Annotated in this window: 50 protein-coding genes and 4 tRNA genes (1 of these 54 cut by a window edge); 23 read left to right on the top strand and 31 right to left on the bottom strand. The window is 55.7% G+C overall.

From position 1 onward, the window contains the following. From HMPREF2625_RS04745 to HMPREF2625_RS04725, 5 genes are all read right to left on the bottom strand, one after another. Positions 1-656, bottom strand: partial view of a UDP-N-acetylmuramate dehydrogenase gene (locus HMPREF2625_RS04745; RefSeq protein WP_070522312.1) — the 5' portion only. 454 nt of this gene lie to the left of the window's left edge; the window shows 656 of its 1110 coding nt (coding positions 1-656); its start codon is at positions 654-656; its stop codon lies off the left edge, out of view. Positions 657-795: 139 nt separating this feature from the next. After that, the gene (locus HMPREF2625_RS04740) at positions 796-1257 is read right to left on the bottom strand and encodes a MaoC family dehydratase (protein WP_070522309.1); all 462 of its coding nucleotides are present in this window, start codon (positions 1255-1257) and stop codon (positions 796-798) included. After that, positions 1257-1712: a MaoC family dehydratase N-terminal domain-containing protein gene (locus HMPREF2625_RS04735; protein ID WP_070522306.1), complete on the bottom strand. Its 456-nt coding sequence runs from the start codon at positions 1710-1712 to the stop codon at positions 1257-1259. Before HMPREF2625_RS04735 ends, HMPREF2625_RS04740 begins: the two co-directional genes overlap by 1 nt. Positions 1713-1843: 131 nt before the next feature. After that, positions 1844-3541 (bottom strand): UvrD-helicase domain-containing protein, encoded by a 1698-nt coding sequence (locus HMPREF2625_RS04730; RefSeq protein ID WP_070522303.1) that lies wholly within the window; start codon positions 3539-3541, stop codon positions 1844-1846. Then, the gene (locus HMPREF2625_RS04725; protein WP_070522296.1) at positions 3538-5469 is read right to left on the bottom strand and encodes an ATP-dependent nuclease; all 1932 of its coding nucleotides are present in this window, start codon (positions 5467-5469) and stop codon (positions 3538-3540) included. Before HMPREF2625_RS04725 ends, HMPREF2625_RS04730 begins: the two co-directional genes overlap by 4 nt. A 241-nt stretch (positions 5470-5710) precedes the next feature. On the opposite strand from HMPREF2625_RS04725, the gene HMPREF2625_RS04720 reads away from it, so the two are divergent. Both HMPREF2625_RS04720 and HMPREF2625_RS04715 read left to right on the top strand, forming a co-directional pair. Continuing rightward, a complete protein-coding gene (locus HMPREF2625_RS04720; protein WP_070522292.1) occupies positions 5711-6706 on the top strand; it encodes an LLM class flavin-dependent oxidoreductase in 996 nt (331 codons plus the stop codon). A gap of 169 nt (positions 6707-6875) precedes the next feature. Further along, positions 6876-7814, top strand: a complete 939-nt coding sequence (locus tag HMPREF2625_RS04715; RefSeq protein WP_004005385.1) for a cation diffusion facilitator family transporter — start codon at positions 6876-6878, stop codon at positions 7812-7814. 73 nt (positions 7815-7887) lie between these two features. Here the strand turns inward: HMPREF2625_RS04715 and HMPREF2625_RS04710 are convergent. The 5 genes from HMPREF2625_RS04710 to HMPREF2625_RS04690 all read right to left on the bottom strand — a co-directional run bounded on the left by HMPREF2625_RS04710 (position 7888) and on the right by HMPREF2625_RS04690 (position 12652). Next, a tRNA-Thr gene (locus tag HMPREF2625_RS04710) sits at positions 7888-7959 on the bottom strand. A gap of 1 nt (position 7960) precedes the next feature. Beyond that, positions 7961-8034: transfer RNA gene (locus HMPREF2625_RS04705), tRNA-Met, on the bottom strand. Between the two features lie 29 nt (positions 8035-8063). Further along, positions 8064-8135 (bottom strand) — tRNA-Thr (locus tag HMPREF2625_RS04700). A 207-nt stretch (positions 8136-8342) separates the two neighbouring features. Beyond that, positions 8343-10433, bottom strand: coding sequence for a DEAD/DEAH box helicase (locus HMPREF2625_RS04695; protein ID WP_048753681.1), 2091 nt, complete (start codon positions 10431-10433; stop codon positions 8343-8345). 467 nt (positions 10434-10900) lie between these two features. Continuing rightward, a complete protein-coding gene (locus HMPREF2625_RS04690; protein WP_070522289.1) occupies positions 10901-12652 on the bottom strand; it encodes a DUF2079 domain-containing protein in 1752 nt (583 codons plus the stop codon). A gap of 218 nt (positions 12653-12870) precedes the next feature. Here HMPREF2625_RS04690 and HMPREF2625_RS04685 point away from each other — a divergent pair, with 218 nt between their 5' ends. After that, positions 12871-14010, top strand: a complete 1140-nt coding sequence (locus tag HMPREF2625_RS04685) for a DNA-3-methyladenine glycosylase family protein (protein WP_246826673.1) — start codon at positions 12871-12873, stop codon at positions 14008-14010. Positions 14011-14110: 100 nt separating this feature from the next. Here HMPREF2625_RS04685 and HMPREF2625_RS04680 read toward each other — a convergent pair whose 3' ends face one another. From HMPREF2625_RS04680 to HMPREF2625_RS04670, 3 genes are all read right to left on the bottom strand, one after another. After that, on the bottom strand, positions 14111-14476 hold the full coding sequence (locus HMPREF2625_RS04680; protein ID WP_070522286.1) for a thioredoxin family protein: 366 nt from the start codon (positions 14474-14476) through the stop codon (positions 14111-14113). 178 nt (positions 14477-14654) lie between these two features. Further along, positions 14655-14736: transfer RNA gene (locus HMPREF2625_RS04675), tRNA-Tyr, on the bottom strand. Between the two features lie 145 nt (positions 14737-14881). After that, positions 14882-15238 (bottom strand): hypothetical protein, encoded by a 357-nt coding sequence (locus HMPREF2625_RS04670; RefSeq protein ID WP_004005392.1) that lies wholly within the window; start codon positions 15236-15238, stop codon positions 14882-14884. Between the two features lie 149 nt (positions 15239-15387). Between HMPREF2625_RS04670 and HMPREF2625_RS04665 the strand changes: the two genes are divergently transcribed. After that, a complete protein-coding gene (locus tag HMPREF2625_RS04665; protein ID WP_070522284.1) occupies positions 15388-15879 on the top strand; it encodes a YajQ family cyclic di-GMP-binding protein in 492 nt (163 codons plus the stop codon). Between the two features lie 104 nt (positions 15880-15983). On the opposite strand, the gene htpX is transcribed toward HMPREF2625_RS04665, so the two are convergent. Further along, complete coding sequence (htpX, locus tag HMPREF2625_RS04660) at positions 15984-16865, bottom strand: zinc metalloprotease HtpX (RefSeq protein ID WP_070522281.1); 882 nt, start codon at positions 16863-16865, stop codon at positions 15984-15986. A 293-nt stretch (positions 16866-17158) separates the two neighbouring features. On the opposite strand from htpX, the gene HMPREF2625_RS04655 reads away from it, so the two are divergent. Both HMPREF2625_RS04655 and HMPREF2625_RS04650 read left to right on the top strand, forming a co-directional pair. After that, positions 17159-17737 (top strand): Fur family transcriptional regulator, encoded by a 579-nt coding sequence (locus HMPREF2625_RS04655; protein WP_070522277.1) that lies wholly within the window; start codon positions 17159-17161, stop codon positions 17735-17737. 128 nt (positions 17738-17865) lie between these two features. Beyond that, positions 17866-19356 (top strand): catalase, encoded by a 1491-nt coding sequence (locus tag HMPREF2625_RS04650; RefSeq protein ID WP_070522273.1) that lies wholly within the window; start codon positions 17866-17868, stop codon positions 19354-19356. Positions 19357-19560: 204 nt separating this feature from the next. On the opposite strand, the gene HMPREF2625_RS04645 is transcribed toward HMPREF2625_RS04650, so the two are convergent. Next, a complete protein-coding gene (locus HMPREF2625_RS04645) occupies positions 19561-20916 on the bottom strand; it encodes an SseB family protein (RefSeq protein ID WP_048777688.1) in 1356 nt (451 codons plus the stop codon). 254 nt (positions 20917-21170) lie between these two features. Here HMPREF2625_RS04645 and HMPREF2625_RS04640 point away from each other — a divergent pair, with 254 nt between their 5' ends. Together HMPREF2625_RS04640 and rarD are read left to right on the top strand one after the other, a co-directional pair. Next, positions 21171-22673, top strand: a complete 1503-nt coding sequence (locus HMPREF2625_RS04640) for a DUF6882 domain-containing protein (protein ID WP_070522270.1) — start codon at positions 21171-21173, stop codon at positions 22671-22673. Positions 22674-22918: 245 nt separating this feature from the next. Continuing rightward, positions 22919-24022 (top strand): EamA family transporter RarD, encoded by a 1104-nt coding sequence (gene rarD / locus HMPREF2625_RS04635; RefSeq protein ID WP_070522267.1) that lies wholly within the window; start codon positions 22919-22921, stop codon positions 24020-24022. A gap of 142 nt (positions 24023-24164) precedes the next feature. Here the strand turns inward: rarD and HMPREF2625_RS10745 are convergent, their stop codons facing one another. From HMPREF2625_RS10745 to HMPREF2625_RS04615, 5 genes are all read right to left on the bottom strand, one after another. Beyond that, positions 24165-24302 (bottom strand): methionine/alanine import family NSS transporter small subunit, encoded by a 138-nt coding sequence (locus tag HMPREF2625_RS10745; protein ID WP_080513847.1) that lies wholly within the window; start codon positions 24300-24302, stop codon positions 24165-24167. After that, the gene (locus tag HMPREF2625_RS04630) at positions 24302-25912 is read right to left on the bottom strand and encodes a sodium-dependent transporter (protein WP_070522264.1); all 1611 of its coding nucleotides are present in this window, start codon (positions 25910-25912) and stop codon (positions 24302-24304) included. Before HMPREF2625_RS04630 ends, HMPREF2625_RS10745 begins: the two co-directional genes overlap by 1 nt. Before the next feature lie 287 nt (positions 25913-26199). Then, positions 26200-27510, bottom strand: a complete 1311-nt coding sequence (locus HMPREF2625_RS04625; protein ID WP_070522261.1) for a hypothetical protein — start codon at positions 27508-27510, stop codon at positions 26200-26202. Between the two features lie 119 nt (positions 27511-27629). Then, positions 27630-28691: a polyprenyl synthetase family protein gene (locus HMPREF2625_RS04620; protein WP_070522258.1), complete on the bottom strand. Its 1062-nt coding sequence runs from the start codon at positions 28689-28691 to the stop codon at positions 27630-27632. 74 nt (positions 28692-28765) lie between these two features. Next, positions 28766-29485, bottom strand: coding sequence for a demethylmenaquinone methyltransferase (locus HMPREF2625_RS04615; protein ID WP_070522255.1), 720 nt, complete (start codon positions 29483-29485; stop codon positions 28766-28768). Positions 29486-29788: 303 nt separating this feature from the next. On the opposite strand from HMPREF2625_RS04615, the gene HMPREF2625_RS04610 reads away from it, so the two are divergent. From HMPREF2625_RS04610 to HMPREF2625_RS10735, 6 genes are all read left to right on the top strand, one after another. Continuing rightward, a complete protein-coding gene (locus tag HMPREF2625_RS04610) occupies positions 29789-30622 on the top strand; it encodes an ABC transporter substrate-binding protein (RefSeq protein ID WP_037231173.1) in 834 nt (277 codons plus the stop codon). Between the two features lie 83 nt (positions 30623-30705). Then, positions 30706-31509 carry an amino acid ABC transporter permease gene (locus tag HMPREF2625_RS04605; protein WP_013397707.1) on the top strand — a complete coding sequence of 268 codons (804 nt, stop codon included), beginning with the start codon at positions 30706-30708 and terminating at the stop codon, positions 31507-31509. A gap of 27 nt (positions 31510-31536) precedes the next feature. Beyond that, a complete protein-coding gene (locus HMPREF2625_RS04600; RefSeq protein WP_070522252.1) occupies positions 31537-32340 on the top strand; it encodes an amino acid ABC transporter ATP-binding protein in 804 nt (267 codons plus the stop codon). Positions 32341-32544: 204 nt separating this feature from the next. Further along, positions 32545-33360 (top strand): oxidoreductase, encoded by an 816-nt coding sequence (locus HMPREF2625_RS04595; protein ID WP_070522249.1) that lies wholly within the window; start codon positions 32545-32547, stop codon positions 33358-33360. A gap of 23 nt (positions 33361-33383) precedes the next feature. Beyond that, entirely contained in the window at positions 33384-34124 is a 741-nt protein-coding gene (locus tag HMPREF2625_RS10740) for an AraC family transcriptional regulator ligand-binding domain-containing protein (protein ID WP_141745414.1), read from the top strand. Next, positions 34121-34357: a helix-turn-helix domain-containing protein gene (locus HMPREF2625_RS10735; protein ID WP_083295618.1), complete on the top strand. Its 237-nt coding sequence runs from the start codon at positions 34121-34123 to the stop codon at positions 34355-34357. The genes HMPREF2625_RS10740 and HMPREF2625_RS10735 overlap by 4 nt, the downstream gene beginning before the upstream one ends. Before the next feature lie 110 nt (positions 34358-34467). Here HMPREF2625_RS10735 and HMPREF2625_RS04585 read toward each other — a convergent pair whose 3' ends face one another. After that, complete coding sequence (locus tag HMPREF2625_RS04585) at positions 34468-34845, bottom strand: cupin domain-containing protein (RefSeq protein WP_246826672.1); 378 nt, start codon at positions 34843-34845, stop codon at positions 34468-34470. 140 nt (positions 34846-34985) lie between these two features. Further along, positions 34986-36476: a phosphatase PAP2 family protein gene (locus HMPREF2625_RS11040; protein WP_246826671.1), complete on the bottom strand. Its 1491-nt coding sequence runs from the start codon at positions 36474-36476 to the stop codon at positions 34986-34988. A 141-nt stretch (positions 36477-36617) separates the two neighbouring features. Here HMPREF2625_RS11040 and HMPREF2625_RS04575 point away from each other — a divergent pair, with 141 nt between their 5' ends. Together HMPREF2625_RS04575 and menD are read left to right on the top strand one after the other, a co-directional pair. Continuing rightward, positions 36618-37670 carry an o-succinylbenzoate synthase gene (locus HMPREF2625_RS04575; protein WP_070522243.1) on the top strand — a complete coding sequence of 351 codons (1053 nt, stop codon included), beginning with the start codon at positions 36618-36620 and terminating at the stop codon, positions 37668-37670. A 101-nt stretch (positions 37671-37771) separates the two neighbouring features. Beyond that, positions 37772-39712, top strand: coding sequence for a 2-succinyl-5-enolpyruvyl-6-hydroxy-3-cyclohexene-1-carboxylic-acid synthase (gene menD, locus HMPREF2625_RS04570; protein ID WP_210394372.1), 1941 nt, complete (start codon positions 37772-37774; stop codon positions 39710-39712). A 157-nt stretch (positions 39713-39869) separates the two neighbouring features. Here menD and HMPREF2625_RS04565 read toward each other — a convergent pair whose 3' ends face one another. Next, positions 39870-40763, bottom strand: coding sequence for an MBL fold metallo-hydrolase (locus tag HMPREF2625_RS04565; protein ID WP_013397713.1), 894 nt, complete (start codon positions 40761-40763; stop codon positions 39870-39872). A 173-nt stretch (positions 40764-40936) separates the two neighbouring features. Between HMPREF2625_RS04565 and gluQRS the strand changes: the two genes are divergently transcribed. Further along, positions 40937-41926 (top strand): tRNA glutamyl-Q(34) synthetase GluQRS, encoded by a 990-nt coding sequence (gluQRS, locus tag HMPREF2625_RS04560; protein ID WP_246826670.1) that lies wholly within the window; start codon positions 40937-40939, stop codon positions 41924-41926. A 301-nt stretch (positions 41927-42227) separates the two neighbouring features. After that, entirely contained in the window at positions 42228-43724 is a 1497-nt protein-coding gene (gene putP, locus HMPREF2625_RS04555; RefSeq protein WP_070522240.1) for a sodium/proline symporter PutP, read from the top strand. Positions 43725-43833: 109 nt separating this feature from the next. Here putP and HMPREF2625_RS04550 read toward each other — a convergent pair whose 3' ends face one another. Beyond that, positions 43834-45216: a hypothetical protein gene (locus tag HMPREF2625_RS04550; protein WP_049775416.1), complete on the bottom strand. Its 1383-nt coding sequence runs from the start codon at positions 45214-45216 to the stop codon at positions 43834-43836. Between the two features lie 307 nt (positions 45217-45523). Between HMPREF2625_RS04550 and HMPREF2625_RS04545 the strand changes: the two genes are divergently transcribed. From HMPREF2625_RS04545 to HMPREF2625_RS04530, 4 genes are all read left to right on the top strand, one after another. Next, positions 45524-46477, top strand: coding sequence for a 1,4-dihydroxy-2-naphthoyl-CoA synthase (locus tag HMPREF2625_RS04545; protein WP_070522673.1), 954 nt, complete (start codon positions 45524-45526; stop codon positions 46475-46477). A 32-nt stretch (positions 46478-46509) separates the two neighbouring features. Then, entirely contained in the window at positions 46510-48015 is a 1506-nt protein-coding gene (locus HMPREF2625_RS04540; RefSeq protein WP_246826668.1) for an AMP-binding protein, read from the top strand. A 50-nt stretch (positions 48016-48065) separates the two neighbouring features. Continuing rightward, positions 48066-48980, top strand: coding sequence for a 1,4-dihydroxy-2-naphthoate polyprenyltransferase (locus tag HMPREF2625_RS04535; protein WP_070522238.1), 915 nt, complete (start codon positions 48066-48068; stop codon positions 48978-48980). A 363-nt stretch (positions 48981-49343) separates the two neighbouring features. Further along, entirely contained in the window at positions 49344-50588 is a 1245-nt protein-coding gene (locus HMPREF2625_RS04530; protein ID WP_070522236.1) for a trypsin-like serine peptidase, read from the top strand. A 195-nt stretch (positions 50589-50783) separates the two neighbouring features. Here HMPREF2625_RS04530 and HMPREF2625_RS04525 read toward each other — a convergent pair whose 3' ends face one another. Next, the gene (locus HMPREF2625_RS04525) at positions 50784-51071 is read right to left on the bottom strand and encodes a DUF4229 domain-containing protein (protein WP_004005418.1); all 288 of its coding nucleotides are present in this window, start codon (positions 51069-51071) and stop codon (positions 50784-50786) included. A 137-nt stretch (positions 51072-51208) separates the two neighbouring features. Here HMPREF2625_RS04525 and HMPREF2625_RS04520 point away from each other — a divergent pair, with 137 nt between their 5' ends. Next, a complete protein-coding gene (locus tag HMPREF2625_RS04520) occupies positions 51209-51631 on the top strand; it encodes a PLD nuclease N-terminal domain-containing protein (protein ID WP_246826667.1) in 423 nt (140 codons plus the stop codon). A 327-nt stretch (positions 51632-51958) separates the two neighbouring features. Here the strand turns inward: HMPREF2625_RS04520 and ccsB are convergent, their stop codons facing one another. The 6 genes from ccsB to HMPREF2625_RS04490 all read right to left on the bottom strand — a co-directional run. After that, a complete protein-coding gene (gene ccsB, locus HMPREF2625_RS04515) occupies positions 51959-53071 on the bottom strand; it encodes a c-type cytochrome biogenesis protein CcsB (RefSeq protein WP_070522230.1) in 1113 nt (370 codons plus the stop codon). Positions 53072-53074: 3 nt separating this feature from the next. Next, entirely contained in the window at positions 53075-54829 is a 1755-nt protein-coding gene (locus HMPREF2625_RS04510) for a cytochrome c biogenesis protein ResB (RefSeq protein ID WP_246826665.1), read from the bottom strand. A 15-nt stretch (positions 54830-54844) separates the two neighbouring features. Further along, complete coding sequence (locus tag HMPREF2625_RS04505; RefSeq protein WP_070522227.1) at positions 54845-55861, bottom strand: cytochrome c biogenesis CcdA family protein; 1017 nt, start codon at positions 55859-55861, stop codon at positions 54845-54847. Beyond that, a complete protein-coding gene (locus HMPREF2625_RS04500; RefSeq protein WP_013397728.1) occupies positions 55854-56495 on the bottom strand; it encodes a TlpA family protein disulfide reductase in 642 nt (213 codons plus the stop codon). Before HMPREF2625_RS04500 ends, HMPREF2625_RS04505 begins: the two co-directional genes overlap by 8 nt. 70 nt (positions 56496-56565) lie before the next feature. Next, positions 56566-57255, bottom strand: a complete 690-nt coding sequence (locus HMPREF2625_RS04495; RefSeq protein WP_070522224.1) for a histidine phosphatase family protein — start codon at positions 57253-57255, stop codon at positions 56566-56568. A 56-nt stretch (positions 57256-57311) separates the two neighbouring features. Beyond that, positions 57312-57671 (bottom strand): glutaredoxin family protein (locus HMPREF2625_RS04490; protein WP_246826663.1); only part of this gene is annotated, 360 nt, incomplete at its 5' end.

Here is a 57671-nt window from a genome sequence, read left to right as displayed (position 1 = left end):
CGCACCAGCGCGGACTCGGCACGCTCCCCCACCTGCACGCCCAGGCTCTTCGCCAGTTCCCCATACTTAATGGGTGAAGACAGGCTGCCGAGCGTGAACTGGAAATCCACGGTCAGCACCACATAGCGCGGTGAACCGTTCACCATATTTTGCTTCAGAATTGAATCGCGGTAGCCGAAACGCAGATCAGCATTCGCAAAGGTCTTGAACTTCCCCGTCTCGCGGTCCCAGGTGCGCACGGAGGCAATAAACTCGCCAACCTCCACCCCGTAGGCGCCCACATTCTGCACGGGGGTTGCACCCACGGTCCCGGGAATACCCGACAGTGCCGCCGGGCCGGACCATTCTTTTTCAATGCTCAGCTGCACGAAATCATCCCACACAGTACCCGCCTGCACGCGCACATTCGCGCCACCGCACGCAGGAATGGGCAGCTCCTCAACCCCGGTGGATGCAATATGCACAACGGTACCGTCAAACCCGGCATCAGAAACCAGTAGGTTTGAGCCGCCGCCCACGATCAGCACGGGTTCGTTGGCGGCGTCGGCGGAGGAAACGGCCTCGACAATCTCGGCTTCAGTCGTGGCGCGGATGTATGTGCGGGCAGGGCCGCCAACTTGGGCGGTGGTGATCTCACTCAGCAGCTTTTCAGTCATGTCTTTAAGAATACCGGTCTGTCACGTTTTATTCCGTTAGGGTCAACTAAACCTTATAGCAAAACCCGCCCCGTAGTCGGAGCGGGTCTGCCATAATTCAAGGCACAGTCACATAGAGTATCGATTGTAAGCGCGCGGGCTAGGTAAATTTCACCACGGCCTGAGTCTTCATCAGAACCTTCTGCTGACTGCCCTCACCATCATCGGCGGTAACGGTGAGGTCGATACGAGCCGTGCGCGCGTCCTCATCCACGGCGCCTACCTTGCCGGTAATAGTCAGCGCATTCGTGGGGGTGTCCGGGTTGTCGCCGCCGGGCGCATCCGCAACCGGCACAGGCTTAGTAAAGCGAGTCTGATAGTCCACGATTGCACCCGGATCGCCCGCCCAGTCGCTCACCAGCTGCACGGCGGTGCCCATCGTGAGCATACCGTGCGCGATCACGCCGGAAAGCCCCACGGACTCGGCAAAACGCTCGTTCCAGTGAATCGGGTTGAAGTCGCCGGATGCGCCCGCATACCGCACCAGTGATGCACGCGAAATCTCAACGGTTCGGGAGCCGATCTCCTGCCCCTTTTCGAGTTCTGCAAAGTTTACGGACATTATTCGCCCTCCTCGTCGGCGCGTACCAGCAGGGATGAGATACAGGTGGTGACGGGTTTACCGTCAGCATCGGTAATTTCCTCGCGGGTGGTGAGCATGGCGCCCGCACCCATCACTCGCACGGACTCCACATGAACTTCGGTGCGCAGTTCGTCCCCCGCCACGATGGGGCGGTGATGCGTAAAGCGCTGGTCGGCGTGCACCACGCGAGAGAAATCGATGCCCGCAGATTTATCGCCGATCAGGGCGGCATCGGCTGCTTGGGACAGGATGATAGCGAAGGTGGGCGGGGCGATCAGGTCTGCGTAGCCTGCGGCGCGTGCCGCCTCAACGTCATGATGCAGAGGGTTTTCGGCGTGTACGGCGCGGGCAAATTCCCGGATCTTCTCGCGGCCAACGGCGTAGGTGCCCTCAGCAGGGTACACGCGCCCCACAATGTCAGGATTAATACTCATACCCACCAGTCTATCGGGTTGGTGCTAGTCCGGGTCTCAAGCTCGGTGAACACATAAGTTATCTTCATGATCCTAGTATCTATGCGACTACCCTTTCTTGAAAGCGCTCATTAATGTACTGAAGTGTTGAATTATATGTCTCGCACAAGACGGATGAGACCTTTATGCTCCTGACGGTTGACATCCCAGCGTCTTCCAGAGAACCCCTCCGGTGTACAGCGCGTCGATGCTGATGTTAGGACTAGCTCATGTTTTGCTCGTGAGATCGCAACAAAGAATACATGAAGTAATTCCCTTGAGATACTAGTGTTATCAACATAGTCTCTTGAATTTGGCCAGAAAAGTTGTTCCTCTACCCCAAGCACAATGACCTTCTCAAACTCTAGTCCCTTGCTTTTATGGATGGTAAGGATGCGAATGGCGTCTTCACCAGACAATCTGCGGAGTGCTTGAACTGGGTCATCATCGACCATAAGCTCATCAAAAAATAATTGATAGGCCTGCTGTTTAACCTCTTGAAGGCGTGTCCCTTGGTGATAGCCCCTAGATAGCGACCGAAATAGTGCATCTGGGAAAATTTTCCATAGTCCGTTGAGTAGCATCTTCCATGCATCATGATCAGAGTTTTTAAAACCTGAGGAATGTACTTTCTGAGTTGCCTGAGAAATAAGTTCTATTAACTGCCTATCGAGCCGTTGTGCTGTAAGCTCAGTAACGGAGGCGAGTTCAGCAAACTGTTTTAGCGCAATGTATGCCTCGGGGTCAGCACCTTTGATAACAACTCGGAGAAAGTTAAATATGACCGCAGCTGCAGGCTCAACCAATAGATCCTGTAATTTAGCCTCGTTGCAATACGCTATACCTTTCTCTTGTAAAGCGTGCATTATAGGCTGTGCAACGTAGTTAGGCTGCTGGCGGACTAGGATAGCGATTTCATTCGGATTAGTTCCATCTTCGAGCCAACGTTGGATCTTATTCGTGAGGTCTTCAGCTTCTTCAATATCAGAAGTATATGGGCAAACCTGAATAACGCCGCCATCACCGCTAATCGCATCTGCTGAAGAAGCAATGGTCGGGTTGAGTACGCTTATAACATTACGCTGTGCTCTCCGAAGTCGTGGCAACGACCGAAAGTTTTGATATAGCTGAGCTACATCAGCATCGAAGTCAGTTTTATATTTTTCCATAATGCCAGGTAAGGCACCGGCCCATTCCATAATTGTTTGTTTAGTATCACCGACAGCGGTCATAATACTATTACTACCTTGGAATATGCGTTTAACCATGTCATATTGCAATTTAGTAGTATCTTGAAATTCATCCATGAAAACATAACTGTAAGTTTGCCGAAGACCGTATAGAGCATATGGATTTTGATCAAGTATTTGACATGCCCGTTTTATCAACTGATGAAAATTTGTCCGATCATGCTGGAAGTCATCATCTTTTACATCTGTGTCTATCTCATAATCCTCATTCAGCTGATACTCATCAGATAATGCAACACGATAGTTATCAACTATCATCTTGGCAAACGCGTCAAAAGTCATACTGTCAAATCGTTCAGCGTACTGATCTCCAGAGCGTTTGCGGACACGTTTGCTGAGATTCCGGGCAGAATCAGTTTTAAAAGAAATTGCCAAGATTCTCTGAGGATAGCGACAGTGACCAGTACGAAAGAGAAAATCAGCACGCTGAGCAAGCAGTTCAGTTTTACCTGCACCTGGCCCGGCGCTAACAACCATATTCTTTAATGCAGTGACAGCCTTGGACGCATTTGGTTCGAGAGTGAGACCGTCAATTGGTGTCCAGACAGCTTGATTATTCATTCCGGAATCACTTCCAATTTATTTTCCACTACGTCCACCAAGTGTTTGAGAGGTTCTGGCAGATTATCTAATAATTCCTTATCATCCATTCGAGCTAGTGCATCAAGGTGCGTAGCAGGTTTACTATTACTTTTAAATCGTTTACGATATGCATCGAAGAGTTGGCATATATCATTGGGAAGGAGCGAGGTATTTTCAACGCTTTTACCCAGGACGCTTTTTATAATATTATTGTCTGGATCTACGCGCTCATTCTCCTTAATATTATAAGAATCTGGGTATGCCTTAATCATCATCATATCGAGGTCAATTGGCTCTGAGAAGAATACACCTTGTGCTTCAAATTCTTCAAGTGTAGATTCTGGCACCATATCCCCAAAACATATATGCCCCTCATACTGATCTTTATCATATTCTCCCTTTTCAATCTTTCCTATAGAAGATAATTGATTAATCACATATATAAGTCGCTCGTATCCACCTTGATGTCGCCCATAGTCGAGGTCAAGTAATGTGACGTGGGGTATCTCAAGGTTATTGAGTAGCCTCCAGAAGTGGTTCACATGACGACCGCCAAGAGGAACTACTGATACCGATATATCATCTTCTGCAATACCTGAAGCTGCAAGCACACGAGGTAACACCAGCATCTCACTATCTCCTTCGCCAAGAATAACCAAGCGGGAAAAGTAAAGCTCAGGGTAGGCCTTGACAGCTTCGTTAACGTACTTAGCTGCCTCATCACCTTTTTCTGGGAGGGTAATACAACGAACACTTGTTCGCCGATCACCGTCAAGACGTAAAAACCGGATGGCTGTCGGTTCAACTCGCTTAAGTAATGTTGGGGTGTGCGTGGCAATGACGGATTGAACCTGACCAGATGTACTTGTTTCCCGCAACTGCTTAGTAATACGACCCAAGTAGTGCGGCGCGAGGCTGTTCTCTGGTTCTTCAACTGCAATAATGGTATGTACTGGTGGGTTGAGGAGCGTAGGGTCGACATCTTCTACTCCCTCAGTGACAACTTTCTGTGTTAGCGATATCCACGCGAGAATAATCGAGAAATAAAGTAAAGACTTCTGGCCATCGCTTAGATTCTCTACAGGTAGGGCAACTTCTGTATGAGATGGACTGAAAGATATCGTTATTTGGCGCAGAATACTATCAAGCTCACCGCTACCGAAATTTAGTGCTGGATCAGTAAAGAAATTACCCTTATGCAGCTGCTTCCAATTTATTTTAAGGTCCTCACTCAGTGATGTAATAACATTATTTTTTGCTACTGCCTGAGTGATCTCCGCAAACTTCTCGCTCAGCTCTTCTCTTTGTATCTGCCAGTTCGCTGCACGCAGTGCTCTGCCCAGCAGGGATGAAGCAGTATATGTAATCTGTTCGTTAGGGTTACGTCTTGCAGGAAGATAGTAAACAGCAATTTTATTACGATCGCTGCGTGGCATAATATAACCCTCACAGGTACCATCCTCGTTTTCACGTATTACGTACTCTATTTTCTCGTCAACAACACCGTCACTAGCAAGCTTGGCTGTGAGTCGCACTCTCATCTTCGGTGGACCATCACATTCTTTTTCCTGCAAACGCATTTGGACGAAGAATGGCGGTGTCGAAGGGTCCGGCTGGCTGGTTGGTTCTGAGGCTATAAATTCAGCCTCAATCCAGAGCTCAGGCTCTTTGTTAAACCACTCTTGTTCTCCTAGTCCCATTGTGGCTTGGGGTCGATGAAAGTCCGAAACCTGAATCGCACGTTGCGACTGTATAGGGCTAAACAGCCTTGATAAAGCCTGAAGCACAGCTGTCTTCCCTGCCCCGTTTGGGCCAAGCACATAGGTTATGTCGTCTTCGAGCTGGATTGTTACCGTGTTAGGGCCAAAGGACTGAAAATTATTGATACGTAGAGCCGAGAGCTTCATTGTTTTCTTTCTACTGACTATTTTTTATAGTATTACCCTATAAAACATTTAAGCAGAAATCTATATTCTAAAAAGATGACACGCCAACAAGGTGGTCACTTATTTGTCTCTGCTCTCCTACATCGTTCACGCGCGGTTTGCCCTTATAAAGAACCGCCGCTTACCGCGAACATGAAGGTATCCATGAGTATAGGGAGCGTAGCCTAAAAGGGTACTTTTTCTCGTTCTGAAAGGAGCCATCATGTCTATCCCATTCTCGGTTCTCGATCTTATGCCCACGCGCCCCGATGATTCTCACACGCAGACCATGCGCAAGACAGTTCAGGCGGCGCAGACGGCTGAGCGTTTTGGGTTCAACCGTTTCTGGGTTGCCGAGCATCATAACGCGGGTTCGCTACTGTCTTCGGCGACGGTCGTGGTGATGGCAGAGATCGCCGCCGCGACCAAGCGCATCCGGGTGGGTTCGGGCGGCATTATGCTCCCCAACCACGCCCCCTATGTAGTGGCAGAACAGTTTGGCACCTTAGAGGCATTCCACCCCGGGCGCATCGATCTGGGTTTGGGTCGTGCGCCCGGTACCGACCCCATGACCGCGCAGGCGCTTCGTCGCGATAATTCTGCGGCCATTAATTTCCCCGCCGAGGTAGAAGAGATTCAGCGCTATCTGGGTGAGCCCTCCCCCATGCGCCGCGTGCACGCTATCCCCGGGCAAGGGTCCAATGTTCCGCTCTATATTCTGGGGTCATCAACTTTCGGAGCCTCTTTGGCGGCTAAGCTGGGTCTACCGTTCTCGTTTGCTTCGCACTTCGCCCCGGCTGCCCTGCAGGATGCGCTCAACGTCTACCGCAATAACTTCACCCCGTCGCAAACCCTGGATAAACCCTACGTTATTGTGGGTGCAGGGTCGCTGGTTGCCGAAACAGATGAGCAGGCGCAGCATCTTTTCACGACTGCGCAACAGCACGCCTTGGGTATTATTCGCGGGCGTCCGCAGTTCTCTCCGCCAGTCGACGATATGGAAAAGCTGTGGAGTCCTGCCGAGAAACGGCATATCTCCTCAATGCTTCAGGAGGCGGTGGTCGGTTCCCCGCAGACGGTTCAGAGCAAGCTCGAAGATTTGGTTGCCCGCACCGGTGCAGACGAAGTGATTATCACGAGCACGCCGTGGGAGTTTGAAGACCGCATTCGAAGCTACGAATTGCTTTCGGAGCTGCCGATTTTCCAGAAAACCAATTAGACTAACGAGGATTTATCTCACCTCTTCTGAGCGATTTACCACATACTTCTGGCATGTCTTGGCATAAGGTTTATGAGGCTTTACCCTAGATATATAAAATAACTTTTATATATTATTGGTAAGCCCCTTCCCCACACCAAGACATGCCAGAACAACAAAAGGTACGCTCATGAGCTCGGAAGACCAGTATTCTTCTGCCCGCACCCGTTCCCAGAACCCAGACCTGCGTCCGCGAATTGCACTCGCCTTTGGGCTTGCTGCAGCGATTGTCGTAATCCAGTTCGTCGGATCTCTTATGACGGGCAGTCTCGCCCTTCTTACCGATACGGCGCACGCGCTCACCGATGCCTCCGGACTGCTAGTCGCTTTGATAGCGGCGACTCTCGCGCTGAAGCCCGCAACGGCACAACGAACCTGGGGATTCCGACGCATCGAAGTTCTTGCAGCACTCGCCCAAGCCACCTTACTGATGGCGGTCGGTCTTTATGCGGCCTTTGAAGGGATTCATCGTCTCTTCGAGCCTCCAGAGGTACCGGCTTCCGAACTTTTGCTCTTCGGCGTCATTGGTTTGGCGGCAAATATTGCCGGAATCATGGTGCTTTCTGGGCGCCGTGATGCGAACTTTAATATGCGCGCTGCGTTCCTTGAAGTCCTCAACGATGCACTTGGTTCCGTGGGCGTCATCGTCTCTTCACTCGTTATAGTCTTCACCGGCTTCATGCAGGCCGATGCCATTGCGGGCTTATTCATTGCGGCGCTAATTGTTCCTCGCGCGGCAAAGCTCATGCGTGAGACCACCGGTGTACTGATGGAGTTCTCTCCCCAAGGGCTGGATCTTGAAGAAGTGCGTCGCCATATATTGACCGTGCCGGGTGTACATGAGGTTCACGATATACATGCCTCAACCATAGCAACGGGTCTGCCCGTACTGACCGCTCATATCGTTATCGCCGATAAATGCTTCACGAATGGTGAGGCCCTGGAAATCTTGCGGCAAGCCCGAACCTGCGTATCCGAGCATTTCGAGGTATCTATTAGCCACTCGACCTTCCAGCTTGAGAATGCGCTTTTCGGGCAGACAGAACCCGAAGAGACCCAACACCCTTAGATACGTGTGACCCATTTAGCCACCCGAAAGGCACAAACAAAAAAGCCTGCCTCATACGAGACAGGCTTAGCTGAGCCCCGACCGGGAATCGATCCCGGGACCTCCATCTTACCAAGATGGCGCTCTACCACTGAGCTATCGGGGCGTAGCGGTGGACGGGCTCGATCCGTCGACCTCACGATTATGAGTCGTGCGCTCTAACCAGCTGAGCTACACCGCCAGAACATCAACCTTGCAGGCCAATGCGAGAGCCCCGACCGGGAATCGATCCCGGGACCTCCATCTTACCAAGATGGCGCTCTACCACTGAGCTATCGGGGCAACAGATAAAAGTTTACAGTATCCTAAACCACCCGCGCAAATAAGGGTTAGGTGTTCTGTGACACTTTGTTTTAGCCCTAAAAATAGGCGTTTTTACACCGTTTATTCGCGGATGCGCCCACCGGTTTTTCCGTCCACAATACCGGCGGGCGCATCCCGCTTTTATGAAATAACGAAACGCCTTATTTTACGGCTAACTTTCACAGACTAGTAGCGTTTACCGTGTGACTTTCCGCGGCGATCATCCCGACCACCACGGTGATCATCGCGACGGGACCGGAACCCGCCATCGCGGCGATCGTTGCGGCGGAAACTGCGGCCACCGCCTCCCTGAGGCCCCCGATCCTTACGGATGTTGATGAACTCACCGGCAATCTTGGTATCACGCAGACGATCGAAGAAACCCTTGGGCAGGTCTTCGGGAAGACCCACGATCGTGAAGTGCTGGCGAATATCGATCGAGCCGATCTGTGAGCCCTTAATACCGCCCTCGTTTGCAAGCGCGCCCACAATGGCAGAGGCTTTAACCCGAGAGGCGCGGCCCACGTTGAGTTTGTAGTTCACCATGCCTTCGTCGCTGTGGTTTCGCCCCTTCTTGGGCCCGCGTTTGCCGCGGTCCTTGGTGTCGTCGGCGAAAGCGCGGGATTTACGGGCAATATCGTCGTTTTCATCGAGGAAGAAGGCGCGACCTTGCTGTGCAATGACGGCGAGCGCGGCGGCAATGTCTTCTGCCGTGGTGTCGTGCTCGTTTTCATAGTCTTCGATGATCTTGCGGAAGAAGTTTAGGTCTTCCGTTTCGATCGTTTCGGTGATCTGCTCGGCGAAGCGCTGTTTACGGCTGCTGTTCACGTCTTGCGCGGTGGGCATATGCATTGGCTCAACCTTTTGACGGGTTGCCTTTTCGATCTGCCGCAGCATGTATTTTTCGCGCGGAGTTACGAAGAGTATCGCTTCGCCGTCGCGTCCGGCTCGACCGGTACGCCCGATGCGGTGCACATAGGATTCGGTGTCGTGCGGAATATCGTAGTTCACCACGAGGGAGATGCGTTCAACATCCAGTCCGCGGGCGGCTACGTCGGTTGCTACGAGAATGTCGATGCGTCCGTCGCGCAGCGCATCCACGGTGCGTTCGCGCAGCTGTTGGGGAATGTCGCCGTTAATAGCTGCCGCTTGGAAACCGCGTGCTTTGAGTTTATCGGCTACTTCTTCGGTTTCTTTTTTGGTGCGCACGAAGACGATAATGCCGTCGTAGTTTTCGACTTCGAGCACGCGGGTCATGGCGTCAAGTTTGTGGGAGTGCATGACCTGCATGTAGCGCTGGCGGATGTTCGCCCCGGTGGTGGTCTTGGTTTTGACGCGCACCTCGGTGGGGTCGTTGAGGTATTGCTGAGCGATTTTGCGGATCGAGTTGGGCATGGTGGCTGAGAAGAGTGCCACCTGTTTGGCGTCCGGGGTACCTTCGAGAATGGTTTCTACGTCTTCGGCGAAGCCCATGCGCAGCATTTCGTCGGCCTCATCCAGTACCAGGTATTGCAGGTTTGAGAGGTCGAGCGAGCCCTTTTCGAGGTGGTCGATCACACGCCCGGGGGTGCCGACGACTACCTGTGCGCCGCGGCGCAGTCCGGCAAGCTGGGGTCCGTAGGGTGAGCCGCCGTAGATGGGAAGCACAGTGAAGTCTTCCATGTGGGTTGCGTAGGAGGAGAAGGCCTCGGCAACCTGCAGGGCGAGCTCACGGGTGGGGGCAAGTACAAGCACCTGGGTGTCTCGGGAAACGCCGTTGATATCGGCAAGTTCTGCCATGCGGGAGAGCGCGGGCAGCGCGAAGGCTGCGGTTTTGCCGGTACCGGTCTGCGCCAGACCCACCACATCGTTGCCGTCGAGCAGCGGCGGGATGGTCTGTTCCTGGATGGGGGAAGGTTTCTCGTAGCCGACTTCTTCGAGTGCAGAGAGCACTCGGGGGTCTAGCCCCAGGTCGGTGAATCGGGTGCCTTCTTCTTCGTGGCTTTCGTGAGTATTGTCTTCAGTATTCTTCTTAGTGGCCGCGTTGTCTTCTCTAGGCTCTGCTGTCATGCTTTCTGCAGCGTCTGCTTTTTCGTTCGCGGGTTTTTCACCGGTTTCTAGGGAAGATTCTTCAACGGTTTTTTCTACAGATAAGGTCTCTTCGGTATTGCCGAGCGTAGCGCCTTGTTCGGTGTTCTCGGCAGGAATATTTTCAGTCACTTTTTCCTCATTTTGCTGGGGTGTTCGGGCGCACGCTTTTCGGCGCCGTTCGGATTCCCCTACACATTCCAGCCACATTCTGCGCGCCTTATTATCAGGCGGGCGAGCAAGACAACGCAACCCGGGCATCCGGTAAGGCGGAGGCACTCAGGGATAGGATTTCTCTACGCTGGGGGTTGGTCTTGAATTTCTCGGTGACACGCAAGTCTCGGCACATCTGGAATGAGGTGCGATGTGTATTGACGCCACGAGGCGGCATAGCATACTGAGTTCGGTGATTTTGAGTTCGGCGCCAAGAATGAGGTTAGTAACCGATTCGACCGGTTGGGGGCGCACAAGACCTGTATCGGGGGTACCCGTCTTTATAAGTGTACCCTACTTTGGTGCGGCAACGCGCCGGATGCGCGCAAAACCCCGGTTTTTTCGCCGCGGGTTCTAAGGAAAATAGCCCCTTCAGGTCATGGAAACATGGATGTGCAAGGCTATTTCCCCGTACTACTGCGCGCTTGCGGAATGCAGCGCGCAGGGCGGTGGGATGTGTACACCTAAGATATTTTACGCACGACCTCAAGAGAACCGTAGGTACCCACTTGCGCATAGGGGTGCCCGTAGCGGTCAGCAGCATACTGTGCGGTGTTTTGCGGCGGGTTACCTCCCCACGCTGAGCCGCGCTTATCGATCACCACGTAGTCGGGTGCCGGTTCTCCCGCATGCCCAATCCAGTAGACGGTTCGCCCCGGAATCAGCTGGGTGAGGGTCGAGAGGTCTGCTGCAACGCTTACATCCTGCGGTACCGCCTCAACCGCCTGCATACGGTTCGTTTCGGAGGCCGTCAGCCGGTTGCTGGTGAACGAAGACTTGGTCAAATCGGCAAGCGGCTGGTCGGATGCGGGCGTAACGGTCGGAATCACCGAGACCAGCAGCGCAACCGCCGGGAAGAACCAGAGCGGAACATGGCGGACGGACTGGCGCAGATTCTCGACCCATCCGATGGGTTTATCCCCGGTTTCTGCCGGTTCATCCTCTGATTCTTCGTCTTCCGCAAGCGGCTTAGGGTGCGCCAGCACCTTCCCGTACCGCAAGTTGAGGATAACCTCTAGAAGAGCGAGGAACGCCACGGGCATCAGCACGAGCGAGTAGTGCCAGGTGCTCAGCCAGTACGCCTCCGTATTTGACAGCAGACGCCACAGGAGCGTGGGCAAAATGACGATAGCGAACGGGCTCGCAACCCAGATAATTGCGCCGCAAAAGAGCAGCAGCAGAATCGTCCAGACCTTCTGGTCATAGTTAAAGATGGTGATCGCAGAACCGAGCGGATCTGCGAAAGCGCCGTATACATCAACCTTATCGCCGTAATCGAATTGCCCATTGGCGTTAAAGAGCGGAAGAATAAGCGCAACCGCAGCATAAGACCAGAAGAGACCCCAGAGTATCAGCATGGTTGATTCAGCGGCACCCCGCGTCTTCACCCAGGAATTAAAGGTATTGCGGATGCGCTCACCCCGCGGCAGCGGTTTACCCTCAGGATTCTGGGGGAAGAGTTCGTCGAGCCCTTTGCGTATCCACCCAGTGCGGACGAATGCGACAATACCGATCATCGCGGCAGTAACGCCCATATCTTCTTTGACGAAGGCAAGCGGGGCAGCCCACAGGCAGGCGCGAATAATATAGCGAGAGCGTTCATCAACGTTGATGCGACCGGCAAGCACCAGGTTACCCAGCGCCCCACACAAGAACGGCAGAGCGAAGGCGACCTCATGGAATTGCGCTGCAACCGCCTGCTGTACTCCGTAGCTGAGGGCGAAGGCAGCACCCAGAAGAATGCCCACAAAAGTTCCCGCAGGTTCGGGTTTGGTGCCTGAGAGGGCACATGCCCGCTGTGTAAACCGCACCATCATATAGACGCTGGCGGCAATCATAAAATTCTGGACTACTAGAAGCGTCAGCGGCGAAGGGAAAACCGCATACACAGGCCCTAAAAGCACCAGAATAGGATGAAAATGATCGCCCCACAGATTAAAATCGGTCCCTTTAATCTGCACAATTGGCATGTCAAAATGCGAATATGCCTGCGCCATCTGCGTGAAAATCGCAAGATCCCATGAAGGGGTAATCCAGTGCTTAAGCTGCTGAACGGAGTAATAGCAATAGAGAGCAAAAACCGCTAGGGCAAGCATAATCGCCACCAGTACTCTGCCCGCGGTCACCGAACGATGTGCCCCGGTATGTTGTGATGCAGAAGTTTTCGCCGATTTCTCGGTAGGTTCCGAGTCGGGTGCACTCACCTCAGCCGCCATGCGTTTTCCTCGTGTTTGTTGTGTTTGGTGCCCGGTGGCAAGCACACACGTTCTTAAGTCACGCTACGTCGCCGGTGTGCCCGCTCACCTGTGAAATATATAGTTACTACTCAGGGTATCCTATTATTAAACGTTATCCCGAGATCTGCGCCTTTTTTACGCAGTTAACTCAAGATATATCTCACGCGCGTATTTTCCCCCTACCCGCTAAGGATGCTGTGCCCACCGAATCCGTACCTGATGCCGCATACCGTATCGAGCTTTCCCGCTTACCGATGCGCACCTCGGCGCTGACGGCGCGCATCACGGTAGGGGTACAGGCTCTTATTTACCCGCACGTTCCGGTGCATGTAGGGCAGACGCTCGGTCGTTTACAGCGTGGTCCGGCGGATCCGACTTTTTGCCGTCTGCGCGCCCCGCGTTCTGAGCGCTCACGCGCGGCGGACGATACCCTGTGGACCGGGGCGCACACGCCGTCCCTGCAGCTGCCCACAACCCTTCATTTTACCCGTCGTTTCGACGGTACAACCCCTGCTCTGAATGCTCCGGTTCAGGTTTGCCTGTGGGCGGAGTCTTCCCGTGCTATATCCGACGATACATTCCCCACCGAACAGGTTTACAGCGAGCTTGAAGAGTTTGCGGCTCTTATGCCCGCGTGGCTGGGCCTGCACGATCCCCGAGAAGAGTTTGCGAAGCTCCCCGCTTTTGAGCATCTGCCGCTAAAAATTCGGCGTGCTTATCGTGAGAATCCGGGGCTGCGGCTAAGCGCATCCGGACAGCTCACCCGGCATATGTTGGTAGCAATCTTAGAACAGCGGGTGACCCAGCCGGAGGCTTTTGACGCACTGCGCTGGATTGTCAGGCGATACGGCGAGTCCGCACCCCTCAGCGGCAATCCGGCACAGCCTCCTTACCTGCGGATATACCCTACCGCTCAGGTTCTAGCCACAATTCCCTCATGGGATTGGCATCGTGCGCGAGTAGATTCCGCCCGATACAGCACGGTTTACCGTTTTACCCAACGTGCCGATGCGCTCAAACGCCTTGGGGCAACCGGTCGTATCGCGCACCTTGCGGCGGCTCTCGATGATATTCCGGGAGTTGGCCCCTGGTCGGTGGCGGAAACTCTTCAAGGTTTCTGCGGGCATCCAGATGCTGTCAGCGTGGGCGACTACCACTTAGCGCATACGGTGGGGTTTGCTTTTACGGGAGAACGCACCGACGATGCTGGAATGCTTCGCTTACTTGCCCCTTACGCCGGTCATCGGCAGCGGGTTGTGCGCCTTATTCAGGAGGCGGGCATTCGCAAACCCAGGTATGGTGCGCGTATGAGTATTCCGGATTACCGGGATTTTTAACATGCTGTGGAGCCGGTACCGTAAAAAGTACCGACTCCACACGCATAAACCGCCCTTCACCGGGCGGGTTTATCACCTAACTATCTCTATGATGAAATGGCTAGTTCTGCTCTGCAGTTGCCATTTCTTCACGAACCTTATCCATATCGAGTTCGCGGATCGAAGTAATCACCTGCTCGAACTGGGACTCGTTGAGCGCGCCGGGCTGGGAGAAGACGAGAATACCGCCGCGGAAACCCATAATGGTGGGAATGGAGGTAATGCCTGCGGCCTGTGCCAGCTGACTCTGATCCTCGGTATCCACCTTGCCGAAGACGATATCGCTGTACTTCTCGGAGGCTGTCTCGTAGACGGGAGCAAACTGCTTACAGGGACCGCACCAGTCTGCCCAGAAATCGAGGAATACGATATCGTTACCCTCGACAGTCGAGGTAAGGTTCTGCTGGGTGATTTCAATAGTAGCCATGGAGATAACGCTACACCTTGCACGTGTATTGCGCTAATTTTTCACTCACAGACTAACAAATAGTTTAAAGGGCGTCATAAACCCTGTCTTTTTGCCGTGAGCGGGCATTTTTAGCGGGTGCGCGAAGGTACCACATGCAAAGAACCCGGCTACCGAAGTAACCGGGTTCTTTTTAGGGTGGCAGATGAGGGATTCGAACCCCCGTAGGCTGTGCCAGCTGATTTACAGTCAGCCCCCTTTGGCCGCTCGGGTAATCTGCCGAACTAGCTAGGCTAGAAGTTCGCTCAAGCGAACAGAGACTACTGTACAGGTTTTTAATGAACTTGTGAAGCCAGAGCCTAGCTTTGTGACGAATACAACTTTTTGGGCTGTTTTTCGTTTTCGGAGGCTGTTTTTCAGGCGAGTTTACAGGTCGCCATCCTGCTCCATCAGAAGCGTAATTTCCAAATGCTCAAGATAGCGTAGCGCCTGTTCAACTGTGCACATCTCGCTTCGAATCTCACGAGCAAGATCGCGCCGCACTCCCTCGAAGCGGGCAACGAGTTTGGGATCTGTCAGCGTTGAGCCGATTCCCTCGAAGGCAGGAGGCTCAACAACATCCGAAGAATCTTCGCTCTGAACCGCATCCACTCGCTCTGCCTCGGGGATGTTCTCAGGTTCAGAACCAATCGAACTATAGAGGTCAAGGAACAGCAGGGTTTCAGCATCGCGAGCTTCTTCGCGATTCACGCTGCCGGTCGTTGACGAGTATTGTGTAGCCATGTTTCCATTCTGGATGTTCAAGGTTAACAACAGCTGAGAAACGCATCAAAGAACCTGAAAATTATCTGTGAGCGCAACAGAAAACAGGTATTCTATGAGGGACAGATACCGTCGTATTCCGCACAAACACAACGAAAGGACACAGATTTATGGCAAGCGAATCTTCTTTCGATATTGTCTCAAAGGTTGATAAGCAAGAGGTCTCCAACGCCCTGCACCAAGCACAAAAAGAGGTTTCGCAGCGCTACGATTTCCGTGGTGTCGGTGCTGAGATCGACTTCTCGGGCGAGAAGATTCTCATTAAGGCAAACGCCCAAGAGCGAGCTCTTGCGGTGCTTGACGTTTTCCAGTCAAAGCTCGTCAAGCGCGGTATTTCGCTAAAGTCTCTGGACGCAGGCGACCCCTACGCTTCGGGCAAAGAGACCCGCATCGAATGCTCCATCAAGGAAGGCATCGCACAGGATCAGGCTAAGAAGATCTCCAAACTGATCCGCGATGAAGGGCCTAAGGGCGTGAAGACTACGATTCAGGGCGATGAGCTGCGCGTATCCTCGAAGTCTCGTGACGATCTGCAGAGCGTGATTTCACTGCTTAAAGGCGCAGATCTTGACGTTGACCTGCAGTTCGTGAATTATCGCTAGACATCTCTACTGTGCACGTAACATCAGTGCACCAATAAGGCGGGGCGGTTACCAGTTTTGGTAACAGCCCCGCCTTTCACCTATAAGACAAACACGTACAGGTTTTATAGCTGACCGTTATCGCGCGCCATCTGCTGCAGGCGGGCGATGCGCTTATCCATCGGTGGGTGAGTAGACATGAGGTTCTTCAAGCCACCGAAGGGGTTTGCAATCATAGATGCCGAGGTATTCACAACCTGCTGATTCTTGGGATCCATAGGGTAGAGCGAGACACCCTTCTCCAACTTATTCAAGGCGGAGGCAAGCGCAATCGGATCGCCCGTGAGTTTTGCACCGTCTTCATCAGCATCATATTCGCGAGTGCGGCTAATAGCCATCTGAATAACCGCCGTAGCAATAGGAGCCAGGAGCGACATCAGGATTACGCTCAAGAAGTTTCCGCCGCCGCGCTCACGGTTCCCTCCCATCATGGAGCCAAAGCCAACAATCTGTGCCGCCGCCGTAATCAGAGTTGCGATACCGGCTGCCACCGAGCTTGTAAGAATATCGCGGTTGTAGACGTGCATGAGCTCGTGCCCAAGCACACCGCGCATTTCGCGTTCATCAAGAAGCTGCAAGATACCCTCGGTACAGCAGACGGCGGCATTGCGCGGGTTGCGCCCGGTCGCGAAGGCATTTGGAGTCTGGGTGGGTGCCACATATAGGCGCGGCATAGGCTGCCCGGCACGCGAGGAAAGTTCCTCGACAATGTCATACAGAACCGGAACCTCTTCGCGGGTAACGGCGTAGGCGTTCATGGAACGCAGCGCGAGTTTATCGGAGTTCCAGTATGAATATGCAACGGTACCCAAGCTCACAAGGGCGAAGCCCCAGATAAAAATTGAACTGCGGAAGTATGTTGAAAGGCCGCCGCCGATAAGCATCAGCAGACCGACCATGCCGCCCAGCAGAAGGGCGGTCTTAAGCCCGTTATAGTGTTTGTGCATTGCGTGTACCTTTAGAAATCGTGTTGCCGTGAACGTATTAGATTACAGCATACGGGATATATATGAGGCAGACATCCAGATTCGCCACCAGCGTGTATTTCGTATTCTCGCATCCACAGGTTCCTCGAATGCGAGCAAGGTCACATGAAGTCTCGAAGTGTTCTGTTATCCCCCAGAAATTCGCAGTTTTAGCGACATAGTGTCATGGTGAAAGTACCCCGAACACGACTCTTATTATGAATTTATCGTAATTGTAATTGTGAAAAAGTCAGATTAACGGTAGAGTATTGTTCATGACCGAACCCCTTGATACGAACGCACACCCGGAACCCGAGCATCCTCTTCACGGATGCTCCCACACCGGCGTGCTGCCGTTGGCAGCAGAATCTGCGACCGAACTTCTCACGGAATCTTGGTCGCAAAACTTGCGCGCCAAGGGGCGCAGGGTCACGAAACAGCGGCTTGCTGTTCTACGTGCGGTTCAGGATCATCCCCACGCCAACGCCGAAGAAATAGTTACCGCTGTGCGGCAAGAGATTCCTACCATTACCGTGCAGTCGGTGTATGTGATCCTCACGGATCTGACGAATATCGACATGCTGCGTAAGTTTGAGCCGCCGGGAACCCCGGGGCTCTACGAGACTCGCACGGGCGATAACCATCACCACGCATTCTGCATTCGCTGCGGAAAAGTTCAGGATGTAGACTGCGCTGTCGGCGCAGCGCCTTGCCTAACTCCCAGCGATTTCCACGGCATGGCGATTATCAGCGCAGACGTACTGTATCGAGGCGTCTGCGCAGACTGTCAAACTGAGGCAGAAGCAGAACTGGCGAAGAGCCAGGTGCAAGCCGCAGCGAGCGTTCAGCACTAACGAACCACATTCCCACACCTTACTCCGGGCGTGAAACAGCGCCTCGGTGTTCGTTAGCTGCACCCTAAAACAGGAAGAATGCTCGTCGAAAACCACATAGCATCACCAAAACACAGGGAGAAGCAAATATGTATCAGACCCCGCAGAACCCCATTCATCCCGGTTCTTACACCACCACGAGCACTGGCACGCCGGTGGCTTCAGATGATCATTCGCTCACCGTGGGCGCCGATGGTCCCATCGTTCTGCACGATGCTTACGCTGTTGAAAAGCTCGCCCAGTTCAACCGTGAGCGTGTGCCCGAGCGTGTGGTACACGCTAAGGGAACTGGCGCATACGGCTACTTTGAAACTACCGAAGACGTTTCGCAATACACCCGTGCGGCCCTCTTTCAGCCGGGCGTTAAAACCGAGCTGCTGATTCGTTTCTCAACCGTGGCGGGCGAATCCGGCTCCCCCGATACCTGGCGTGACCCACGCGGTTTCGCGGTGAAATTCTACACCACCGAAGGCAACTACGACCTGGTAGGCAACAACACTCCTATCTTCTTCATTCGCGATGCCATCAAGTTCCCCGACTTCATCCACTCGCAGAAGCGTATGCCTGGTTCGGGTCTGCGCGATCACGATATGCAGTGGGATTTCTGGAGCCTGAACCCCGCAACGGCACACCAGGTAACCTGGCTGATGGGCGACCGCGGTCTACCCCGCACCCTGCGCCACATGGACGGCTTCGGCTCGCACACCTACCAGTGGATTAACGCCGAAGGCGAGCGCTTCTGGGTTAAGTACCACTTCAAGACCGAGCAGGGCAACGAATTCTTCACTCAGGCTCAGGCCGATGAAATGGCGGGCAAGGATGCTGACTTCCACCGCCGCGACCTGCGCGAGGCTATCGAGCGTGGCGACTACCCCGCCTGGACGCTCTACGTGCAGATTATGCCCTACGAGGAGGCGAAGACCTACCGTATTAACCCCTTCGATCTGACGAAGATTTGGCCGCACTCGGATTACCCGCTGATCAAGGTAGGCCGCATGGTGCTGGATCGCAACCCGCAGAACTTCTTCGCCGAGATCGAGCAGGCGGCCTTCTCCCCCTCAAACTTTGTGCCCGGTATCGCGGCTTCGCCCGATAAGATGCTGCTCGGTCGTATCTTCTCCTACCCGGATGCGCATCGCTACCGCATCGGCACCAACTTCGCGCAGCTGCCCGTGAACGCACCCCACGCGGCGCCGGTGAACAACTATTCGCATGATGGTTCGATGCGCTACAACTTCAACGACCCGTCCGTTCCCACTTACGCACCGAATAGTTTGGGCGGCCCACATGCGGATGCGGAGCGCGCTGGCGAAGGCAGCTGGGAGTCTGACGGCGAGTTGGTACGCACCGCCTACACCCTGCGCCCGGATGACGATGACTTCTCGCAGGCGCGCACCCTCTACGAAGTAACCATGAACGACGAAGAACGCGAACGCCTGATCAGCAACATCTCTGGTCACGTGGGTGCTGTTCGTTCCGACGAGATTCGTGAACGTGCGTTCCAATACTGGGACAACGTTCACCCTGAGCTCGGTTCTCGCGTCCGCGAGGCCGTGGCAGCCGCCGCATCTGGTTCGTAAGATACGGCAGCTTCTGTTCTCCTGTAGATTCGAGAACATGACGCACGGCTGCAACATGGGGTCGGTGACTTTCTGTGAGGTGGAGTCACCGACCCCATATTTTATGCAGTGCAGTATTACAACCTCAAACGCAAAATCGCCCGGAAGAAATAACACCGTATGGGTGTTTCTTCCGGGCGATTTTAGCGTGACGGGTTTTACGAACTATGCGGGTGCACTAGCACCAGCGGGAGAAGCGCCGAAGACCGCTTCCTGTTCACGCACAATATCGAGGAGTTCACGGATCTGCTTGATGTCGAGCACAGCGCTGGGGTTGAAGTAATTGATCTGAATGCCCGGGGCGTTGAGCTGTTCCGCGAGGGTCAGCACCTCAATCGCATGCGCTACGCGCACCTCAATCGCGGGGTCAATAGCGGCAACTTCAATTGGCGAGGTGAACGCCAGCATATTCGTGGGGTTGCCTTCATCATCCGGGACGAATGCGGGGCCCTGTACCTTACTCTTGGGGTCGATGGCCACCACCAGAATAGAGTTTGGTGCCACCAACGAACCGAGAAGCTGCTGCATATTGTCGTTGATAAGAGCCATTTTCGCGCCGTCGTTGCGGGGCGAGTTCACAACCCACTGCACCTGGGCGCGCTCAATATAGCATTCGTGGTTGGAACCCGGATCTATCGCAATCAGATCAAGGTCGGGGTTGCTCAAGAAATCCATGAAAATCTTGACGGCGGGTTCGCGCAGAATCAGCTCGTCATCGTCGGAGTTTTCACGCATGTAGCTCTTCGAAACATACTCTGCCGACGAGAATACGCATAGCGCCTGCATCCCGTTTTCAAGGCGAATAACCTGGTAGCGCAGCTGCGATTCGGGACCAATATCAAGGTGCCCTGCGGGAACAATAGTTGAGCCGGAAGCATCCACGAGCAAATCGCCGCCGAGCATGGTGCGCACTACGTTAATGAGGGTTCGTTCTTTGACGTCCTTCTTGAAAGCTTCGAGTGCAGCGGCGAGGTAGGGATTGGGAACCTCGTAATCGGTTTCTTTATGCAAGCCCGAAACATCACGAGCTCGACCGTGCATACGTTCGGTTGCCCAAGCGGGAATACGCTCGGAATCGCGCGGGAACATGTGCAGATGCTCGCGCACATCCGAAGCACTCAGGGTTCCTTCAGTACCCCAGTTCTCCGGTTCTTCGTCGCGGTTATAAGATGCCCCCACACTGAACTTCGGTTCGGGCCAGTTATTGGCCGCCACCACCACAGATGCGGTAAACCAGGTGCCGCGGTTGCCGTCGTAGGCGGCGCGCTGGAGCTTGCGAAGATCGGGCAGTACGGGCGAATCTTCCTTGAGGGGGCCCACCGAACCGATGTACTCTTCGCCGTCACGGAATTCACGCACGCGAATATAGACCTGCCCGGCGAGGGGTTTTACGTCGAGGATCATCTCGCTCCACCCGGGCTCAGCCTTGACGACATCAAGAAGCCAGCTACCGATACGGTTGAGCGCATCCTGGGTTCGGGCGGCTCTACTCGTCGGTTCAGAACGTCGGGTATCCGTCATGGTTTTCCATTCCTTTATCGTCAGCTTGCATCTTAGGTCCCGGCGGGAAGCTACCCGCTACTCTATTGATTTTAGCGAAGCATCCGCCGTCACGCCGATTTATAACGTCATGATAGGTTAGGGAACACACTTTTGCGTGTGTGCTCTAGCATCGGTTACCAAGTTGTCTCTTGTTCAAATTTTTTCTCCATCCGACCCACAAAATTGGTGCAGTTTGTGGGTACTCACACCAAAAAGGTTGTTACCCTTAACCTATGACGAATTCTTTGCAGGATCTTATTGACGCATCAATCTTTATCTCGACCGAATACCAGGCGCGGTTGGCTGAACTCATTGGGTCTGCTGACTACGACGTAAACTTCGCCGAACAGTCCCTCACGTTCAAGGCCGCCGATCCGGTGTCTTTTCAACCCTACCTGCTCGGTACCGAATCTGAAAACCGTGGAACCTGGATTTGGTCGTGGCAGCAATTGGGATATTTTCCAAATACGGTAGTCTCAGCGGCGCTGCAGGCGCGAGATGCCGGTGAACGCGACTCAGTGCTGGAGCTGAGTACCGACGAAATTCCGCTCTCAGAGGGATTGGCGCGTCGCCTGACTTTGGCAACTAAGACGGTGACCGGTTTGTACGCCCACTATCCCCTGCCTTCGGGGTCTGTGCGGGCATGGAGCCTGATCGACAGCCCCGAATTGACCCTGGATGCGCCCACGTACAAAGGTGTAGGGCGCGTGATTGCGAAGGCTCTGCAAAGCGAAGATATTCACGATCATCCACTCGCCGTTAATTCTTATGCGCGTCAGCGCGGGTTCCATACCGCCTGGGATACCGAGGCTACCGTGGTACTCACCATGACCGACGGCGCCCTGCGGCTGTGGTTCGATGAGGGGCGCATCAGCGGTATCGAGCGCGCGAAGCCCGAGGTTACCGCCCAAGAACTTGCGCAGCTTGCCGCAGAGGCTGAGCAGTACCGTGCGGAATTGGCGGCTGAACGCGCCGAAGTTGAGCAGGCCGCCGCTGCCGAGGCTGCAGAGCAGGTGGCTCTGCGCGAACAGCAGTCGGCAGAGCGTGCGGCGGCACGTGCCGAAGCCGAGCAGGCACCCGCCGCACAGAAGCCCGAGGCAGCACAGGCAGCAAAGAGCACTCCCGCGCAGGAAAATGCACAGCCGGAAGAAGCAGCACCGGCTCAGCCTCAGGCTCCTGCGGCGGCCGCAGAGCACGCTGTACCCGCTGGCGCATCGCAGAAACCGGTGGCGGGTGTGCGCACGACCGAGAACCTCTACCCGGATACCGAAGCTCCCTTCGACCAAGATCCACGTGAGGATTCCGAGCACGGTCGCGTAACGGTCAATACCCTCCCAGGCGATGTTGTTCCGAACGCTGGCGCTGCACAGACCGGCGCGACCGCGGGTCAGGCTAAGGCGGCGAAGCCCGGTGCCTCCGATGCCTCGAAGTCCCGCACATCGATCACCCCGCGCGCAGCTGGCAAACCCGGCGCGAGTGCAGGTCAGGGACAGGAAGCACCTCAGTCCGGCGCACAGAAGCCCGCAGCGGCAGGTGCCCAGCAGCAGCCGCAGCAGGCACCCAAACCTGCCGCTTCAGGTACCGGCGCATCCGCACCGCAGACCGAGAACACCCCGGCAACTGCAATTCCGGTGATCAAGCCCGCCGAGCAGAAGGCCGATCAGCACGAGGAACAGGAGCAGACTCAGGAAACCGGCAAGAAGAAGGGCTTCTTCTCGCGGTTCTTCGGTCTGTAGACAACGCGGTATCAGCAGGCATACAGGGTCTTTAACCCGTACCTGCGGCATATTATCCTGACCTAGGAATTTCATCATTCCGATGGGGCGCAACGCTGTATTATGTTGCGCCCCATCGGCGTTTAATAGGCAACTCACCTCCGCCAGTCGGCGCCTCATACTCGTGCAAGAGTGCGGTGAAGAGTAGAGTTGTTAGAAGTTCACATCTCATCTTTCGTTCACAGATAGGGAGGATCCCTCACACTATGGCGCAGAACGCTCACAGCGCTACAGCACCCACACCAGGCACGGCGGCACACGCTGCACAGACCCGCAACGGTTTTATCTGCCTTTTCACCACCTACGCGATCTGGGGTATGTTGCCGCTGTATTTCTATCTCATGGTGTCTTCGTCTGCGCTGGAGATTGTGCTCTCGCGTGTGATTTTTTCGCTGGCATTCTGCGCGGTTCTGCTCCCTATTTTCCGGTTGACCAAGCCGTTTAACCAGGCGGTGCGTACTCCGCGCACTATGGGTATTTTGACGGTCGCGTCTTTGCTAATCGGTGCGAACTGGATGATCTATGTGTATTCCACCACGCACGGGCATACGATCGACATGTCGCTGGGGTACTTTATTAACCCGCTGGTCTCCGTGGTGTTAGGGGTCGTGTTCCTGCACGAGCGGCTGCGAAAAGTTCAGTGGATCGCCATCGGGATATCGACCGTGGCGGTGCTGATTATGAGCGTGGTGTACGGGCAGATTCCGTGGCTGGGCTTAGGTGTTGCCTTCACCTTCGGAACGTACGGGCTGCTCAAGGCGCGGGTGGGGTCGAGCGTGCATCCAGTGGTGTCGCTATCGCTTGAGACTTTTATTTTGCTTCCAGTGGCGCTCGTGGTGCTGTGGTGGATGAATACGCAGGGACAACTCACGTTGTTTTCGCAAGGCCCCGGGCACTTCTGGCTACTCGCTTCCACCGGCATTGTCACGGTGACTCCGCTGGTTCTTTTCTCGGCGGCGGCGCGGGCTCTGCCTCTGTCGGTGATCGGCATGGTGCAGTATATGGGCCCGACCATTCAGTTCTTCCTGGCGCTCTTCGTGCTGCACGATAGGATTACCCCGGATAAGTGGATTGGCTTATCTCTGATTTGGGTGGCTATCGTAATTTTTACGGTGGATGCGGTGCGCGCCTCACGCACCTCGCGCCCGTCGAAACTCACGGCGGTCGAGACCGGCATGATCCCTATTGTGCAGATTTCTCAGTCCTCTGAGGGTGGCGAAGACCGTGAACAGAACTATCTTCTGGATGCGGTTCAGCTCTCGCCCGAAGACACCGAGGATTCTGCGGCGAGCGCCCGCGATAAATCCTGAATTCTTGCCGCAGATGCATAAAAGTGTTGGCACGAGAACTTATCAGGTTCTCATGCCAACACTTTTTATTCGCGCCGAATGCACGAGTATTCTATGTTTTTACGTGCCGGGCACGGTCCGCAGACCTGCCCGCGCGACGGTATTATTCGGTGGCTGCCTGCTCGACAGCATCATCCTCAGGTTCTTCGGGGTGCCTGCTCAGGTTTACGAGGGCAAACACCAGGCCTCCCCAGATAATGAGGATTGCCACGATCATCATAGCGATAGCTGCACCGCTCATTATGCCTCCTCACCCTGTGCTTTTGCGTGTGCTTTCAGCGCGGCATCGTCCACATGCGTGTGGGCGAGTTTACCGCCGATAACGGGCGGTGCCGGAGGTTCCTCAGCAGCACGTGACTTATGCGACCACGGCAGGAATGAAATCACGATGGAGCCAATAATCAGGAATGCCACCATGCCCCAACCGAAGATGCCGAGCAGATCTGCTGGGTAGCCTTCGTAGGGTTTATTAATGGTCTTCACGAGCGTGGAGATCAGGCTGTACCCCAGGATCAGCGGGGTAACGCCTGCCAAGAGAATCATCCAGAGCCAGCCCACTTTCAAGGAGGAGACAGAATTCAGATGATCCCGCAGGGTCGGCAGTGCCCGCAAGCAGTAGACAACCACAACAATGGAGGTGAGGCCAGCAGCAAGAATGCCGAAATTATTCACGAAGTTGTCGAGTATATCCAGCACGTACAGGCCGGATGCGGTGGGCATCAGCAGTGTCGAGATAATCGCCAGCGGGATAATCACGATCATAGTCGAGGTCAGGCGTGAGGTGCCTGCTTTATCCTGCACACCGGCGATAATGACCTCAAGAACCGAGATGAGCGAAGTGAACCCTGCGAAGAGGAGCGAACCGAAGAACAGGAATCCGATGAGCGCACCAGCCGGCGCCTGCGAAATAATGGTGGGGAAAGCGATGAACGCCAGGCCGGTACCTTTTTCGACGACTTCGCCTACGGCGATGCCCTGTGCCTGCGCCATGAAGCCCAGCGCCGCGAACACACCAATACCCGCCAGCAGCTCAAATCCGGAGTTGGCGAAACCCACGACGGCACCCGAGCCGGTCAGGTCGGTCTTGGGCTTCAGGTAGGATGCGTAAGTCACCATAATGCCGAAACCGAGGGAGAGCGAGAAGAAGATCTGTCCGTAGGCGGCGACCCACACCTCGCCATTAGTTAGCGCACCCCAGTTGGGAGTAAACAGGGTGTTCAAGCCGTTCATCGCGCCGGGCAGGGTGAGCGAGTACGCAACCAGACCTACGAACATAAAGATCAGCAGGGGCATAAACACCACATTGGCGGCACCCACGCCTTTTTGTACGCCCAACGCCATGATGATTATCAGGGAAATCCATACCAGCACGAGCGGAATAAGAATGCCGGGGTTAAAGTCAAAGGAAAGCTTTGGATCCCCCACTTTCAGGAAGTCCTTCATGAAGAAGGATTTCGCGTCGCTGCCCCATTCCTGGTTGAACGAGAAAATCATGTACCGCACCGCCCAGGCGATAATCGCGGCATAGTAGATGGCGATAACCGCGCTAATACCCATGTGCCACCAACCGATAAACTCGGTTTTGCGGTTAAGGCGGCGGAATGCCAGCGGGGACGATGCGCGCCCGCGGTGGCCAATCGCGTAGTCGAAGAAGAGGAAGGTGAGGCCTGCGGTCAGCAACGCCACGATGTACGGGATCATGAAGGCGCCGCCGCCGTTCTCGTAAGAAACAGCGGGGAAACGCCAAATATTTCCCAGACCAACAGCTGAGCCGATGGCGGCAAAAAGGAAGACCCTGCGACTAGAGAAGCCTTCACGCTTCGCCGGGGTCTTGGCGGGTTTTGTACCCATGATAGTGGTTACCTCGGTCTAGATGTTCATGTATGCACGTCACGCGACGATGCCTTAAGGGTAGACGGAGCATGTCATCGTGAACGGAGGCACGCTAGGGTTTGGGCGCGACTCTCCGGGTGCTCTGTGCTCTCAATGATGTATGGGCACAGACGTTCTTTAGGTTTACCTGATGTAGGCTATTTGGTCAATGATAGCCCATCATGTGGGATTCTGTGGGATTTATGAGGGGAATGTAACAGATAAACACAAGCATTCTTAAATGAATACTTCTCGATCTTCAGCCCTCACGGCCTCTCGTGCCGAGTGGCAGGTGCATCCTGGAAGAGACCGGATTTATCGGTACTTTTACGGCTCTCTGCCTTTGAACCCCTCAAGATTCCCACCAGAATTACCGTGAATCCGCACAGCGGAGCAACCCCGAGGGCGAGCTCGGTACGGCTCACCACATCCAACGGCACGTGCAGCAGGAGCAAGGCCAACGCAGCCGCACAAACCCAACCGCTCACATATAAACGGTGCATATTCAAGGCAATAGCCAGATTTCCGGCGAGCACAAGCACGGCGATAATCGCGGACTCAAAGGTCAAAACGGCAAGCATCATTCCGGGTGCAAGACCGGAATATTTAGAGTAGAAAACGTCAAAGAGAAAAGGCCCGATAATATAGGCAAGCAGTGCGCCGAAACCGCCGATTCCCAGAACCCACAGACACGGGCGTGCTAAAGCGCGCAGTGGGTGATCTTGGTGCTTCAAGAAAGCCGATATAGCAACACCTTGAAAGGCCTGAAGCGGCATCATAATCGGCGAACGTGTAACACCAATAGCAGCGACCAAAGCATTGAACTGTGCGCTTTGATCCTGCGTTGTGAACTGCAAGAAAAAGGGAAACGCCGTCATAAGAATCGATGCACCGGCGGATGAAAGCATGAGCATCACAATATTTCGTGCATACCGCCGCGAACTAACATCAATGCTCGCGTGCCAGACGCGCCGCCCGGTACGTGAAAATACGACGCACGGAAGCCAGATCAGCGAGGCAACAACCACGGCGGTCTCAAACCCAAGCAGATGCCACGACAACACCACCGCCGCCAGCGTTGCCACCAAACGTATCAGTGCCTCACCACTGCCTAAAGCGGCGTAAAAATACCAGGAATCCCGCCCTGCGGATGCGCCGCTGACCGCAGCGTACACGGCGTACATCACGACGCCGAACGCTATTAGTACAACACTCATCTGCGGGTAGGTGGGGAAAGCGGAGGACCACAGCGGTGAAGTCATGACGACGATCGCGGCAATACCCAGGCCTAACAGGGCTGCCACGGCGGAATATGAAAGTCTATTTGTGTGTGTTCGTGATTCCGGATTCTGCAGAAGGGACGCCCCGACTGCCCGCGTTGTTTCCTGCTGAATAGCACCAGTTATGCCGTAAATTCCGAACACGAGAGGCCAGAATGCGGACTGAAACTGCCTAAACTCACTGTGCGATAAAAAGTACGCAGCAATAACCGATATAGCAAACGTTGCCGCAGCCGCTATGACCGAACTGAGGAATATTGCGGCAGATTGATATGCGGTAACGGTTTTGTGGGCCATAGTTTCCCTTAAAGAACTCTATCGAGTTCAGCTCCACCTGGGCGTTCTTCACACACTACGCTGCATCAATATGCGCATTCTCGTGAAGAAGTCTTCCTGAAGCAACCGTATCACGCAGTTTAGCCCTCGCGATGCACCACGGCATGCGCGAAAGATTCCAGCGCCGCCTTCGCGGTGGAATCCGGCAGCGGCTCGATGGCTGCGATCGCACGATCCGCCCAATCATAGGCTATCTGCCACGCTTCCTGAGTGACCGGATGCGCGGCGAGCGCGGATACAGCGGCAGCAAGCGCATCATCACTCGATAGGTCTGCCTCAATGAGCGTTTGAACCTGACGGGCTGATTCGTCCCCGGCCTCTGCAGCACGGTTGAGCAGAATAGTCGGCAGGGTCGGCACGCCCTCACGCAGATCGGTACCCTGGGTTTTTCCGGAGGATGCACCATCGCTGACAATATCGATCACATCATCAGCGAGCTGGAATGCCACGCCCACGAGTTCGCCGTAGGTGGCGAGCATCTGAATAACCTCTTCGGAGGCGCCCGCCAAGAGTGAGCCGTACTCCCCCGCCGCCGCGATCAGCGAGCCGGTTTTCCCTTCGATCACGGAGATATAGTGGTCGAGAATATCCTGGTTTTCGCGCACACCGGTTGTTTCGTAGAGCTGCCCCAGCACCAGGCGCTCGAAGGTTTGCGCCTGAATTTTCATGGGTCGCGTGCCCAGATCGGAGACCAGCAGCGAGGCACGCGAGAAAATGAGGTCACCCGTCAGGATGGCGACGGAATTTCCCCAAATGGTCTGGGCGGTATCGACACCGCGGCGTTTGGGTGCATCGTCCATCACATCGTCGTGGTAGAGGGTCGCCAGATGGGTGAGCTCGACAACCACCGCGGCCTCGATCACGTCGTCGTTAATCTGTCCGCCCACAGCGGCGGCAAGCAGAGTCAGGAGGGGACGCACGCGCTTTCCACCAGCGAGCAGTAAGTGCCGGGCGGCAACATCGGCGAGCTTATCGGTGTAGCTGATAGCCTCGGCAAGCCGCTCTTCAATCCGCGCCAGTGATGTAAGAATCTGGGGGCCAAGCTGCGGGTCGGACGCAATGAGCTCAAACCCGGCGGGCAGGTTGAAATCGAGTCCTGCCATCAGGTCGGTGGCTGCAATGGATTGCTCTGAGGTGCTCACGATGCCTTCTTCGGTGTGTTGGTGCGTAGTTGTATGCTGCGTGTTGCTCAATGATGATGTGCTGAGTGTTAGTTTTAGGGTTTGAAACCACGGTGAATGGCAACAATTCCGCCGCTGAGATTACGATATTTGACATCCTGCCAGCCCGCCTGTGCGAACGTGTGGGCAAGGGTTCTCTGATCCGGCCAATCGATAATCGACTCCGCCAAATATACATAGGAATCCGGGTTTGAGGAGATCGCGCGCGCTACGGGCGGTATCGCCTTCATAATGTATTCCTTATATACCTTACCGAAAGGGGCAAAGGTTGGGGTTGAGAATTCCAGCACCACAATGCGCCCGCCGGGCTTAGTAACCCGGTACAGTTCGCTCAGCGCACGAGGGTAATCTGCAACGTTACGCAAACCGTAGGACATAGTGACGGCATCGAAGCTGTCGTCCTCGAAAGGAAGGTCGGTAACATCCGCCCGCACGAAGGTCATATCGGGGCGGCGTTTGCGCCCGACCTCCAGCATCCCTTCGGAAAGGTCCGCGGCGATAACATCAATCCCGGCGTCGGCGAAAGGCTCAGATGAGGTTCCGGTACCGGCGGCAACGTCGAGGACCTTCTGCCCGGGATGCGCATCCACGGCGGCGACGGTCTGCTTGCGCCAGTAGATGTGCCGTCCCAGCGACAAGATGCCGTTCATCAGGTCGTAGCGCTTCGCGACGGTGTCAAACATGGCGGCGATATCGCCGGTCTTCTTGTCAAGGGTTGCGCGGGTACCCTGAACATTTTTCTCTACGTTGCTCACGCCTTCAATTGTGGCATGTTCTACCGCCCGTGGGGTAGTTGAGCACCTCCTGATACGTCATCTGAGGTGGCGAACACTTTAACTCACGAAAATATGCACTCTTGTTCCCGGTGTTGCGCACGTGCAGCACGTTTCTCCCGCCGTCCGCTGCGGCACGACAGCATTCCTGGTTTTATGCATACTGTGCATACATAATTCGTCATTTCCTCAGAAAAATAATGAATATTTATAGGCATACTTGCATTCTTTATCGCACAGGTGCACAATGGAAAACATCAAAATTTTCTACACACGGAGCACACCATGTCGATTTTCACCGCAAAACCCAACCTCAAAAAGTCCCTCGCACTCCTCGCGCTCGCACCCCTCGTCCTCACCGGATGCGTCTCAACCGCATCCGACGGCGAAAACGGAGAGGTAAACCTCATCAACAACGGCGTCCTCACCGTCTGCACCAACACCCCCTACATGCCCTTCGAATACGAAGAAAACGGAAAAATCGTAGGTATCGATGCAGATATCGCAAACGCTATCGCCAAAGACCTGGGCGCAGAAGCACAGCTCACCTCCATCAGCTTTGAAGGCCTCGATTCGGGCACCGGGCTCACCAGCGGACAATGCGATATTGCGCTTGCGGGTATCAGCGTGACCGACGAGCGGAAATCCAAGATGGAATTCACCGATGTCTATTTTGAAGATAACCAAGCGATTCTGGTTCCCAAAAATTCCAAGATCTCCTCCGTCGAAGATCTTAAGAACGCCAAAGTCGGCGCTCAGCAGGCAACCAGCGGCGAATCCTATGCCAAAGAAAAAGGCGCGGATGTTGTGCAGTACGAGGACAACGAACTCATGTTCTCGGCATTGAAGACCGGTCAGGTGCAGGCCGTCTCGGCAAATCTCTCGGTTATTTCTGAGGCGCTAACCAAAGACCCTGACTCTTTCAAGATCGCCTACCAGACCTCGGAAAACGCCGACCAGATTGCCGGTGCGGTAGCCCCCGAAAAGAAAGCCCTGCTGGATAAAGCGAATAAGACAATTCAGCAGCTCAAGTCCAGCGGCGAACTCGATAAGATCAAGGAAAAGTGGACCAAGGCTAAGTCTTCGCCCTCATCCGCATCTTCATCCAGCGCAAACTAACCGCGATTAGCGCGGTGCGCGTTCGCTAACGTGCGCCGCGCATCCTGAATATTACGATAAACACAGACTACGTTAGTGTAACGATGGCACAGAATAAACTATCTCCCCGCAAAAAACAGGCGATGTTCCGGTACTCCCAGTACGCTCTGCTGGCGGTTATCGCGGTTCTTATTATTGCCCTTGCCGACTGGAAAACACTCTCCAGCCAGGTTTTCAACCTTGAGGTTGCGCAAAAGCAGTTCCCGAACGTTATTACGGTAGCGCTCAAGAATACCCTGATCTATACGGCCCTGGGTTTCGCCGTGGGTCTAAGCCTTGGTCTTATCCTGGCACTCATGCGTATCTCATCGATCGCACCCTATCGGTGGTTGGCGACAATCTATGTCGAAATTTTCCGTGGCATTCCGGCGCTCTTGGTGTTCTTTGCCTTCGGTTACGGCATTCCCCTCGCCTTCAAGATCCGGTTTGTCGATAACCTCATTCCGGTAACACTCTCCCTCGGGCTGGTGTCCTCTGCCTATATCAGCGAGGTGCTGCGTGCCGGTCTGCAGGCGGTTCCGAAGGGCCAGTATGAGGCGGCACGGTCGCTGGGCATGTCGCACACCCGGGCGATGCTCTCGGTAATTATTCCGCAGGCATTCCGCATTGTGCTCCCCCCGCTGACTAACGAAGTTATTCTGCTGACCAAGGATTCCTCGCTCGTGTACCTGCTGGGTGTACAAATCGCGCAGTACGAGCTGGCGAAATTCGGGCGTGAAGGTATTACCGCATCCGGCGCGGGGCTCACTCCCCTGGTGGTCGCGGGCCTGTGCTACCTGATTATTACCGTGCCGCTGGGGCAGCTATCCGCATATTTTGAGAAGCGCACGGGCGCATCACGCAAGTAACCACGACAAAGACTTTGGGAGATTGTCATGACTGACACAGTAACATCAGCGGCATCGGTGAGCATCACGGGGCTACATAAGTCTTATGGCAAAAACGAGGTGCTGCGCGGTATTGATATTCAGGTTGAACCGGGCGAGGTCGTCTGCCTAATCGGTCCTTCGGGGTCGGGTAAATCAACGCTTCTACGATGCGTAAACCTGCTCGAAGAGCCCAACGCAGGAACCATTACCGTGGGCGGTGTCGAGGTAACCGACCCGGACGCCGATATTAACGCCTTGCGCACCCGCATGGGCATGGTGTTTCAGCAGTTTAACCTGTTCGGGCATCTGAGCGTGCTTGATAACTGCACGATTGCCCAGATTAAGGTCTTGGGTCGTGATCGTTCAACGGCAGAGAAGATTGCCCGCGAACAGCTGGCGAAAGTGGGGCTGGCAGATAAGGAAAATGCCTACCCGAGTAAACTTTCGGGCGGTCAGCAGCAGCGTGTGGCGATCGCTAGGGCGCTGTCGATGAATCCCGAGCTCATGCTCTTCGACGAGCCGACAAGCGCGCTCGACCCCGAAATGGTGGGCGATGTTCTTACGATTATGCGTGATCTCGCCGACGAAGGCATGACGATGATCGTGGTGACTCACGAGATGAGCTTCGCCCGCGATGTCGCCGATAAGGTCGTCTTCATGGCGGATGGCGTGGTCGTCGAAGAGGGACCCGCCGAGCGGGTGATCGGAAGCCCGCAACATGAACGTACCAAGACATTCTTAGCGCGTGTGCTTGATCCCACTCACGTGGATGAAACCCCCGCAGATCAGGATGCGGCAGCAAACGCCTAGTCCGTTTGCCCTGTTTCAGACCAGCCCCGCAGATACGTTTTCCTCCAAGTGCTCCGTGAGGAAGGTATCTGCGGGGTTTTCTTATCTTTTACGGCGCTATGTCTCATGAAGATTGGCGCGAACTGTTAATAACCTGGCGCGAAATGCTAATTTAGTCTCCCGTAAACTGGGTACATCCACAAAACATCTCTGAAAGGAAATATCATGTCCCAGGTTATTCTGCTCACCGGCGCAAGCTCAGGCATCGGCTACGACACCGCTAAAGATCTTGCCGCAGCAGGGCACACGGTCTACGGTGCCGCACGCCGCGTGGAGAAGCTCGAAGAACTTCGCCCCTTCGGTATCATTCCGCTTCACCTAGACATCACTGACGAAGACTCCGTCAAGAAGGCTGTAGAGACCATTATCGCCGAGCAGGGGCGCATCGACGTCCTCGTCAATAACGCAGGTTACGGCTTCTACGGTGCGATCGAAGACGTTACCCTTGACGAGGCACGCAACCAGTTTGAGGTAAACCTCTTCGGTCTGGCACGCCTGACCCAGCTTGTCCTGCCGCAGATGCGCGCGCAGCGTTCCGGGCGCATTATCAACGTCTCTTCAATGGGCGGGCGCCTTACCACCTTCATGGGTGCCTGGTACCACGCCACCAAGTACGCTCTTGAAGCCTTCAGCGATGCGCTGCGCATGGAGACCTCCGACTTCGGCATTCAGGTCTCCATTATCGAGCCCGGCGGCATCAAAACCGACTGGGGCATGATCGCCGCCGACAAACTGGAAGAATCGGCCAAGGGCGGCGCTTACGAGAGCATTGCCCGTAAGACCGCCGAGAATATGCGTCGCCACTACTCCTCAGAGTCGCTGTCTGACCCCGCCATTATTTCCAAGGCGATCACCCACGCGATCGAAGCGAAAAAGCCCAAGACCCGCTATCTCATCGGTTACATGGCGAAGCCCGCGGTTCTGATGCACACAGTTCTGCCCGCTCGCGCCTTCGACACGATCATTCGCCGCTTTATGTAACGCTAGGAATCGCCGTGGAAGCTATGACCATCACCCCTCAGCTGGCGCAGTCGCTACTCGATCAGCATCCAGAAGTTCCTGCTCTGCTGGCTCAGGCAGGTCTTCGGATGCCCCGCGCAGGCGAACCTCTGAAGCTCTCACACGAGCAATACCACCGATTTCTAAAGGTTCTCGATATTTCAGCGCATGAAGAGACCCTGCTGACTTACGGCGATATTACTGCCTTGCACGGCATCGTTCCGGCGATTTTCGGTGCCTTGGCGGCAGAAGACGGGACGGAGGCTCTGGAACGTTTCGCACGGTACAAACGTCTAACCGGTCCCGTGCGGGTGTTAGTTGAACCTGACGGCACCCGCACGAGCATCCGTTTTAGCTACGACGGACACACCGGGGTTCTGCCTGCCAGCGGGGTAGCCATTGAGCAGATTATTCTGATGAATATCCTGCGCACCGGCACCGGTCGGCATATTACTCCCCTGCGGGTAGAATCTCCGCGTCCCTACGGTACCGCGTTGAAAGAGTTTTTCGGGGTCTCATCTCATCGTGCCGCTCAGAACTCACTCGTGCTCGCTTCCCATGACCTTGCTCTGCCCTTCACCACGCGCAACAACGTCATGTGGGAGTATGTGCAGCCAGCACTCGATCAAGAATTAATGCAGCTGGATGCGCGGCAAAGTTTTCTGCAGACCGTCTCACTCGAACTCACGCAGATGATTCCAGCGGTTCTTTCGGAATTGAGAAGCTGGCGGCACATTTGGGTATGAGCTCGCGTTCCCTACAGCGGCGACTGCAGGAGGAAGGCACTAGTTATAAGGCTGTATGCCAGCGAGCTCAGCAAAATTTGGCGAGCGCCTATTTGAGCAATCCTGCGCTGAGCCTTCAGGATGTTGCGCTGCTGACCGGTTATACCGAGGTCAGTTCATTTTCCCGCGCTTTCAAAGCGTGGACGGGTATGACCGTCACGGACTACAGAAAAGAAAACCGCGAAACCTCCTGATACGGCTTTGCCTGTTGGGGAGAATATACGACAATGTCCCGTATCCGTCGCTGGATACGGGACATTACCGTGCTTAAAGGGATTTTTATTTATTTCTAAGGCGTTGTGCCCTAGACCTGTTCAACCTCAATAGTGATATTAGGCTCCGGATGTGATTCTCCGGTCAGCATAATGACCATCAAGGTCGAGTCTTCGAGTGCCGTGACCGAGTGCAACAGCTTTGCCGTGGTGTGGATGAGTTTACCGGGTTCCAGGATAATACTCTGCCCTTTGGTACTGTACTCAACCTTGCCTTTAAGCACCTGCACAACCACCGGGTGTACGCTGTGGTGTTCGTGCCAAGATTGACCGGCTGCCAGCTCCATCAGGGTGATGCTGCCGCCATCGGCATCGAGGATTTTCTTTGCCTGCGGCTTAGTCTCAAACGGGGTGAGAACTTCGGTGAGCTGTGGGAAAACAATCACACGCCCTTCGTGAGTACCCGCCATGAGTTCTAACCTTTCGCCGATGATGGTTGTTCTTTTAGGATACGCGCATCCTAAAATTTGCATGAACTATGCTAAATTCTATGCCCGTATTACGAGGGTAGGCAAACAGTGACACATATATTTCATAACGTGATACGGCCCTAGTATTCCCACACGCGCGTATAGGGAGAAGATACCTGGTTACGCGGGCGCAGAAGCCGCACCAGTATCGCCGTGGTGCCCGTGCTGACCGCCAGAATCATGCAGGTTGAGGCAACGAACACTCCCCCGGGCATGGTGGAAAACATGGTGACCGCATACATCGCGACCGCGCAGAACGAGAGGAACAGGCTTGCAATCGTCAGCAGCGGCACCGCAATGGCTCCCACCACGCGGGGGGTCGGTGTGTTAAATTCTGCACGGCGCAGGTACCGAAGAACGCCTAAGCCGAGAACGGTCCAGAGCGCAACTACCAAAATCGCGCTGATAACATCCGCTGGGCGGTGCCAGCCGTTAATAATGGTGGATGCGCCCGTAGCGCAGGTCGCCATCGCCGCCAAGACCGCAATCGTGGGTCGAAGGGCACGAGGCGCTGCGATAAACAGAGCGGCACCTGCAGAAGCGGCGAATGCTGTGTGCCCGCTCGGCGCGGAGTTCAAGAGGGCTTCCTGAATGCCGAAATTAGGCTTGGTAATCACATAATTCTTGAGGACGTGGACGCTCAAACACGCGCCCGTGCCCGCAAGAATACCCACGATAGCGGGCAGGATGCGGTGCTTCCAGATCAGCCCAATAATAATGCCGATCACCGCGATTACGCCGGTAATCGTTGGCAGGTTATCGAGAGCCGCCAGGGTGGGACGCTGGTATTCCGCGAACTGGCTGGCATATTCGGTAAACGCATTTTCGTCGAGCTGCTGCCCGGTACGGCTGTAGATGAAGAACTGGAATGTGGCGTAGAGCAGGGCGCCGAACAGCACCATGACACCCAAATGCTGCGCCACAACCTTGGTACTTGGCGGATCATTTGGAATGGGGGCTTCTGCGGGAACGCCTGCCCCGGGGGCTGCAGGGTTCGGGCGAGCGCCGTATCCGGCATAGTTCGCGGTGCTCATCGCCGGGTTAGCGGCGTGTGGATGAGCGGCGGCACTGTACTGTGTGTCCTGGGGCGCAGTCTGCATACCGGGAGCACCCGTTGGCATGGCGACCGTGGCAGGGTAATCAGCCGAAGGGGTTATATCCGGCTGCACACGGGTTTGCGGCTGGGCGGCACGCGTGTGCTGAACGTAGTGAGCACGCGGATCCTGCGATGCGCTGATGGCTTCGGTCGGTGAATCGTCAAAAGCGTCGAGGGCTACCGTGTCGGAGCTTTCATGGGGTTTAGGCGCTTCGTGCGGGTTTGGGATGGCGCGGGTTGCGTCCGTGTCTGGTGAGAAAGATGGCAGATCCTGAAGGTCCAGAAATTCGGTCGCGTCATCATCGGTTTCATAGGAAGATTGGATGCTCGATAACGGAACCGTCGCATCGGCATCGGCACTGTCGTTATCGGCTAGAGTCTGAGGGGATAGAATACGCGTAGCATCGTCCGTGTCATTTGAGGTACTGGTATGGCGAGGAACATGACCACGCGATGTGTGAGGACCCTGTGACATACTTTTTCCCTCCAAAATGTCTGTGATGCGGTGTCTGTAAACACGACATAGAAAACACTATCTCAGGTTAAGCTATGAAAAATACGTGTTTTCTAAATTCCAAGCTGGGAGTTTACCGAGAATACCTTAAGGAGAAACGCCATGTCATCCGTACCGCCGCTAGGATACGGGTTCATCACTGAGGGCTTAGCTTTGCCGCCGTTAGAGCAGGTTTTACGTGCCGTTCGAGTGGTTGATATTCCCATGCGGGTGACCTTCCGCTCGGTTAATCGGCGCCAGAGTGCGCTGATACAGGGTCCCGCCGGATGGGGCGAGTTCGCGCCGTTTTTAGAGTATGACGATCATGAGGCGGCGGCATGGTTAGCCTGTGCGTTAGAGTCCGCCTGGCTGGGGGCGCCGCCCGCTCATCGAGCCACTATTCCGGTGAACGCAACCCTTCCCGCAGTGAGTGCCGAGCGGGTTCCCGAAGTGCTGAACAACTATCGTGGAACCATCCACGAACTTAAAATCAAGGTTGCTGAAAAGGGGCAGACCCTCGACGATGATATTGCCCGCGTTGCGGCGGCGCGGCGTGCCCTCCCGAATGCACGGTTGAAGGTGGACGCTAATGCGGGGTGGAGCGTACCCGAAGCTCTCGAAGCCCTTGCGGCGCTGAACGAGTACGATCTGCTTTATGCCGAGCAGCCCGTAGCTACGGTTGATGAGCTTGCGCAGGTGCGTTCCCTGGTAGGCGAGCACAGCCTTTCGATGCTCATCGCCGCCGATGAATCCGTGCGTAAGGCTAGTGACCCTCTCAAGGTGGCGCAGGCGCACGCCGCCGATGTGCTGATCGTCAAGGCGGCACCTTTAGGCGGGGTTCGCCGCGCGCTAAAGATCGTTGAACAGGCAGGTTTACCCACGGTGGTGTCTTCGGCGTTGGAATCTTCCGTAGGTATCGCAACCGGTGTGTCTCTGGCGGCGGCTCTGCCGAATCTTCCCTATGCGTGCGGGCTAAGTACGGTCTCGCTGATGAGCGCCGATGTGACTGACGATTCGCTGCTTGCTCGCGACGGCAAGCTCCAGATGCGGCGGGTTGCGCCTACGGAATCGGCGCTGAGGCGCGTTGAAGCAGAGAGCGAAGTGCGGGATGCCTGGGTGGAGCGCATCCGACGGTGCTACCTGGTGCTTCAGGAAGCCTTGCCCACGAGTCTTTAGCCGGTATGTTCTGAACGTTCTGGTCAGTGTTCTGGGGGCTAACTGCCCGTTTAGGGACCCCATATTCTTCACTCGCCCAAACACCGGTCTAGAATAGACGGGTGACTGAAAACCCCGACTGTGCCGACACCGTTCAAACTCCCCCCGCTCCAGCCGCTCCAGACTCCATGCTCTCCGCCGTCGCCGTGCTCGATTCCCTGATTCGCGCGGGCATGCGGCATGTGGTGGTCTCCCCAGGTTCTCGAAGCGCTCCCCTGGCGTATGCGGTTGCGGCGGCCGAAGAGGCAGGTGCGTTGGTTGCCCACGTGCGCATTGATGAGCGCGTGGCAGCGTTCACGGCGCTGGGTATCGCGAAGGCTTCGCGGCTGCCCGTGGGGTTAGTGTGTACCTCGGGAACGGCTCTGGGTGAGTATTTGCCCGCCGTGATGGAGGCTTACCATGCCGGGGTTCCACTGGCGATCATGAGCGCGGACCGTCCCGTAAGGCTGCGTGGAACCGGTGCTAATCAGACGACGATTCAAACCGATTTTTTCTCTCCCTTTGTGCGCGCAAGCGCTGATTTGACCTCATACCCCGAGCATAATCCGGGGCAGCAGACCGCCGATTTTATGGCATGTTTGGCAGCGCTGACGGGCAGCGATGCGCAGGATTGGTCGCGCGCAAGCGATGAGCCCGTGGGGCCAGCGCATATTAACGTGTGTTTCGATACCCCGCTTACACCTTCGGCTCGGACAGCCGCAATTCTTCCCACCTGGGCCACATCGCTTGCCAAGCATATTGCCCCGGGGGCCGCATCGTACCCCGCTGAGCTTGAACCTGCACGGCTGAGTCCTGTCGAGAAGCTTTGGCTGATACAGCATGAACAGGCGGTTCAGGCTTTGCCACTTAAACCCGAAGGTGCACCAGACTGCCCGAAAACGGTGGTGATCGCGGGAGACGGTGCCGAGCCGTTCGCTGCCGAGTTTGCCCGCGCGTTGAATCTGCCGCTGCTGGCAGAGCCTTCTTCGCAGGCGCGGCACGGCGCTACCTCGATTCCCCAGTACACGACGGTGCTCGGGGAACATGCGGCTTCCGAGCTGGGGCAGAGCATCGAGCGAACTATTTTATGCGGGCATCCCACGCTTTCGCGCCCTATTTCTGCGCTTTTAGCGCGTACCGATGTGCAGCATGCTTACTATGCGCCTCGGCGTGCCAGCTGGTACGAACCCGGGAACCGTGCCGTTCGCGAGATTGATTCGCCCGCCGAACTTGAAGCCTTTGCGCTTATGGGATCGGGCGTGCGGGCCGATGATACCTGGCTTGATGCTTGGGTCACTGCCGGTCAGCGAGCTCAGGAGGCATCGCTCACGTCGATCGAAGCCTATCGTTATGCCGAGTCTGAAACAGTGCAGCCGCAGACCTCTGCTCCCTCCGAAGAATGCAACCAAGACGGTGCACATACTTCTCAGCCTGCTAGAATTCCCGCTCAGGCGCTTGCACTCCAAACCTGGAATACATGCGCACAGCAGCGCCGTACCCTCGTCATCGGATCGTCGAGTATTGTGCGCGATCTAGATATTATCGCCCCCGCCCTTGGTGCCGATGCGCCCGCACGGGTTCTCGCAAACCGCGGGCTTTCCGGCATTGACGGGCTTATCGCGACGGCTACCGGCGTTTCTTTAGCGGGCTACTACCCCACCGGCAACGCACGCACGGCTGCCGATGATTCCGCCCATGTAGCGGGCGCACCGATTCCGGTCACCCTCATATGCGGCGATTTGACCTTTCAATACGATATTTCTGCACTGAACCTGCCCATGACAGAGCTTCTGCCCGATCTTGACGTCGTCGTCTATGACGACGCCGGAGGCGGCATTTTCACCGCGCTGGAACACGGCACTCTCGCCCAGAATCCACAATTTACCCACGCCATCGAGCGGTTCTTCACGGTTCAGGCGGCACCGAATACGGATCTGGAACGCATGGCGGCGGGCTTCGGTGAGGAGTCAGGTATTCGGGTGCGCATTCACCGCCCGAACGATATTTTCGATGCCCAGGCTTAGGTTACGCCTTACCCCTTCTAAGATTCGCAGAATAAAACCTCCGCACAGGGACGCACCACAACCTCAAAATGGTACGTACCCTATGCAGAGGTTTTCAGAAATTCTTATGAATATGACGATATATGTCATACCCAGTCGTCATATGTCTGCGCTTATGCTAGTGCAGGCTGCCAATCGTGATAGGACCGGTGTATCCGGTGGTTTCAGAGCTGTCGGTAGGCACCTCGGTACCGTCAAGCTGCGCCATACGATCCAGCAAGAACCGGGTAGGTCCGGGTGCATACGGCAGGTGGTACATGGCGGCGGTGGTACTCGCATCATTCGGGTCAATAGTCGAATGGCGAATAGCGTAAATAGCCTTCTTCATGGTCTCCTGAAAACGTTCCACAAAGTCACGCTCTACGGGGTCGCCACAACCGGGCACATAGACGCGGTAACGATCAAGCTCAAGAAGCGCGCCTAGGGTCTCTACCCAACGATCGGGAAAAGAGTCCTCAAAGGATGGGTCGGTCCCCTGCTCCAGCAGACCGCCCGTAAAGAGCACATCGTCGATGCCCACCAAGATATCGCCCTCGGTATGGCCGGGACCCAAGTAGATGAGGGTTGCCGAGCGCTCCCCCAGATCAACCGGGGTAAAGGTAATGCCTTCCCCGCTTTGGGCAACCAGATGATTAGGCACCACGATATCGGTTGCCGCTCCCTGGTGGTGTGCCATCTCAGGTTCTAAGGTCTCCACATACAGGCGCTGCCTATCCCCGTATTTCTTGATAGCGCGCGCCGCCCGTGGGTGCGACCAAAACTCTTCGGTGCCCATAGCCGCAAAAACGTCGTTTCCGAAGTAACGCTCGGGGTGTGCGTGCGTATTGACGACGACGAGGGGCATACGGGTAATACGACGAACCTCATCATAAATTTCGGTTGCCTGTCGAGGTCCTGCACCGGTATCGATCACGAGTGCTTTCTCAAGACCGAGGATGAGTCCGGTATTTAGACAGTAATTATCGGTTGCAATACGATAAACACCGTCCGCTAGTTCAATCGTGGTTGCCATACTTCTAACGGTACTCGACTTTAGCGTCAGATACGGAATATTTTTATAAAGGTTTAATAACACACTTGCGAACGTTTATCACGAAGTTCCCTGTGGGGTTGTTATTATTTTGTTATTTTTTGCCGCATCCTATGGCGTGAGGCACTTTTAGAAGTACCGCTAGGATTAAAACCATGAGCTTACACAGCAGCACCGCCCAGGATTCGTTCGCAATGCACGCTCCTTCTTCACCAGGCGCAGGCAGGTACGCACCGTCCCCCTCTGGAGACCTGCATCTGGGTAATCTGCGCACCGCAATTCTCGCATGGCTTCTCGCACGACAAGAGGGGTTGCGCTTTGTGATGCGCATCGAAGACCTCGATCGCGTGCGCCCCGGTGCCGCCGAACAGCAGCTCGCCGACTTAAAATCTTTGGGGCTCGATTGGGATGCAACGCCCGGCGAAGACCCACAACGCCACGACCATGTTTTACGCCAGAGCACACGGCTTGCCGCCTACGATGCCGCCGTACAGAAGCTCCAGGATGCAGGGCTGCTCTACGAGTGCTATTGCACGCGCCGCGAGATTTTGGAGGCAACCTCGGCACCGCACGGTATCCCCGGCTCCTATCCGGGGACATGTCGCGGTCTGAGCGATGCCGAGCGTAAATCTCGCCGTGAGATACGTCCTCCCGCCCTGCGCTTGCGCGCCGAAATCAGCGAATTTACGGTACAGGATATGTTTGCTGGTGAGTACACGGGCGCCGTCGATGACGTGGTGGTTCGCCGCAACGACGGCACCTACGCCTACAACCTAGCCGTCGTGGTCGATGACCATTATCAGGGTGTAACCCAGGTGGTGCGCGGAGACGATTTATTATCTTCCGCTCCGCGCCAGGCATACTTGGCAGCACTCCTGGGGTATGACCTGCCCCTCTATGCCCACGTCCCCCTAGCCCTCAACACGGAAGGTAAGCGTCTAGCGAAACGCGACGGCGCGGTAACGCTGAGACAGCTTCGGGATGCAGGGTTTGCAGAGCCCGATATTTTGGAGTGGATTCGCGCCTCCATTCCCATTCCTGATGCCCCACAGTTCCCGAAGTCGGCGCAGGATTTTCTGGAATACTTCGATCCTAAAGCCATGAGTCCCAAGCCGTGGATCATTACAAATCCTTTAGATTTATAAGAAGCAAAAGCATCACCACACGCTACCCGTTCACGTTGTGGTCAAAGCAACCTCAAGAGCCGCGAATTTTCGGGGTCGTTTCGCCAAAATTTCCCACATAAAACCACGCTTTACCACGGCATACCTCGTATGGTGTGAATATATATTCAGCAGTATGCAAACACGCTGAATGTATTACGAGTTGGTAAATCCATTCCGAGCGGTTAGACTGTATCCCAAGCCACTCATAAAGTCATAGAGTTGCGCATAATTACACAGATAGTTACGTAACGAAATCCCAACCACTAGATAGGAATGAGAGATGACCGACGGTACGTTCCAAGTCATCGCACTGGCGATTTACTTCATCGCCATGATTGTGATTGGTCTGTGGGCAAACAGTAAAAACAACGACCTTGACGACTATGTGCTTGGAGGACGACAGCTCTCCCCCACCGTCGCGGCTCTCTCGGCAGGCGCCGCAGATATGTCCGGCTGGCTCCTGATGGGTTTGCCCGGCGCTGTCTATTTAGCTGGTCTTTCCAAATCATGGATTGCTATCGGTCTGACAATCGGCGCATGGGTTAACTGGAAATTCATCGCCCCCCGTCTGCGCAGCTACACCGAAGTCGCTGGCGATGCCGTGACCGTCCCCGTGTTCCTCAGCAACCGACTGCACGATAAATACAATATTCTGCGTATTTTTGCAGGCATTATTATCCTCGTCTTCTTCACCTTCTACGTCTCCTCCGGCATGGTTGCTGGCGGTAAATTCTTCGAGTCTTCCTTCCACCAGGATTACCTCACCGGTATGCTTCTCGTCGCCGGTATCACCATGTTCTACACTTTCTTCGGCGGCTTTATGGGTGCTTCCTACACCGATATGGTGCAGGGTCTTCTGATGCTCGCCGCATTGGTTGCCGTGCCGATCGTGGCTATTACCAATATGGGCGGACTCGACCACGTCACGGATGCCGTCGCCAACGTTCGCCCCGACGCCCTGGGACTTTTCGCGGGAACTACGTTCATCGGCATCGCATCGGCACTCGCCTGGGGCCTGGGATACTTCGGTCAGCCGCATATTATCGTGCGTTTCATGGCACTGCGCACCCCCGAGGATGCGAAAGCCGGGCGTCGCATCGGCATGAGCTGGATGCTCCTGACCGTGGTAGGCTCCATCAGCACGGCGTTCGTGGGTGTAGCCTACTTTGCAACCCACCCCGAAGTTTCTCTCACCGATAAGGAAAGTGCGGAGACAGTCTTCCTGGATCTCGCGCAGATTCTCTTCCACCCCTTTATCGCCGGTATGATCCTGGCTGCCGTACTTGCGGCTATTATGTCTACGCTCTCCTCGCAGCTAGTGGTCTGCTCCTCGGCTCTCGTGGAAGATCTTTACGGTGTCTTTGTGAAGAAGAAGCTCAGCTCAAACCAGTCACTCTGGCTTGGACGTGCAGGCGTAGCGATTGTGGCGGTCATCGCGACTCTCATGGCGCTCGATAAGAACAACTCGATTCTCTCGCTCGTGGAGTTCGCATGGGCAGGCTTTGGTTCGGCCTTCGGCCCAATCGTGATCCTCTCACTGTACTGGCGCAAGCTCACCCTACCAGGCGCGGTCTCGGGCATGGTCGTGGGTGCTGTCGTCACCTTCTTCTGGCGCCAGATCTTCAACCTCACCGAAACGGTCGATGTTTACGAGATGATCCCCGGGTTCTTCCTAGCCTTCCTGGTGACCGTCGTGGTCTCTCTGGCTACCTACCAGAAGAACGAGGAAATTGAGCAAGAGTTCGATAAGGCCGCAGAGCTCGCCAAGGCTGGCTAAGGTCTGAACTTCTGCTCACAGATTTGCCCCGACCCGCGCATTACGGATCGGGGCAAATTTTTAATATTTTCAGCTCTAGCCTCTGTCTAGGGACTAATTCACGCGGCTTTTAGAGCGTGCCCGCCATCAGTTCCTGGCACCATTTCTGGATCGGATGGCTCGCCTCCAGCAAGGCTCTGCGCAGGATACGGTATGTTTTTGCATCCGTAGCATCATCAACGTTGAAGAGTTCCTGCTCAATCTCGTAACGCGGCTCTCGCAGCTGGTCAAGGTGCTGCAATTCGTCCAGCGTCAGCACGCGCACCACCCCATAGTTGTACCCCGTGTGCTCGTTATTCTCGGGAACATACACGCTCCGGGCGAAAGAGGGGCTGTCCTCCTCGAAAATCGTGTTCTGAAAGTTCGTGGTGTCGAGATACGCTGAATCCTCAAGGTTGACGGGGCCGGCAAAATGCGAATCGGAGAAATCGACGGAATCGTTATAGATAGAATCCCCGAACGTGGCCTCCTGCAAATAGGTCGAGTGCCAGAACCATGCGCGACCGTAATAGACGCTCTTGCTCAGGTTCGCGCGCCCGCCGTAGGTGCACCGGTCAAGATCGGCGAAAGTTGCGTAGGTGCTCAAAAATAGGTCTGCGCCGCGCCTATAATCGCAGTTCCCCAGGCTTGCGTGACCCACGTAGGTGCAGCAGGCAAGATCGGCGTGCCCCTCGTAAATACTGTCGTTCAGGGCAGCCTCACCCCAGTACACGTTGTAACTCAGGCTGGCGTTGGCACGGTACACGGACTCGCTGAAATCGACGTTCCCGCGGTAGTTGCAGAAGCTCGCGTTAACCCCTCCGTTGTAGGTCGAAGCGCTGAAATCGGCCTCTGTGTAGTAGGCGGAGTTGCTGCAATCTAAATACCAGGTGTAGGTGGAACCCGAAAAATCGGCCTCCGCATAGTAGGTGCACCCGCGCAGGTTCAGACGCCCCTCCCATTGCGAGCGCCCAAAGCTAACCGGATAGAAGAACACGCTGCCCGAAAAATCGAAGGATAGACGGCTCCACGGTCCCGGTCCCTCGTAGCGGGGCATAACCCGCAGGTGAATGGTATCGAGAACGGTTTGGCGGAACCGCGCCTCAGCACGGAACTCGGCTTGTTCGGCGCGGAATCGTGCTTTTTTCTGGGAATCCCAGCGTTTCTTCGGTTCTCGGTTCAGCCGCATGTAGTCTTTATGCCTGGAGGCAGGCAGGAATGGGGCATAGATGCACGCGCAAAATGTATCGATAATAACCTGTGCCTCGGCAAGGCGCTGTTCTTCGGGGGTGCGCTCATCCGCAAGCCACTCATCGGCAAGACGCACCAAAGCGTTAAACCCTCCCACGCGCGTGGCAAATCCGCTCTCCCCTAAAAGCGCGGTCGCCGCCGCATACCGTTCATGCCGCATTGCATGAAGGTGGATGAGGGAATCATCGGGTGTTGCAGAAGTTCGCGACGTGTACTCTGACATATTCTTCTGTCCTTGGTGGCTGGGCGGGCATAAATAGGCTCTTCCAGCATCTTATAGCAGGAGTGGATGCGCAAGGAATATGAACGTGACATGTTTCGTCGTGTTTGCCACGATATCGGGTAAACACACGGCAAAACCCTTGAATATGGTGCCCAGGCCTGCAATATTTCTTCAAGGAATCAACGGGTTTTATCGGAAAAGTGTGTGTACGCTTTACATCTGCTTCGCGGTTTATCGCTTAAGGGTAACGGAAGTATCCTCTTGGGTCCGGAGCATGGGCGGGTTCATACTGCGTAAAATAGGGGGCATGACTGTTACGTTCCCTCCCCAGGTTTCCGATATTTTCAACCCGCAGCACTGGCGCATCGTTGACGGGTTTGAGGATTTTACCGACATCACCTACCACCGCCAGGTGCAGCGCGACGAGACGGGCGAAATCCTGCGCGACTTGCCGACCGTGCGCATTGCTTTTAACCGGCCCGAGGTGCGTAACGCCTTTCGCCCGCATACTGTGGACGAACTCTACCGGACGCTCGATCATGCCCGCATGACCTCTGATGTAGGCACTGTGCTTCTGACCGGGAACGGCCCCTCCCCCAAAGATGGCGGGTGGGCGTTCTGCTCGGGCGGCGACCAGCGCATCCGCGGGCGCGACGGCTACCACTACGCCAGCGGCGACACCGCCGAATCTATTGACCCCGCGCGTGCCGGGCGGCTGCATATTCTGGAGGTGCAGCGCCTGATCCGTACCATGCCCAAGGTCGTGATCGCTCTGGTCTCCGGATGGGCTGCGGGTGGCGGGCATTCCCTGCACGTGGTCGCGGACTTGACAATAGCCTCCGAAGAATACGGCAAGTTTAAACAGACCGATGCGACTGTTGGCTCTTTCGACGCGGGCTACGGTTCGGCGCTTTTGGCGCGGCAGGTTGGGCAGAAGTTTGCGCGCGAAATATTCTTCCTCGCCAAAGAGTACGATGCACAGCGCATGTACGAGATGGGTGCCGTTAATGATGTGGTGCCCCACGCAGAGTTGGAAAATAAGGGTCTGGAATACGCGGCTCATATTGCTCGGCAGTCTCCGCAGGCTATCCGTATGCTCAAGTACGCCTTCAACCTGCCCGATGACGGTATGCTCGGGCAGCAGGTTTTCGCGGGTGAAGCAACCCGCATGGCGTATATGACCGACGAGGCTGTCGAGGGGCGCGATGCGTTTCTACAAAAGCGTGACCCCGACTGGTCGAACTATCCCTACTATTTCTAGGGTTTCACACGTTGCAGAATAACCGTTCTATTGTGTCGGAAGGCCCTCGCATTCCCCGTAAGTCCCGGGTGGATAGCGGCGAGGCGGACTCCGCGATAGGCGCATTCCCCGGTTCACTCACGCCGCTTCCTGCCCCGCTCCAGGATGCGCTGCATCCGCACGCGGTCATCCTCAGCGCCGATGAACCCGCCGATCCGCAAGAGATTCTGCGCGACTTCGAGCGCTCTCTCACCGGGGACTTGCCGAACAATGCTCGCGATAATCAAGACCCGCGCGGGCGAATAGAAGACCCGGAGTCTATTGCCCTCGTGGTGGGCACCTCCGGGTCCACGGGTGCACCCAAACAGACGGCGTTAAGCGTACGGGCGTTGCGGGCATCCGCTCGGGCGACCGAGAGGTTTTTTGCGGACTACCCTTCGGCCGGTTCAGCTAAACCGCAGAGGGCTACTTCTGAGGTTCCTGCGCAATGGCTTCTCGCCCTGCCCGCGCATTATGTGGCGGGGGCTCAGGTTCTCGCCCGGTCGGTGCTCGCCGGAACGACGCCGGTAGTTGCTGCATCGGTTACCGACGGGGTTAGTTTCACACCCGAGGTCTTTCTGAATGCCGCCGAACGGCTCAGCTGCGCCCGCCGGTTCGTTTCTCTTGTGCCCACGCAGGTGCATAAGCTCCTAGAAGCCGCCGAAGCCAGCCCCGTGCTGGGGTCAGAGATTTACGATGCGCTTGGTCAGTTCACCGGCATCCTGCTTGGCGGTGCCCCGGCGAGCGCATCCCTGTTGGCGGCGGCGCGCGAGCTTGGGCTGAACGTGGTCACCACCTATGGCAGTGCAGAAACCGCTGGCGGGTGCGTCTATTCGGGGGTAGCACTGCCCGGGGTGCGGTTGCGTGTGGTTCCCGAAGACGCGGGTTTATTAGACAGTTCTGTGGCGGGCGACGCTGCGGATACCGAGCGGGGCGGCAGCGCTTTGGCAGGGGGATCCCCTAACACCGGGCGCGTTTGGCTTGGTGGTGAGCACCTTGCCAGCGGGTATATGGGCGATAGCGCGCGCACCGCATCGCATTTCTTCGTTGATGCCGACGGGTGCCGGTGGTACCGCACCGACGATTACGGCTCGCTCACATCCTCTGCCCCGAATGCGCCAGAGAACGAGGGCGCCCCGATGCTGAACATTGTAGGGCGCTCCGATGATGTGATTATTACCGGAGGAGTCAAGGTTTCCGCTCGGGCAGTTGCCGCCGTTCTTGAAAGCCATCCGGCGGTGCGTGAGGCTGCGGTTATGGGCATTCCCGATGCGCGCTGGGGCTCGGCGGTGGCTGCCGCGATCACCCTGCGGGGCGCATCCGGGGTGCAGAGTGCCCCCGATGCCTCCGGGGCTACATGCGATATACTGCGTGAGTTCTGCACCGACAAGCTGGGTGCGGCGGGTGCCCCCAAATTTCTGAGGATATTCGCCGATTTTCCGACCACGAGCACGGGCAAACCCGACCGGCGGGCTATATACAGTATGCTGTACAGAGAATACACAAATACGAGGGGCTAAAGACCCCGCCGAGCATCAGTTTTCGCACGCTCGCTATCGGAGGGATCACCGTGGCAACACCCGCAGAGTGGATTGAAGGCGCACGCCTGCGCACCTTACCGCTTGCCCTCGCCCCTATCATCGCTGGATCAGCCGCAGCGTACGAGATTGATGCTTTCAAGCCCTGGTATGCGTTTTTAGCGTTTTTGGTCGCGTTTTTTCTACAGGTCGGGGTGAATTACGCAAACGATTATTCCGACGGTATCAAAGGCACCGATGAGGGCAGGGTTGGCCCGATGCGCCTCGTCGGTTCCGGCGCGGCAAGCGCGAAATCTGTCAAATACGCCGCGTTTTTGTGCTTTGGCCTAGCCATGTGTTCCGGTTTGATTCTGGTGGCGTTGGCAAACCAGTGGTGGTTCTTGGCGATTGGCGCCTCCGCGGTCTTCGCCGCTTGGGGGTATACCGGCGGTAAGCACCCTTACGGTTATATGGGTTTGGGCGATATTTTCGTGTTTGTCTACTTCGGACTGGTCGCCACCTTAGGTACCCTCTATACGCAGTCTCATGAGCTGACGGTGACCGGGTGGGTGTCTGCGATAGCTATCGGACTTATTTCCTGCGCTCTGCTCATGGCAAATAACGTGCGCGATATTCCGACCGACCGTAAATCCGGTAAGCTTACGCTGGCGGTGCGGCTTGGGGATTGGCGAGCGCGCATCGCCTATTGTGCTGAAATGCTGATAGCGCTTCTCTTAGGGGCTTTTGTGGTTCCGCATAATCCCTGGTTTTTGGTAACTTTTATTCTTCTAGGACCCACCGTTCATTCTTGCGTAACGGTTTTGTTTAAACAGGGACCGGCGCTTATACCAGTACTCAAACAAGCAGGAATTGTGGCACTAATCTATAGTATTTTAGTTGCTATTTCAGTATGGCTACATGGATTAAATCTATTGAGTAATACCGTTGAGGTTTTCACAGGGTATTAAGAATACGCACCACTTTACCGAAAACGCCCTGAACTCTGTTTTTACCGCGTATTCCCGCCATCCTACCAGCATCCCCCTCATACCAAAAAGGCTCTTTATGCGAATAAAGCAAGTTTTCTAACGTTTCATTCACATAAAGATTCTCTTTATACCCACAGGGAATGTGGGATGCTGCGGACGGATCTCACATGTTCCCACATCGTGAGTTTTTCATGACATAATCTATACCTTTTCTGCATGTCATATTGACATTTGAAAAAATCTTTATTTACATTAATAGTAATTTCAAGTGTTGACATATCATTCACTCAATTACATAGCGACTCTTGAATCACCACTCTACCCACCTGAAAGGACACTTTCGTGCGCCATTCACTTCAGGGTGCCGTGCAGCGTGCACCCTTTTTTCTTGCAGCATCTTTGCTTGTTTCTACAAGTTTTATCCCCGCGAATGCGGTCTCTACCCCTAACGACTCCGCATCGTACACCCACACCGTCTCTGAGAGAAGCGACGATTCCGCTTCCGCAGTAGCACCTCTCAGCGACGACGTTCTTAACGCCGATCCCCAGGCATCGGTTGTGGCAGGTCAGGAAGGCGAGAACCCGGGGGCTATTCCCGAGGGAGACCCACGAGTCATTACCTACTGGACGACCGAGCGTATGGAAAACGCTATTCCTGCAGATAACGTAGAGGATCCCCAGCAGGAGATCAACAATGCCGTCTCTCAGATGGAGACTGAAGAGCAGAATCCCGAGACCGTTTCTCAGGAGGAAACCAACGAGTCCGGTGAGGAATACACCCCGCAGACTCTCACTCAGGAAGCTGACGAGCCTGAAACCACCGCTGAGTCTGTAGACCCCGTTCTGCCCGAACAGAAGGACGCACGCAATGGTGTGCAGCTTCAGGGTGCATCCAAGGTAACGAACTTCTCGCACACCAACGGCAAGATTTTCTACACCGACGCCAGTGACGGTAAAAACTATGTATGCTCCGGTGCTGCGATCAACACTCCCACCAAGCGTACCGTGGTAACTGCCGGTCACTGCGTGCACGGTGGTAAGAATAAGACCTGGCACCGTAACATCGTGTTCGTTCCCGGCTACAACCGGGGCGTGCGCCCGCATGGCACCTTCAGCGCGCAGTACCTGCGTGTTGCCAACGACTGGGTTCAGTACGGTCAGCCTACGGGCGGTACCGGCGACAGCTACAAGCACGACGTTGCTTTCATCAAGACCAACACCAACGAGAAGGGGCAGCTCCTCGTGAATATGGTAGGCGGGCACGGTTTGAATGTGGATCGCAGCCCCATCTTCGAGAGCACCGTCTTCGCATACCCCGGCAACAAAGAGTCCGGTAGGGTTATGCACGCCTGCTGGGGCAACACCCACACGATCCGCATTACTCCCTACTACTTCCCCACTCTTTCGGGATGCGAGTTCGCGGGCGGATCCTCAGGTGGCCCGTGGCTTGCCGACTACAATAATGCGACCGGCCTGGGTAAGGTCCAGAGCGTAACCTCATTCGCAACCAATAACAATACGTCCGTCTCGGGTGCGATCTTCGACCGCCCCGTCTGGGACATCTACCAGAAGGCAGCTCAAGACTAAGAGTTGCCGCGAACAGGCAGTTTTTGGCCGAGCAGGTAGGAAAATATTACCTGCTCGGATCGAAAACGACCTGCTCGCCACCTGATACACATAAGATGCGGCATCCCGCGCCCCTGCCACCGCCGGGTGGATTTGGGACTGGGGTGCCGCATCTTTGTTCTATGTAGGCAGATTTAGCGCTGATGGGAGAATATCTTAGAAGTCTTCGCCCGAAACCTTCTTATGCTCATCGACGAGCTGATCTTCGAGCGTGCGGTTCTCCGCTTCATCTTTGTTTTTAATGGTGGGGGCGCGTTTGAAAATTTTACGCATATCCGCACTGGCGGCGGCGTGAAGTTTGGGAAAGAAAATATACGCCAGGGCGAAGGCGCATAGAATAGCGGCGGGACCAGCAATAAAAATACCCGCATCTATCAGCATAAAAAGGTAAAAGAGTACTACGACGAGGCCGAGCCGCAGCAGTGTGTACTTGAACAAGTTCATAACATCCAGTGTATCGGTGTTGCAATAAGCCCCCAAGCAAACGAGATGCGGCACGCCGGGAACGTCACAGATTATTTGACAGTTTTCATTGTTGGTTATGCTCAGAGTGTGTAACACTAGAGACTATGATTCGAGCCATGATGATTATTGGTGCTTTCGCCCTGGTGGTGGGGCTAACCCTATATACTCTCTTGGATGCGCTGCGTACGCATCAGGACCAGATGCGTACCTTCCCCAAATGGCTGTGGATTATTGCGGTGATCTTCTTCCCCGTCGTGGGACCTCTCCTGTGGCTTCTGCTGGGCCGCCCGCGCACCGTGCGAACCCCTAAAATGCAGCAGGGCGGCGGGTTCACAAGCTCCCGGCGAGGCACACCGCCACCGGCGACATCTTCACCCGACGACGATGAAGAGTACCTGCGCTGGCTCAAGACGAAGGCCGACCGTCAGCGCCGATCCCGCGAAAAGGATGCGGGCACCGGACCCGCGGACAACGGCACAAGTGAACGTCCTGACGGCGAGAGCAACGAGTCGGATGGAAAAGACGACTCTAAACACTAAGACACGGGGCACTAGAGATTTTTCATAAATATTGTGGGCGGTATTAAACACTCGGTAGGTGTTTAACCGCCCACAATACATTAATCACACAGATAAAACTGCTCTCAAGAAATACCACGTTATAAACATATTCAACTCACGGTATTCTCCACTCGGCACATAACCGGTAAAGATCGGCTACCGGCAGCCGTCGAGAGCCGTTATCTCAAGCCTGTGGACCGCTAATTGACATCCCGAAGATGATAATCACGCACCAGAGTACTTTTTGCCGCATCATAATCGGCGAAATACCCAATGCATGAATTACCCTCGGTTTCACGCCCCAGATTACAACCCCGAATATGAATGCAAACCCGAGAAGAAAATATTCACAACCGTGAAATTAAAGATAATGCATGCATAGCCGATAATAGACAGCCATGCCGAGCGGGGGCCTGCCCAGCCGCGAGTCGCGCGTGCATGCAGATACGCCGCATATACCACCCAGATCACGAAGGTCCACACCTCTTTGGTGTCCCAGCCCCAGTAGCGTCCCCACGCGTGATTCGCCCAAATCGCACCGGCGGCAAGCGTAAACGTCCACATCACAAACGCCAGCGCGTTCATGCGGAACGCAAAATTCTCTAGAGCCTGGGCGCTCGGAACCAAGCGCATAAACGCCCATCCGCCCGATTTCCCGTTCAGGATGCGCTGCTCGCGCCTGGTCTGCACCAGCTGCAGTACAGCCATCGCGAAGGTAATCGTAAACACCCCGGATGCTAACACCGCGATCGATACGTGAATTACCAGCCAATAGCTTTGCAGCGCGGGCTTCAAATGCCCTACCGGCGTGGGGAAACCAATTGTGGCGGCGCACAGCATAATGAGCACAAGCCCAGACACCAGCGTGCCCACGAAGCGCACATCGCGGAATATGAGGGTTATCAGAAACACCGCAGACACCATGAGCGCGCCCGTGGTGCAGAACTCGTACATGTTTCCCCAGGGCACGCGCTGAGCCGCGATACCGCGCATTATCACGGCGGCGGTGTGCACGAGAGCGGCAAGCACCATCACAACCACGGCGATGCGCGCGGCGGGGCGGCGAACGCCCGTGTACAGCATCGCAGAATCGGCAACCTCGCCTTCGAGAGCCCGTGCGGCAGCACCCTTATATCCCATGCCGCGTTCGCCGGTGCCCTGTTCGGTGCCGCCCGTGCGAACCGTATCCGCAGCGGTATTCGCCGTCGCGGATGCGCCAGAAACAGCGCCCGCACCAACCTTTATCTTCGCCTTGACGGTGGGTTTCTGTGCGGCACCCTCAGAGCGCCCTTCCAGACGCCGGGTCACGCGCGAGTTGGCCACCACATCGGAGGTGAACGCAATAAAAACGACGGTGTAAATCAGCGCCGCAATGTACATAAATAGTTCGCTGGAGCGCGCTAATGAGTCGTTCAGCATCGGCTACTTACCCTCGTTTTCATCATGGTTATCATCATCAAATTCTAGCCCCCAAGCGGCGGCGAAAGCATCGGTGAGGCGTTCGGCCTCGTTCGCAAGGCGCGGGTCTTCCCCGCGTGCCAGCAGACCGTATTCGACCACAAGCACGCCATCGGCGGTGTGGGCACGCACCCACACGCGGCGGCGCGCCACGAAAAGCGAGACGATAAGCCCGGCGAACGCAACCACAAAGGAGTACAGAACAATATTCTGCCCGGGGTCGTGGCGCACATCCAGACCGACATAGCGTTTATACCCCAAAAACTCGATCTTTCCCTTGTTATCGGGCAGCACAGCTTCGGGGTTCTGCGCGCTCAGTACAATGCCGTTGCCCTGTGCCATGGAGTTCAGCTCTTGCAGTTTAGAGGTATCGAGCACGTACACATTCTGCGGCTGCCCCGAGTTGAGCCCCAGATCGCCCGAATAGGACTGGAAAATCAGCATGGGGTTTGCGGGAGCGGAATCTACCGAGTGGGGTACGGTAGTGCCGCGCGCATAGTCGCCGGTAGGCAGGAACATGCCCACAAAACCTAGCTGGCTAGGTTTGGCGTCCGGAACCTTGAGCACCACCGATGAGGTGTATTTACCGTCCGTAGTAATTCCCACCACGGTGCCCTCATAGGCGACTTTACCTTCGCCGTCCGTCACTCGCACCACGGGCGCATAGCCGTTGCCCGAGAGGAAAATGCTGGTACCGCCAATATCGACCGGTTCGTTCACCTTGAGGGTCTTCTGCTCGGTTCCGCCCTGCGGGTCATGCACCGTCAGCTCAGCCTTGTAGTCAAGATCTTGCCCGTAGGTGTGGCTGTCTTGCTGGCGATCGTAGCGCACCTGAAAATTATTGAGCGTCACCGCATACGGAGTAAGCCAGTCGGGGTTGTAGTTCGTGCCGGGGGTAAACGAATCGTAGCCAATCAGCGAATTGACGAAAGTTTCATCCTGAACCAGAATTTTTTGTCCGCGGTATCCATAGAGCGAACCGAAGGCGACCCCTACTAGAATGCCAATCATCGCCACGTGAAAGAGAATATTGCCGATTTCGCGCAGATACCCTCGCTCGGCACCGACCGAGTAATGGTCGTTCTCTTCGTCCCGAATTTCAACTCGGTAGTGGCTCTTTTTCAGGATGCGCGCCGCATCTTCAATCGCACCCTTGGCGCTCAGGTTCAGCCCGGCATCCGCCACGGGAATCTCAAGCTGACGGTGCACCGGCATACGGGAAAGGTTTCTGGGGGTGCGTGCCGGGGGCTTACGCCAGTCTTTCGCGTGTTTGATGGCGCGCGGGGTTACGCATCCGATCAGCGAAATAAACAGCAGCAGATAGATAGCGGAGAACCACGCCGAGGAGAACACATCGAAAAGCTGAATTTTATCGGCAAATTCGCCCCAGCCGGGATGGTTCTTAATGTAATCGGTAACCTTGGTAGGGTCTTGGACACGCTGCGGAAAGATCGAGCCAGGCACCGCTGCAACCGCCAGCAAAAGCAGAAGCATGAGCGCCGTGTTCATTTTGGTCAGCTGAGTCCAGCACCAGCGAAGCATACCCACGAACCCGAGGGCTGGCGCATCCTTGCGCGCTGGTTTACCGGTTTTCTCGGTCTTCTCGGATGCGTTCACGGCACGCCCGGCATCTGCGGTTTTGCCCGCCTTGCGGTTTGCGGTGTTTGCATCCTTTGCCTCTGTTGAAGTGTTTTCATCATCGCTGTGTTCGGAAACCATGACAGCCCTCCTTTCTTAGATCGGTAGTTCGTAGGCGGGTAATGCCGCCTGTATCCATGACATCAGCTCGGTCCACAGCCCCGTCATGAGCAGTACCCCGATCAGGATAAGTACGGCACCGCCCACCCGCTGTATGCCCAGGCGATGTTTTCGCGCCCACGCCAGGGTGCTCACTCCCCTGCCCATGCCCCATGCCACGAGCAGAAAGGGAACGCCCAGACCCAGACAGTATGCGAGAGTCAGAACGACTGCCTTGCCGGTGCCGGAACCGCCCGTATATACGAGGGTCTGCACGGCCGCGAAGGTCGGCCCGATGCAGGGTGCCCATCCCAACCCGAAGGTTATGCCCAGAATCGGTGCACCCCACAACCCGGTGATCGGGCGGCGATGCAGGCGTTTATCGGTCTGAAAGATCGAGAGCCCGCCCAGAAATACGACTCCCATAAGCACAACCAGCGCGCCCAGAATTATCGTGACCCAGGACTGCCCCTTGAGCCAGGGTGCGGCACCGAGCTGGGCGAGGACAACCGAGAGAAGCACGAAAATAGCGGAGAATCCCGCGATAAACAGGGCAACTCCGGCGAGTAACCGCCAGGTGGCTTTGCGCCGAGTTACAGCATACTCATTCGGTGCCTGAGCTTTACTCTCTGCTGTTATGGGCGCAGAAGCGCTGTGATTGTCTATTACATCCTGTGTTTGAGGCACCGTTGGCGCTACGTGCCGCGCCGCCGCCGGGTTCACGAGGGCGAAAGTTTTCGTATCCACGGGCTCCGTTACATGCCCGTCAGCTTGTGATGCGCCCGTTGCCGGTATATTCGCCCCGGCCAGTCCCGCAACATATCCCAAATAGCCTGGAACCAGGGGCAGCACGCACGGAGAAGCAAAAGAAATAAACCCCGCGAGCGCGGCAAGTGGTACCGACAGCCACAGCGAGCCGTCTAGCACGGTCGAGCTGATGCTCGCCACGGGGAGCACCCCTGCCCCGGCGATAGCGATGAGCGGCTGAACGGGCGTGTGCGGCACGCTAGGCACCCTTCGTCACGGTCTCGACAAGGGTTTTCAGGATGGACGGATTAGCCTGCCCCAACACGCGGGATGCCACGCGCCCCTTCTCGTCCAGGATCACGGTGGTGGGCACCGCCTGCGCGGGTACGTATTTGCTGAGCGAGAGAAGAACCTTGCCCGTAACGTCTTTGAAGGAGGGGTATGTGACGTTGAAGCTGCGCTCGAAGGCTTCTGCCGTGTTCTTCTCGTCACGCACGTTCACGCCGTAAAAGGCGATTTTATCTTTGAATTCTTCGGAGAGTTTCTGCAGGTCGGGCGCTTCGGCGCGGCAGGGGGCGCATCCGGCGTACCAGAAGTTCAGCAGTACCGGTTTACCGCGCAGGGATTCGGCGGTTACGGTTTTTCCGTCGAAGAGTTCGCCGGTGAAGGCGACAGGGTCACCGCGTTCGGCTTCCTGGTATTCGGTGACGGAACCATCGCCCGCGATATAGCCTTTGTTATCACCCGAATTCGCCTGTTTCGCCAGGGAATCATCGCTGGATGAGCACGCCGAGAGGAGCACGGCACCTGCGGCAGTAGCGCAAATACCCGCGCCCGTGTGCAGAAGCGCGCGGCGAGTGAGTGGGGTATTTGGCGTCGTGGGTTTTGGCATAGGGTTCATGCTTTCCTTCCGTGCCAGCTGGCGGCGGCATCGGTGTGTGCGAAGGCCTGCGTTCTTAAACTATAGGAGACTAGCTTCCGGGAAGCTGAGTCACGCCGCCGTACAAGGGCGAGGCGGGTTCGGAGTATCCGCTCACCTGCGGCATTTCGTGGTCAAAATCCGTGCTCTTAAAGTCGAGGGAGGTGATCGAGGCAAGGTTACACTGGCGTGTGCGCGGGTCATGCTGCAGCAAGCGGCCTTCTAACCCCAGACGGGTGACCCAGATGGGCAGCTGATGCGAGACAATAATCGCTTGTGCGCCTTCGCCGCCTTTGTCGTAGGCGGCGCGTGCCGCATCCTGAATAGCGGATGCCATGCGTTTTACCTGGTCAAGGTATGGTTCCCCCCAGGATGGGCGCAGCGGGTTGTAGAGTTTGCCCCAGTGTTTACGATTGCGCAGAAGGCCCTGCCTGGTCACGTGCTCGCCCTCAAAATAGTTATCGGCTTCGATAACCCGCTGATCCGCATGTGCCTCCAGACCCAGCAGCTCGGTGATTGGCGCGGCAGATTCGCGGGTGCGCAGCAAGGGTGAGCACACCAGATGCACAATCTTGGCACCGTCCTGCGCGCGCTGAGCAAATTCTTGGGCGCTCATGCGCACCATGTGCTGCCCCTTCTCGGAGAGAGCGTAGTGCGGCAGACGGCCGTAGACAATGCGTTCGGGGTTGTGAACTTCGCCGTGGCGCATCAGGTGAACCGTAACCGTGGGCTGAGTAGTCATTCTCTCAGTTTCTCAGACTTTCGGCGCTACCCCAAAATATATTGCGAAGTGTCCGGTTAGCGGGCAAGTTTCTTGTCGAGAATCTTGCGCATGCGTTTGGGGTTAATACGCCAAAAATCCTTCGCTTCGCCGTCGATGCGCAGCACCGGAATTTCGGTCTCGTGGCGTTTGAGCAGATCCGGGTTATCGGTGATATCGAGCTCGGTATAGTCCAGACCGTACTCGGCGCAGATTTCGCTTACGGTTAGGCGCGCATCCTCGCAGAGATGGCATCCGGGACGGGTCAGAAGTTCGATGACAGGTTCAGGCATAGTTCCCAGTGTATACCCGTGCAGCTTCTTGAGGTTCTGCCGCGCGATCTTGTGCGCCCACGTCTGCACGCGATATATGTCTGATACGTTATATTCCCCCCCCCC

Origin of the sequence: Rothia sp. HMSC064D08, assembly GCF_001809525.1 — a bacterium.
Lineage (GTDB): Bacteria > Actinomycetota > Actinomycetes > Actinomycetales > Micrococcaceae > Rothia > Rothia dentocariosa.
This window is presented reverse-complemented; position numbering and strand designations above follow the sequence as displayed.

Excerpts from the sequence above, each read along its gene's own strand:
- HMPREF2625_RS04740 (WP_070522309.1), bottom strand. The coding sequence starts at position 1,257 with ATGTCCGTAAACTTTGCAGAACTCGAAAAGGGGCAGGAGATCGGCTCC.
- HMPREF2625_RS04735 (WP_070522306.1), bottom strand. The coding sequence starts at position 1,712 with ATGAGTATTAATCCTGACATTGTGGGGCGCGTGTACCCTGCTGAGGGC.
- HMPREF2625_RS04730 (WP_070522303.1), bottom strand. The coding sequence starts at position 3,541 with ATGAATAATCAAGCTGTCTGGACACCAATTGACGGTCTCACTCTCGAA.
- HMPREF2625_RS04725 (WP_070522296.1), bottom strand. The coding sequence starts at position 5,469 with ATGAAGCTCTCGGCTCTACGTATCAATAATTTTCAGTCCTTTGGCCCT.
- HMPREF2625_RS04720 (WP_070522292.1), top strand. The coding sequence starts at position 5,711 with ATGTCTATCCCATTCTCGGTTCTCGATCTTATGCCCACGCGCCCCGAT.
- HMPREF2625_RS04715 (WP_004005385.1), top strand. The coding sequence starts at position 6,876 with ATGAGCTCGGAAGACCAGTATTCTTCTGCCCGCACCCGTTCCCAGAAC.
- HMPREF2625_RS04695 (WP_048753681.1), bottom strand. The coding sequence starts at position 10,433 with ATGTGGCTGGAATGTGTAGGGGAATCCGAACGGCGCCGAAAAGCGTGC.
- HMPREF2625_RS04690 (WP_070522289.1), bottom strand. The coding sequence starts at position 12,652 with ATGGCGGCTGAGGTGAGTGCACCCGACTCGGAACCTACCGAGAAATCG.
- HMPREF2625_RS04680 (WP_070522286.1), bottom strand. The coding sequence starts at position 14,476 with ATGGCTACTATTGAAATCACCCAGCAGAACCTTACCTCGACTGTCGAG.
- HMPREF2625_RS04670 (WP_004005392.1), bottom strand. The coding sequence starts at position 15,238 with ATGGCTACACAATACTCGTCAACGACCGGCAGCGTGAATCGCGAAGAA.
- HMPREF2625_RS04665 (WP_070522284.1), top strand. The coding sequence starts at position 15,388 with ATGGCAAGCGAATCTTCTTTCGATATTGTCTCAAAGGTTGATAAGCAA.
- htpX (WP_070522281.1), bottom strand. The coding sequence starts at position 16,865 with ATGCACAAACACTATAACGGGCTTAAGACCGCCCTTCTGCTGGGCGGC.
- HMPREF2625_RS04655 (WP_070522277.1), top strand. The coding sequence starts at position 17,159 with ATGACCGAACCCCTTGATACGAACGCACACCCGGAACCCGAGCATCCT.
- HMPREF2625_RS04650 (WP_070522273.1), top strand. The coding sequence starts at position 17,866 with ATGTATCAGACCCCGCAGAACCCCATTCATCCCGGTTCTTACACCACC.
- HMPREF2625_RS04645 (WP_048777688.1), bottom strand. The coding sequence starts at position 20,916 with ATGACGGATACCCGACGTTCTGAACCGACGAGTAGAGCCGCCCGAACC.
- HMPREF2625_RS04640 (WP_070522270.1), top strand. The coding sequence starts at position 21,171 with ATGACGAATTCTTTGCAGGATCTTATTGACGCATCAATCTTTATCTCG.
- rarD (WP_070522267.1), top strand. The coding sequence starts at position 22,919 with ATGGCGCAGAACGCTCACAGCGCTACAGCACCCACACCAGGCACGGCG.
- HMPREF2625_RS10745 (WP_080513847.1), bottom strand. The coding sequence starts at position 24,302 with ATGAGCGGTGCAGCTATCGCTATGATGATCGTGGCAATCCTCATTATC.
- HMPREF2625_RS04630 (WP_070522264.1), bottom strand. The coding sequence starts at position 25,912 with ATGGGTACAAAACCCGCCAAGACCCCGGCGAAGCGTGAAGGCTTCTCT.
- HMPREF2625_RS04625 (WP_070522261.1), bottom strand. The coding sequence starts at position 27,510 with ATGGCCCACAAAACCGTTACCGCATATCAATCTGCCGCAATATTCCTC.
- HMPREF2625_RS04610 (WP_037231173.1), top strand. The coding sequence starts at position 29,789 with ATGTCGATTTTCACCGCAAAACCCAACCTCAAAAAGTCCCTCGCACTC.
- HMPREF2625_RS04605 (WP_013397707.1), top strand. The coding sequence starts at position 30,706 with ATGGCACAGAATAAACTATCTCCCCGCAAAAAACAGGCGATGTTCCGG.
- HMPREF2625_RS04600 (WP_070522252.1), top strand. The coding sequence starts at position 31,537 with ATGACTGACACAGTAACATCAGCGGCATCGGTGAGCATCACGGGGCTA.
- HMPREF2625_RS04595 (WP_070522249.1), top strand. The coding sequence starts at position 32,545 with ATGTCCCAGGTTATTCTGCTCACCGGCGCAAGCTCAGGCATCGGCTAC.
- HMPREF2625_RS10740 (WP_141745414.1), top strand. The coding sequence starts at position 33,384 with ATGACCATCACCCCTCAGCTGGCGCAGTCGCTACTCGATCAGCATCCA.
- HMPREF2625_RS10735 (WP_083295618.1), top strand. The coding sequence starts at position 34,121 with ATGAGCTCGCGTTCCCTACAGCGGCGACTGCAGGAGGAAGGCACTAGT.
- HMPREF2625_RS04585 (WP_246826672.1), bottom strand. The coding sequence starts at position 34,845 with ATGGCGGGTACTCACGAAGGGCGTGTGATTGTTTTCCCACAGCTCACC.
- HMPREF2625_RS11040 (WP_246826671.1), bottom strand. The coding sequence starts at position 36,476 with ATGTCACAGGGTCCTCACACATCGCGTGGTCATGTTCCTCGCCATACC.
- HMPREF2625_RS04575 (WP_070522243.1), top strand. The coding sequence starts at position 36,618 with ATGTCATCCGTACCGCCGCTAGGATACGGGTTCATCACTGAGGGCTTA.
- HMPREF2625_RS04565 (WP_013397713.1), bottom strand. The coding sequence starts at position 40,763 with ATGGCAACCACGATTGAACTAGCGGACGGTGTTTATCGTATTGCAACC.
- gluQRS (WP_246826670.1), top strand. The coding sequence starts at position 40,937 with ATGAGCTTACACAGCAGCACCGCCCAGGATTCGTTCGCAATGCACGCT.
- putP (WP_070522240.1), top strand. The coding sequence starts at position 42,228 with ATGACCGACGGTACGTTCCAAGTCATCGCACTGGCGATTTACTTCATC.
- HMPREF2625_RS04550 (WP_049775416.1), bottom strand. The coding sequence starts at position 45,216 with ATGTCAGAGTACACGTCGCGAACTTCTGCAACACCCGATGATTCCCTC.
- HMPREF2625_RS04545 (WP_070522673.1), top strand. The coding sequence starts at position 45,524 with ATGACTGTTACGTTCCCTCCCCAGGTTTCCGATATTTTCAACCCGCAG.
- HMPREF2625_RS04525 (WP_004005418.1), bottom strand. The coding sequence starts at position 51,071 with ATGAACTTGTTCAAGTACACACTGCTGCGGCTCGGCCTCGTCGTAGTA.
- HMPREF2625_RS04520 (WP_246826667.1), top strand. The coding sequence starts at position 51,209 with ATGATGATTATTGGTGCTTTCGCCCTGGTGGTGGGGCTAACCCTATAT.
- ccsB (WP_070522230.1), bottom strand. The coding sequence starts at position 53,071 with ATGCTGAACGACTCATTAGCGCGCTCCAGCGAACTATTTATGTACATT.
- HMPREF2625_RS04510 (WP_246826665.1), bottom strand. The coding sequence starts at position 54,829 with ATGGTTTCCGAACACAGCGATGATGAAAACACTTCAACAGAGGCAAAG.
- HMPREF2625_RS04500 (WP_013397728.1), bottom strand. The coding sequence starts at position 56,495 with ATGAACCCTATGCCAAAACCCACGACGCCAAATACCCCACTCACTCGC.
- HMPREF2625_RS04495 (WP_070522224.1), bottom strand. The coding sequence starts at position 57,255 with ATGACTACTCAGCCCACGGTTACGGTTCACCTGATGCGCCACGGCGAA.